General features: G+C 67.8%; 52 protein-coding genes, 1 tRNA gene and 2 pseudogenes (1 of these 55 cut by a window edge). 24 read left to right on the top strand and 31 right to left on the bottom strand.

Annotation, left to right across the window (positions count from 1 at the left end; translation table 11 throughout):
• On the top strand, positions 1-708 hold the 3' portion of the coding sequence (locus tag J7528_RS06985) for a GNAT family N-acetyltransferase (protein ID WP_291872216.1). 477 nt of this gene lie to the left of the window's left edge; 708 of the gene's 1,185 nt are visible here — the last part of the coding sequence; the start codon falls outside the window, past its left edge; its stop codon occupies positions 706-708.
• 6 nt (positions 709-714) lie between these two features.
• On the opposite strand, the gene J7528_RS06980 is transcribed toward J7528_RS06985, so the two are convergent.
• Both J7528_RS06980 and J7528_RS06975 read right to left on the bottom strand, forming a co-directional pair.
• Positions 715-1,203 (bottom strand): pyridoxamine 5'-phosphate oxidase family protein, encoded by a 489-nt coding sequence (locus J7528_RS06980; RefSeq protein ID WP_291872215.1) that lies wholly within the window; start codon positions 1,201-1,203, stop codon positions 715-717.
• A gap of 262 nt (positions 1,204-1,465) precedes the next feature.
• Positions 1,466-2,044 (bottom strand): DUF4287 domain-containing protein, encoded by a 579-nt coding sequence (locus J7528_RS06975; RefSeq protein ID WP_291872214.1) that lies wholly within the window; start codon positions 2,042-2,044, stop codon positions 1,466-1,468.
• 54 nt (positions 2,045-2,098) lie between these two features.
• Here J7528_RS06975 and J7528_RS06970 point away from each other — a divergent pair, with 54 nt between their 5' ends.
• Positions 2,099-2,533 carry an HIT family protein gene (locus tag J7528_RS06970; protein ID WP_291872213.1) on the top strand — a complete coding sequence of 145 codons (435 nt, stop codon included), beginning with the start codon at positions 2,099-2,101 and terminating at the stop codon, positions 2,531-2,533.
• A 114-nt stretch (positions 2,534-2,647) separates the two neighbouring features.
• Positions 2,648-3,091, top strand: a complete 444-nt coding sequence (locus tag J7528_RS06965) for a BLUF domain-containing protein (protein ID WP_291872212.1) — start codon at positions 2,648-2,650, stop codon at positions 3,089-3,091.
• A 42-nt stretch (positions 3,092-3,133) separates the two neighbouring features.
• On the opposite strand, the gene J7528_RS06960 is transcribed toward J7528_RS06965, so the two are convergent.
• The 7 genes and pseudogenes from J7528_RS06960 to J7528_RS06930 all read right to left on the bottom strand — a co-directional run bounded on the left by J7528_RS06960 (position 3,134) and on the right by J7528_RS06930 (position 11,916).
• Positions 3,134-5,764, bottom strand: a complete 2,631-nt coding sequence (locus tag J7528_RS06960) for a hypothetical protein (protein WP_291872211.1) — start codon at positions 5,762-5,764, stop codon at positions 3,134-3,136.
• 165 nt (positions 5,765-5,929) lie between these two features.
• A complete protein-coding gene (gene clpA, locus J7528_RS06955) occupies positions 5,930-8,260 on the bottom strand; it encodes an ATP-dependent Clp protease ATP-binding subunit ClpA (RefSeq protein WP_291872210.1) in 2,331 nt (776 codons plus the stop codon).
• Positions 8,261-8,272: 12 nt separating this feature from the next.
• Positions 8,273-8,602 (bottom strand): ATP-dependent Clp protease adapter ClpS, encoded by a 330-nt coding sequence (clpS, locus tag J7528_RS06950; RefSeq protein ID WP_013079900.1) that lies wholly within the window; start codon positions 8,600-8,602, stop codon positions 8,273-8,275.
• A gap of 26 nt (positions 8,603-8,628) precedes the next feature.
• Positions 8,629-8,766 (bottom strand): annotated as a pseudogene (locus J7528_RS06945) (hypothetical protein); the annotation flags it as partial.
• A 155-nt stretch (positions 8,767-8,921) separates the two neighbouring features.
• A complete protein-coding gene (locus J7528_RS06940; RefSeq protein ID WP_291872209.1) occupies positions 8,922-10,178 on the bottom strand; it encodes a DNA polymerase IV in 1,257 nt (418 codons plus the stop codon).
• Positions 10,179-10,381: 203 nt separating this feature from the next.
• On the bottom strand, positions 10,382-11,272 hold the full coding sequence (locus J7528_RS06935) for an ROK family protein (protein ID WP_291872208.1): 891 nt from the start codon (positions 11,270-11,272) through the stop codon (positions 10,382-10,384).
• Positions 11,269-11,916: a hypothetical protein gene (locus tag J7528_RS06930; protein WP_291872207.1), complete on the bottom strand. Its 648-nt coding sequence runs from the start codon at positions 11,914-11,916 to the stop codon at positions 11,269-11,271. Before J7528_RS06930 ends, J7528_RS06935 begins: the two co-directional genes overlap by 4 nt.
• 121 nt (positions 11,917-12,037) lie before the next feature.
• Between J7528_RS06930 and divK the strand changes: the two genes are divergently transcribed.
• The 7 genes from divK to J7528_RS06895 all read left to right on the top strand — a co-directional run bounded on the left by divK (position 12,038) and on the right by J7528_RS06895 (position 19,032).
• Positions 12,038-12,415, top strand: a complete 378-nt coding sequence (gene divK, locus J7528_RS06925) for a cell-cycle response regulator DivK (protein ID WP_291872206.1) — start codon at positions 12,038-12,040, stop codon at positions 12,413-12,415.
• A complete protein-coding gene (locus J7528_RS06920) occupies positions 12,412-13,776 on the top strand; it encodes a PleD family two-component system response regulator (protein ID WP_291872205.1) in 1,365 nt (454 codons plus the stop codon). The genes divK and J7528_RS06920 overlap by 4 nt, the downstream gene beginning before the upstream one ends.
• Positions 13,777-13,894: 118 nt before the next feature.
• Positions 13,895-15,547, top strand: coding sequence for an alkaline phosphatase family protein (locus J7528_RS06915; protein WP_291872733.1), 1,653 nt, complete (start codon positions 13,895-13,897; stop codon positions 15,545-15,547).
• A gap of 58 nt (positions 15,548-15,605) precedes the next feature.
• The gene (locus tag J7528_RS06910) at positions 15,606-16,745 is read left to right on the top strand and encodes a sugar-transfer associated ATP-grasp domain-containing protein (RefSeq protein ID WP_291872204.1); all 1,140 of its coding nucleotides are present in this window, start codon (positions 15,606-15,608) and stop codon (positions 16,743-16,745) included.
• A 98-nt stretch (positions 16,746-16,843) separates the two neighbouring features.
• A complete protein-coding gene (locus J7528_RS06905; protein ID WP_291872203.1) occupies positions 16,844-17,887 on the top strand; it encodes a hypothetical protein in 1,044 nt (347 codons plus the stop codon).
• On the top strand, positions 17,877-18,680 hold the full coding sequence (locus J7528_RS06900) for an NTP transferase domain-containing protein (RefSeq protein ID WP_291872202.1): 804 nt from the start codon (positions 17,877-17,879) through the stop codon (positions 18,678-18,680). Before J7528_RS06905 ends, J7528_RS06900 begins: the two co-directional genes overlap by 11 nt.
• Positions 18,681-18,852: 172 nt before the next feature.
• Positions 18,853-19,032, top strand: a complete 180-nt coding sequence (locus J7528_RS06895) for a hypothetical protein (RefSeq protein ID WP_291872201.1) — start codon at positions 18,853-18,855, stop codon at positions 19,030-19,032.
• Positions 19,033-19,103: 71 nt separating this feature from the next.
• Here J7528_RS06895 and rpmG read toward each other — a convergent pair whose 3' ends face one another.
• From rpmG to J7528_RS06880, 3 genes are all read right to left on the bottom strand, one after another.
• Positions 19,104-19,271, bottom strand: a complete 168-nt coding sequence (gene rpmG, locus J7528_RS06890; RefSeq protein ID WP_010920317.1) for a 50S ribosomal protein L33 — start codon at positions 19,269-19,271, stop codon at positions 19,104-19,106.
• An 81-nt stretch (positions 19,272-19,352) separates the two neighbouring features.
• Positions 19,353-19,814 carry a DUF6265 family protein gene (locus J7528_RS06885; protein WP_291872200.1) on the bottom strand — a complete coding sequence of 154 codons (462 nt, stop codon included), beginning with the start codon at positions 19,812-19,814 and terminating at the stop codon, positions 19,353-19,355.
• A 29-nt stretch (positions 19,815-19,843) separates the two neighbouring features.
• Positions 19,844-20,572 carry an NUDIX hydrolase gene (locus J7528_RS06880; RefSeq protein ID WP_291872199.1) on the bottom strand — a complete coding sequence of 243 codons (729 nt, stop codon included), beginning with the start codon at positions 20,570-20,572 and terminating at the stop codon, positions 19,844-19,846.
• A gap of 302 nt (positions 20,573-20,874) precedes the next feature.
• Between J7528_RS06880 and J7528_RS06875 the strand changes: the two genes are divergently transcribed.
• Complete coding sequence (locus tag J7528_RS06875; RefSeq protein WP_291872198.1) at positions 20,875-22,173, top strand: amidohydrolase; 1,299 nt, start codon at positions 20,875-20,877, stop codon at positions 22,171-22,173.
• Between the two features lie 130 nt (positions 22,174-22,303).
• Here J7528_RS06875 and J7528_RS06870 read toward each other — a convergent pair whose 3' ends face one another.
• Positions 22,304-23,452 carry an aminotransferase class I/II-fold pyridoxal phosphate-dependent enzyme gene (locus tag J7528_RS06870; protein WP_291872197.1) on the bottom strand — a complete coding sequence of 383 codons (1,149 nt, stop codon included), beginning with the start codon at positions 23,450-23,452 and terminating at the stop codon, positions 22,304-22,306.
• A 54-nt stretch (positions 23,453-23,506) separates the two neighbouring features.
• On the opposite strand from J7528_RS06870, the gene J7528_RS06865 reads away from it, so the two are divergent.
• The gene (locus J7528_RS06865) at positions 23,507-24,493 is read left to right on the top strand and encodes an SGNH/GDSL hydrolase family protein (protein ID WP_291872196.1); all 987 of its coding nucleotides are present in this window, start codon (positions 23,507-23,509) and stop codon (positions 24,491-24,493) included.
• Here J7528_RS06865 and rnr read toward each other — a convergent pair whose 3' ends face one another.
• The 3 genes from rnr to topA all read right to left on the bottom strand — a co-directional run bounded on the left by rnr (position 24,494) and on the right by topA (position 30,086).
• A complete protein-coding gene (gene rnr, locus J7528_RS06860) occupies positions 24,494-26,776 on the bottom strand; it encodes a ribonuclease R (RefSeq protein WP_291872195.1) in 2,283 nt (760 codons plus the stop codon). It abuts the gene before it with no gap.
• 201 nt (positions 26,777-26,977) lie between these two features.
• Positions 26,978-27,352 carry a hypothetical protein gene (locus J7528_RS06855; RefSeq protein WP_291872194.1) on the bottom strand — a complete coding sequence of 125 codons (375 nt, stop codon included), beginning with the start codon at positions 27,350-27,352 and terminating at the stop codon, positions 26,978-26,980.
• Positions 27,353-27,389: 37 nt separating this feature from the next.
• The gene (topA, locus tag J7528_RS06850; protein ID WP_291872193.1) at positions 27,390-30,086 is read right to left on the bottom strand and encodes a type I DNA topoisomerase; all 2,697 of its coding nucleotides are present in this window, start codon (positions 30,084-30,086) and stop codon (positions 27,390-27,392) included.
• Between the two features lie 165 nt (positions 30,087-30,251).
• On the opposite strand from topA, the gene J7528_RS06845 reads away from it, so the two are divergent.
• The 3 genes from J7528_RS06845 to J7528_RS06835 all read left to right on the top strand — a co-directional run bounded on the left by J7528_RS06845 (position 30,252) and on the right by J7528_RS06835 (position 31,852).
• A complete protein-coding gene (locus J7528_RS06845) occupies positions 30,252-30,422 on the top strand; it encodes a hypothetical protein (RefSeq protein WP_291872192.1) in 171 nt (56 codons plus the stop codon).
• A 137-nt stretch (positions 30,423-30,559) separates the two neighbouring features.
• Positions 30,560-30,901 carry a DUF559 domain-containing protein gene (locus J7528_RS06840; protein WP_291872191.1) on the top strand — a complete coding sequence of 114 codons (342 nt, stop codon included), beginning with the start codon at positions 30,560-30,562 and terminating at the stop codon, positions 30,899-30,901.
• A gap of 198 nt (positions 30,902-31,099) precedes the next feature.
• Positions 31,100-31,852, top strand: a complete 753-nt coding sequence (locus J7528_RS06835; RefSeq protein ID WP_291872190.1) for a hypothetical protein — start codon at positions 31,100-31,102, stop codon at positions 31,850-31,852.
• Here the strand turns inward: J7528_RS06835 and J7528_RS06830 are convergent.
• From J7528_RS06830 to ruvX, 6 genes are all read right to left on the bottom strand, one after another.
• Positions 31,849-33,042: a methyltransferase domain-containing protein gene (locus tag J7528_RS06830; RefSeq protein ID WP_291872189.1), complete on the bottom strand. Its 1,194-nt coding sequence runs from the start codon at positions 33,040-33,042 to the stop codon at positions 31,849-31,851. The two genes, J7528_RS06835 and J7528_RS06830, sit on opposite strands and share 4 nt — an antisense overlap.
• Positions 33,043-33,069: 27 nt before the next feature.
• A complete protein-coding gene (dprA, locus tag J7528_RS06825; protein ID WP_291872188.1) occupies positions 33,070-34,167 on the bottom strand; it encodes a DNA-processing protein DprA in 1,098 nt (365 codons plus the stop codon).
• Entirely contained in the window at positions 34,164-34,820 is a 657-nt protein-coding gene (plsY, locus tag J7528_RS06820; protein ID WP_291872187.1) for a glycerol-3-phosphate 1-O-acyltransferase PlsY, read from the bottom strand. Before plsY ends, dprA begins: the two co-directional genes overlap by 4 nt.
• A 218-nt stretch (positions 34,821-35,038) precedes the next feature.
• The gene (pyrC, locus tag J7528_RS06815; protein WP_291872186.1) at positions 35,039-36,340 is read right to left on the bottom strand and encodes a dihydroorotase; all 1,302 of its coding nucleotides are present in this window, start codon (positions 36,338-36,340) and stop codon (positions 35,039-35,041) included.
• Complete coding sequence (locus J7528_RS06810; protein WP_291872185.1) at positions 36,337-37,335, bottom strand: aspartate carbamoyltransferase catalytic subunit; 999 nt, start codon at positions 37,333-37,335, stop codon at positions 36,337-36,339. The genes pyrC and J7528_RS06810 overlap by 4 nt, the downstream gene beginning before the upstream one ends.
• A gap of 849 nt (positions 37,336-38,184) precedes the next feature.
• A complete protein-coding gene (ruvX, locus tag J7528_RS06805) occupies positions 38,185-38,655 on the bottom strand; it encodes a Holliday junction resolvase RuvX (protein WP_291872184.1) in 471 nt (156 codons plus the stop codon).
• 82 nt (positions 38,656-38,737) lie between these two features.
• Here ruvX and gatC point away from each other — a divergent pair, with 82 nt between their 5' ends.
• Positions 38,738-39,025, top strand: a complete 288-nt coding sequence (gene gatC, locus J7528_RS06800; RefSeq protein WP_291872183.1) for an Asp-tRNA(Asn)/Glu-tRNA(Gln) amidotransferase subunit GatC — start codon at positions 38,738-38,740, stop codon at positions 39,023-39,025.
• Positions 39,025-40,560, top strand: coding sequence for an amidase family protein (locus J7528_RS06795; RefSeq protein WP_291872182.1), 1,536 nt, complete (start codon positions 39,025-39,027; stop codon positions 40,558-40,560). The genes gatC and J7528_RS06795 overlap by 1 nt, the downstream gene beginning before the upstream one ends.
• 62 nt (positions 40,561-40,622) lie before the next feature.
• Here the strand turns inward: J7528_RS06795 and J7528_RS06790 are convergent, their stop codons facing one another.
• A complete protein-coding gene (locus J7528_RS06790; protein WP_291872181.1) occupies positions 40,623-41,216 on the bottom strand; it encodes a hypothetical protein in 594 nt (197 codons plus the stop codon).
• A gap of 239 nt (positions 41,217-41,455) precedes the next feature.
• Here J7528_RS06790 and gatB point away from each other — a divergent pair, with 239 nt between their 5' ends.
• Complete coding sequence (gatB, locus tag J7528_RS06785) at positions 41,456-42,955, top strand: Asp-tRNA(Asn)/Glu-tRNA(Gln) amidotransferase subunit GatB (protein WP_291872180.1); 1,500 nt, start codon at positions 41,456-41,458, stop codon at positions 42,953-42,955.
• Between the two features lie 75 nt (positions 42,956-43,030).
• Here gatB and J7528_RS06780 read toward each other — a convergent pair whose 3' ends face one another.
• Positions 43,031-43,375 (bottom strand): proteophosphoglycan 5, encoded by a 345-nt coding sequence (locus tag J7528_RS06780; protein ID WP_291872179.1) that lies wholly within the window; start codon positions 43,373-43,375, stop codon positions 43,031-43,033.
• Between the two features lie 194 nt (positions 43,376-43,569).
• Positions 43,570-44,070 (bottom strand): RcnB family protein, encoded by a 501-nt coding sequence (locus tag J7528_RS06775; RefSeq protein ID WP_291872178.1) that lies wholly within the window; start codon positions 44,068-44,070, stop codon positions 43,570-43,572.
• A 202-nt stretch (positions 44,071-44,272) separates the two neighbouring features.
• Here J7528_RS06775 and J7528_RS06770 point away from each other — a divergent pair, with 202 nt between their 5' ends.
• Together J7528_RS06770 and J7528_RS06765 are read left to right on the top strand one after the other, a co-directional pair.
• Complete coding sequence (locus J7528_RS06770; protein WP_291872177.1) at positions 44,273-44,998, top strand: glutathione S-transferase N-terminal domain-containing protein; 726 nt, start codon at positions 44,273-44,275, stop codon at positions 44,996-44,998.
• Between the two features lie 171 nt (positions 44,999-45,169).
• Positions 45,170-45,451, top strand: a complete 282-nt coding sequence (locus tag J7528_RS06765; protein WP_291872176.1) for a sel1 repeat family protein — start codon at positions 45,170-45,172, stop codon at positions 45,449-45,451.
• Between the two features lie 53 nt (positions 45,452-45,504).
• Here the strand turns inward: J7528_RS06765 and J7528_RS06760 are convergent, their stop codons facing one another.
• A complete protein-coding gene (locus tag J7528_RS06760; RefSeq protein ID WP_291872175.1) occupies positions 45,505-46,269 on the bottom strand; it encodes a polysaccharide biosynthesis/export family protein in 765 nt (254 codons plus the stop codon).
• 85 nt (positions 46,270-46,354) lie between these two features.
• Between J7528_RS06760 and J7528_RS06755 the strand changes: the two are divergent.
• The 3 genes and pseudogenes from J7528_RS06755 to J7528_RS06745 all read left to right on the top strand — a co-directional run bounded on the left by J7528_RS06755 (position 46,355) and on the right by J7528_RS06745 (position 49,901).
• Positions 46,355-47,892 (top strand): annotated as a pseudogene (locus J7528_RS06755) (Wzz/FepE/Etk N-terminal domain-containing protein).
• A 42-nt stretch (positions 47,893-47,934) separates the two neighbouring features.
• Complete coding sequence (locus J7528_RS06750) at positions 47,935-48,636, top strand: sugar kinase (protein ID WP_291872174.1); 702 nt, start codon at positions 47,935-47,937, stop codon at positions 48,634-48,636.
• A gap of 86 nt (positions 48,637-48,722) precedes the next feature.
• Positions 48,723-49,901, top strand: a complete 1,179-nt coding sequence (locus J7528_RS06745; protein ID WP_291872731.1) for an O-antigen ligase — start codon at positions 48,723-48,725, stop codon at positions 49,899-49,901.
• Here J7528_RS06745 and J7528_RS06740 read toward each other — a convergent pair.
• Genes J7528_RS06740 through J7528_RS06725 form a run of 4 tightly spaced genes read right to left on the bottom strand, consistent with a single transcriptional unit; the run spans position 49,898 to position 54,483 of the window.
• Complete coding sequence (locus tag J7528_RS06740; protein WP_291872173.1) at positions 49,898-50,671, bottom strand: polysaccharide deacetylase family protein; 774 nt, start codon at positions 50,669-50,671, stop codon at positions 49,898-49,900. The genes J7528_RS06745 and J7528_RS06740 overlap by 4 nt on opposite strands.
• Positions 50,671-51,600: a glycosyltransferase family A protein gene (locus J7528_RS06735; protein ID WP_291872172.1), complete on the bottom strand. Its 930-nt coding sequence runs from the start codon at positions 51,598-51,600 to the stop codon at positions 50,671-50,673. The genes J7528_RS06740 and J7528_RS06735 overlap by 1 nt, the downstream gene beginning before the upstream one ends.
• Positions 51,597-53,036, bottom strand: a complete 1,440-nt coding sequence (locus tag J7528_RS06730) for a lipopolysaccharide biosynthesis protein (RefSeq protein WP_291872171.1) — start codon at positions 53,034-53,036, stop codon at positions 51,597-51,599. The genes J7528_RS06735 and J7528_RS06730 overlap by 4 nt, the downstream gene beginning before the upstream one ends.
• 10 nt (positions 53,037-53,046) lie before the next feature.
• Positions 53,047-54,483 (bottom strand): exopolysaccharide biosynthesis polyprenyl glycosylphosphotransferase, encoded by a 1,437-nt coding sequence (locus J7528_RS06725; RefSeq protein WP_291872729.1) that lies wholly within the window; start codon positions 54,481-54,483, stop codon positions 53,047-53,049.
• 209 nt (positions 54,484-54,692) lie between these two features.
• Here J7528_RS06725 and J7528_RS06720 point away from each other — a divergent pair.
• Positions 54,693-54,783: transfer RNA gene (locus J7528_RS06720), tRNA-Ser, on the top strand.
• A 231-nt stretch (positions 54,784-55,014) separates the two neighbouring features.
• Here J7528_RS06720 and J7528_RS06715 read toward each other — a convergent pair.
• The coding region (locus tag J7528_RS06715) for a TonB-dependent receptor (protein WP_291872170.1) at positions 55,015-55,219 on the bottom strand (205 nt) is incomplete at its 5' end.

The raw sequence follows: 55,219 nt of genomic DNA, 5'->3' as shown, positions 1-55,219 counted from the left end.
TGGGCCTGGATGGGCGATCGCGGCATGCTGCTGCGCCAGGACCAGCAGTACCACTGGGAAAACAACGGCTACGCGACCTTTGACGACTTCCTGGCAGCCCTGTCGGCCAACCGCCGCAAGACCATCCGCCGCGAGCGCCGCGACGCCCAGGACGGTCTAGAGATCGTCGCCCTGACTGGTGATGAGCTGGCCGAAGAGCACTGGGACGCCTTCTTCGGCTTCTACATGGACACCGGCAGCCGGAAGTGGGGCCGGCCCTATCTTAACCGCCGCTTTTTCTCGCTGCTGCAGGAGCGGATGGCCGACAAGGTGCTGCTGATCCTAGCTCGTAGGCCGGGCGGCGACTGGATCGCCGGGGCGCTGAACCTGATCGGCCGCGACTGCCTCTACGGCCGCCACTGGGGCTGCGTCGAGGACGTGCCGTTCCTGCACTTTGAGCTCTGCTACTACCAGGCCATCGAGCACGCGATCCGCTTAGGGTTGCCGCGCGTCGAGGCCGGCGCCCAGGGGCAGCACAAGATCGCCCGCGGCTACCTGCCCAGCGCCGTCTACTCTGCCCACTGGATCGCCGACCCGGCCCTGCGCGAGCCGGTCGCGCGCTACCTGGCGCAGGAGCGCGCGGCGGTGGAGCACGACATCGAGCTGCTGACGGAAGAGTACTCGCCCTTCCGCCACGCGCCGGATCCGCGTCGCGAAGAGCGCCAATAACGGACGTTAGTTCAGGCGAACCTCGCCCACCTTGTCCTTGTATTCCTTCTTCGGATCGGCCCCGAGCATCAGCTTCACGCCGGCGAACAGGCTATTCTCGTTCAGCCAGATCTGGGCGTCGGCCGGCTCGAAGCGCAGCAGGCGCAGCTTGGGATCGTCCTTGCCCTCGAACCAGGCGGCGATGAAGGGGTTCCACAGGCGATCGATCGTCTCGTAGTCGGTGTCGATCCGCAGGCGGCCGTCGACCGCCGCGAAGACGTGATGGCCCTTGTCCTGGAAGTGGATGAAGGCGTCGCGACCCTGCTGATCCAGCGAGTGGACAAGGTCGGTCTCCGACGAGGTGAAGATCCAGATCGGCCCGGAGTGATCGCCCTCGATCAGGGCGGTCATCGGCTGGGCGCGGCCGCCGTCGACATCGGGCAGGCCCAGCATCACGGTGCGGTCGGACTTCAGGGCCTTCCAGAACTTGGCGGCCAGATCGGCGTCTTTGGACATGGTGCGTCTCCTCGTGTGGAAGACGAACGAGGGGCGAGCAGGCGCGTTCCTAGGGTGGAGCTTGGCGAGGGGAATGTCTGCTTTCGACCCATACTTGCCCCCTCCGCGCTGACGCGCTCCTCCCCCTTAGGGGGAGGAAGGAGCGCGATCACCTTCCGCCCCCTCTGGGGGCGGACGACCGCGTAGCGGTCAGATGGGGGCCTGCGGCGGTGGCCGCTCCACATCCATCGCCGACGTTGAAGAAGGTTACGGCGTCTCGCGCTTACGACCGCTCCCACGCCGCCTTCAGCAGCGCCTTGATCGCGTCGTCGACGTCGGCGGGCGAGACCAGGACCAGCTTGGCCTTCAGGCGTTCGGACCAGCCTTCGTTCTTGGGCTCCAGCAAGCGCGGGGAGGCGTCGGGCATGACCGCCAGGCCCAGCACCGCCTGGCCGCCTTTGGCCGGCTTCAGGGCCGCGAACTGGGACTTCTTCGACCAGGCCGTGAAGCCCTTGCGCTGGCCTGTGACCAGGCCCTCGAAGCCCGCGACGGCCGCCTCGACCGCCTCCAGGATCGCCGTCGAAGTCGGGTCGGTCCACAGCGCCGCGCGCAGGGCGCCTGAGTCCTCCCAGCCCGTCTCGGGATAGGCGATGGAGAAGATCGTGGCGGCGCGGTTCACGCCGATGCCGTAGGTCGCCTTAAGCCAGTCCGTGCGGGCCTTGGGCTTGGTCTCCTTGCACTCTCGGCGGACGATCTCGACCCACTGCTCCAGGGTCTTGCCGGTCTCGCGCTCCAGATTGGCGCGGACCGAGGCGAACCATTTCTGTTGCTGCTCGGTCAGGCCCTGAGGCTTGGAGTCCATGGTTTGCGCGCCCCCTCGCGTTTGCTACCACCGTCTCGTCAAAGGGAGACGGTCATGAGCCTGGACGGACGCTACGACGCCGACAACATCTTCGCCAAGCTGATCCGCGGCGAGATCCCCAGCGTGAAGGTGTTCGAGGACGACAAGGTCCTGGCCTTCATGGACGTGTTCCCGCAGTCGCCTGGCCACGCCCTGGTGATCTCCAAGCTCAGCCAGGCCCGCAACCTGCTGGAGGTCGAGCCGCAGGTGCTGGCCGATCTCATCGCCGCCACCCAGAAGCTGACCAAGGCGGTCGTCTCCGCCCTGAAGCCCGACGGCGTGGTCGTCACCCAGTTCAACGGCGCGCCGGCCGGCCAGACCATCTTCCACCTGCACTTCCACGTCATCCCCCGCTACGAGGGCGCCGCCCTGGGACGTCATGGCGAGGGCGGCATGGCCGATGTGGAGGAGCTGAAGGTGTTGGCGGCGAAGATCTCGGCGGCGCTTTAAAAGCGCGGCGTCTAAGTCCTTAAACCCGGATCGGGCGGAAATGGGCTAGGGCGCGGAGCCCGTTACAGCCTATCGCGTTAGCGGTACCGGCGATCGCGCCGGCCTGGAAACGCCATGCTTGAATTCGAGGAAGGCCGCCAAGGCCTGCGCCGCTTGATCTATGCCAGCCGCTTTACTGGCGAGGGCGACTTCGGCGAAGTGGTGAGGGCGATCGTGAGCGCCTCGATTCAGAACAATCGCCTCGTCGACGTCACCGGCTTCCTGCTGGCCGGGGAGGGGCTTTTCCTGCAATGGTTGGAAGGCCCCGCCACCGCCGTCGAGGAGACCTTCGCGCGGATCGCCCAGGACAAGCGCCACGCCGATCTGGTCACGATCGGCGACGGCGCGGCCGAGCGCCGCCGGTTCCGGGACTGGAACATGGGACAGCACCGTCTGGGTGCGGCGGACCAGGCCTTGCTGGCGGAGGTCGGTCTGGAGGTCTTCAACCCGGCGGGCTTGGACGCCGAACGGGCCGAGCGATTGCTGACACGAGCGGGCGAGCGGCATCTGCGGGGCTAGCTAGGGGACTTCCCAACATCGCGATGTCCTCGTGGGCTGGGGTCAATTCGGTCCCGAGGGCGTCGCTGGCGTTGTCGGCGTTGTTGTTCCGGTCGGTGCTTGCGGCGCCGTCGCGCGCTCGCTGGGCAGGTAGCGGCGCGCCCATCGCCAGATCTCCTCGGCGAACACCGCGCCGACGAAGCAAGAGAGCAGCAGCGAATAGGCATTGGTCCGTCCACCATCGGTGAGGATGTGGACGCCGGCCTGGCCGGCCAGGAACGACGTGAAGGCTGCGCCCAGGCCCTGCACCAGCACGCGGGCGGGCGCGCCGGAGATTGTGTACTCGACATCCCCCGTCGTGCGGCGACGACGTACGACAATGTTGGACCGGTCCGCGACCAAGCTGGACTTCAGCTGTTGGTGGTAGGCCTCCGCTGTCGTCGCCGCGTCGTCAGCTTTTCGCCAGGCGATTTCGGCGTCCTGCCAAGTCTGCTGCAGACCACGATCCTTGGTCTGAGCCGCGGCGAAGTTCTCTCGCGCCTTCTCGAGCGTTTCGGCCAGTTCGGCCTTCTTCTTGTTCAGCGCGTCGAGGGCCGTCGCGGCGTCGGCCGTCGCCTGTTTAGCGTTCGCCAACTCGGCAGCGGCCGTGTCACGCGCGACGATCGCGGCCTTGAGCTTGTCCGCCAGTTCAGGCGTGCGGTCCGCTTCGGGCAGGGCGGCGAAGGCCGTCTGCTGAGCGGTCGCCTCCTTGTCGGCTGAGTCGTGCGCCGCGGCCTTGACGGCTTCGCTGGCCTGAACGGTTTTGAGTGCGCTGTCCGCGGAGGCGATCTCCTTCACGTTGGCAGTGACGGCGTCGTTGGTCCGTTCGAACACCGCGCCCGCAGCGCTAGTTTCGCGGCGCTGAGCGTCTAGCGCCGCCCTAGCGGTCTGGCGGGCGGCGGCGGGCGCGACGACTTGCTGGCGCGCCATGTAGGCGTCGTCCTGAGCTTTCAGCACGGCGGCCGCGCTGACAACGGGTGCATCAACGCGTCCCATCATCCGGATCGCCGACCCGAATAGGCCAAAGCCGACCAGGCCGACGATCAGGATCGTGGCGTCAGTGGAAGCCGCTAGCCAACCGTACATGACCTCGGGGAACTGTGAGCGCGACTTGCCGCAATTCTTGGCGTCATCGGCGTTGCAATCGGTCTCCAGGTGGATAGGGGCGACAGCTTTCGGGAACTCGATCTTGTCCTGGCAAGCGCCGCCAGATTCCCTCATGCGTAGACGCAGGCTGTCCAGTTGAAGGGTGAAGGCAGCCGCCGTCGCCGTGGCCTGGGCGGTGTTCTGCTCGGTTTTCTGCGTGGCGTTCGCGGCGCTTGCAGCCTTGGCGTCGGCGTCCGCCTTTCGCGTGGGTTCGATCTGCTTGGCGACGGCGGCCAGCGCCTCGAGGCACGGACGCATCCGGGTTCGGGTTTCGCGGATCGAGGTTTCGTACTTAGCCAGCTGGACTGCCTTGAAGTCCTCGAATTGGCCGCTGGTGGCGCTCTTTTTGTACCGGGCGGCCTGCTTGAGCGCCTCTTCCTTGTAGTCGGGGCGTCCGTCGGTCAGGACCGTGATGTAGTCGACGCCTTTCTTGAGCGCTGCCCGCCCCATCACCAGGTCCGGGTCGTCCGACTCCCGCTTCGGGGGCGGCGCGAGCAGCGGCGCGACGCGGTCGATGTCCGTGGCCAGTCGCTGTGTTTCGAGCGTGACGCCTGGCGTCAGCATGGCGTCACGCTCCACCTCGTCGAGCTCGCGAGTGAGCGCCGGCAGGTTCGCCACCGGCGAGTCCAGGCGCAGATAGAGCAGGGAGCCTACGGCCAGGTAGGTCGCCGGGATCAGGATCAGGGCGTAGATGCAGAAGGCGACCCAGGTCGGATAGTTCATCAGCACTTGGGTGATGAACCGAGGCTGCTTCTTGCCCTCGTCCTCCGCGAAGGCGGCGGGTTCGTTGTCGCCGGACCCCTCGGCGCTCAGCTTCTTGAAAAAGTCCCGCCGTGCGCCGCGCAGTCCCCGGGCGACGACCAGCGCTACGGCCAGAATGATGGCGAACGAGGACCAACTGAGATCGATGCCGGTGAATTGGGCCGAAGGATCCTTCTTCAGGCCCGTCTTGCCATTGGCGTATTGGCAGGCCTCTTTGTCGACGACGCAGTTGTAGAGCTTGGCTGGAGCGGCGTCCGTCTTCTGAAGCGTCGCCGCCAGATAGGGCGACTCGAAGATTAGGCCCCGCATCAGCCCCGCCGCGCCATTGCCCAGGTCGCCGATGGTCGCCGGAGCCAAAAGGAACGCGATCATGAAGGCGAGCGCGACGGCGATGTCGCGGTCGCCGTGGAACTCGGGCCAGGCGCTCCCGACCACCACGCGTGCGAAGCGGAATGCCAGATAGCCTCCGCCGCTAATCAGGCCGCCGATCAGGATCCAGAAGCCGGCGATCTGGGCCGGGGCGCTCGAGCCGACGAGCATGAGGCCCAGCCCGACTAGCCAGAACACGGCCAAGACGGAGAGGGCGCCGATGGTGATCCGCCGTTTCTGAAGGGCGAGCACAGCCGCCTTCTTAGCGTCCTCGGCCGCTGTCTTGTCGTCTGCGGCTTTTCGGGCAGCGATCTCGGCCGTCTTCGCCTCGTCCGCGGCCTTATTCGCGGCAAGCTTCGCCTCTTCGTCCTGCGTCATGGCCCACCCACCCCTGGTTGGAATATCAGCGTTATGCAGAGTGGTTGGCTGTGCAACCAAAATTTGCTTATGAGTCGCGATACAAATCAAAACGGGTGGTGGTGCGGGCACAAAAAAGGGGCCTGGATCACTCCAGGCCCCTAAACGTTCAGCCGTGCGGCTATCTTACCCGGCCATTTCCGGTTCGGCTTCGTCGGCCTTCGGTTTGGCGTCGCCGCCGTGGCTGTCGATCTCGAAGTCGATCTTGCTGTCGACCAGCACGACCTTGACGTGGCCGCCGCGCACCAGGCGTCCGAACAGGATGTCGTCGGCCAGGGGCTTCTTGATGTGTTCCTGGATGACCCGAGCCAGCGGACGGGCGCCGTAGAGCTCGTCGAAGCCGTTCTTGGCCAGCCAGTCGGCGGCGTCGTCGGAGAGCTCGATCGTGATGTTGCGGTCGGCCAGTTGGGCCTCCAGCTGCATCACGAACTTCTGCACGACCTGGCGGATGATGTCCGAGGTCAGCGGCTTGAAGGCCACGACGGCGTCCAGGCGGTTGCGGAACTCCGGCGTGAACAGGCGCTTGAGGGCAGCCTCTTCCTCGCCTTCGACCTTCGAGCGACCGAAGCCGATCGAGTTGCGCTGGGCGTCGGACGCGCCCGCATTGGTGGTCATGATCAGGACCACGTTGCGGAAGTCGACCTTCTTGCCGTTGCTGTCGGTCAGGGTGCCGTTGTCCATCACCTGCAGCAGGATGTTGTAGACATCCCCGTGCGCCTTCTCGATCTCGTCGAGCAGGACGACGGCGTGCGGGTGCTGGTCGACCGCGTCGGTCAGCTGGCCGCCCTGGTCGAAGCCGACATAGCCGGGAGGGGCGCCGATCAGGCGGCTCACGGTATGGCGCTCCATGTATTCCGACATGTCGAAGCGCAGCATCTCGATGCCCAGGGTCTGGGCCAGCTGCTTGGCGGCTTCGGTCTTGCCGACGCCGGTCGGGCCGCTGAACAGGTACGAGCCGATCGGCTTGTTCGGTTCACGCAGGCCGGCGCGGGCCAGCTTCATGGCGGCCGACAGCTGGGTCAGGGCTTCGTCCTGGCCGAACACCGCGCGCTTCAGGTCGGTCTCGAGTTCCTTGAGGGCCTCGGTGTCCGACTTGCTGACCGATTTGGGCGGGATGCGGGCGATCTTGGCGACGACGCTTTCGATCTCCTTCACGCCGATGGTCTTCTTGCGGCGGCTTTCCGGCAGCAGCATCTGCGAGGCGCCGGCTTCGTCGATCACGTCGATCGCCTTGTCCGGCAGCTTGCGGTCGGTGATGTATTTGGCCGACAGCTCCACCGCGACCTTCAGGGCCTCGGCGGTGTACTTCAGCTTGTGGAAATCCTCGTAGTAGGTCTTCAGGCCCTTGAGGATCTTGATGGTGTCTTCCACCGTCGGCTCGTTCACGTCGATCTTCTGGAAGCGACGGACGAGAGCCCGATCCTTCTCGAAGTGCTGGCGGAACTCCTTGTAGGTGGTCGAGCCCATGCAGCGCAGGCTGCCCGAGGCCAGGGCCGGCTTCAGCAGGTTCGACGCATCCATCGCCCCGCCGCTGGTCGCGCCGGCGCCGATCACGGTGTGGATCTCGTCGATGAACAGCACCGCGTTCGGGTGGTTCTCCAGTTCCTTGACGACCTGCTTCACGCGCTCCTCGAAATCGCCGCGATAGCGGGTGCCGGCCAGCAGCGCGCCCATGTCGAGCGAGTAGATGGTGGCGCCTTCCAGGACCTCGGGGACCTGGTGCGTGACGATCTTGCGAGCCAGGCCCTCGGCGATGGCGGTCTTGCCGACGCCGGGGTCACCCACCAGCAGCGGGTTGTTCTTGGTGCGACGGCACAGGATCTGGATCGCGCGTTCCACTTCGTTCGCGCGGCCGATCAGCGGGTCGACCTTGCCCTGGCGGGCCTTTTCGTTGAGGTCGACGCAATAGGCTTCCAGAGCCTCGCCGCCCGTCTTGGTGTTGGGCTTCTCGCCGTCTTCCTCGGTCTGGTTCGAGCCGGCGCTGGCGCCCTTGACGCTCTTGGCTTCCGAGGCGCCCGCCTTCTTGGCGATGCCGTGGGCGATGAAATTGACCGCGTCGTACCGCGTCATATCCTGCTCCTGCAGGAAGTAGGCGGCGTGGCTTTCGCGTTCGGAGAAGATGGCGACCAGAACATTGGCGCCGGTCACTTCCTCGCGACCCGACGACTGGACGTGGATCACCGCGCGCTGGATCACGCGCTGGAAGCCGGCGGTCGGCTTGGCGTCCTCGTCGTCATCGACGACCAGCGAGGCCAGTTCGACGTCGAGATAGTTCGAGAGGCTCTTCTTCAGCGCGGCGAGATCGACGTCGCACGCGCGCATAACTCCGGCGGCGTCCTCGTCGTCGGTCAGGGAAAGCAGAAGGTGCTCGAGCGTGGCGTACTCGTGCTTACGCTGGTTGGCGTACGCGACGGCGCGATGCAGGGACTCTTCCAGGGGGCGCGAAAAAGAGGGCAACGGGGAGGCTCCTCAGTCCTTTTCCATGGTGCACTGCAGGGGGTGCTGATGGCGTCGCGCCGAGTCGATGACTTGGGCGACCTTGGTTTCTGCGACTTCATATGTGTAGACGCCGCACACCCCGACGCCGTTCTGGTGAACGTGCAGCATGATGCGAGTGGCGTCTTCACGCGACTTGTTGAAGAACCGTTCGAGAACGTAGACCACGAACTCCATCGGAGTGTAGTCGTCGTTGAGAATCAGAACTCGATAAAGCGAGGGCTTCTGTGTCTTCGGCTTCACTTCCGTGACGACCGACGACCCAGCGCCGTTGCTTTGTCCGCCTTGCTTCCGCTCGGCCATCGACTTGTTCTCTCCTGGCGAGCAAATCACCCGCCTGCCTGAATTAGATATGGAAACGCGGCGGCATTGGAAGAGCCTGACACGCGCCTGCGCCGCTTTAGCACAGGGACGCCCAGGAATTCGGCTTCACATTTGGGAGAGCGAAGACCGCCAACGAACGGTTCCAGAGCATGGCAGCCGAAAGTGTGGGCGGTTTCGGCGCCCGCCATGCTCTGACTTTTAGAAGATGAACAGATCGATCGCGATCGATCTGTTCGGGGTGGAAGGCCCAAATGGTTAGCGACAATGCGCCGCGCAAGAGGGACGCGGCGCGACTCGCCTAGCGACCCTTCAGTGCTCGTCCACTGACCACGGCGCCGGCGCCGAACTTGCCGCGCAGGGTGTCGATGGCGGTTTCGTTCTTGAGGGTGCGGCGCTCGTCGTCGGCGAACATGTCTGATCCGGCGGTCTCGGCGTCGACGAAGTCGGTCAGACCCGCGCCGATCAGGCGGTAGGAGAGGCCGGGTTTCTCCCCCGCCAGCAGCTCGCGCGCCACCTGGAACAGGGTGCGGGCCGTCTGGGTCGGCACGGCCAGGGTGCGGCGGCGGGTATGGATCTTGAAGTCGGGCGTGCGCAGCTTCAGCGTCGCCACCCGGCCGGCGACGCCTTCCTTGCGAGCCTGCTTGGCGACCTTCTCACACAGGGGCCACAGCTCGTCCTCCAGGTCCTCGCGCTTGTGCAGGTCGTCGTTGAAGGTGGTCTCGGCGCTGATCGTCTTGCGGGACTGGTCGGGATCGACCATCCGGCTGTCCTGGCCGTGGGCCAGGCGGTGCAAGCGCATGCCGCCCGCGCCCAGGCGGTTAGCCAGCAGCTTCAGGTCGGCGGCCGCGATGTCGCCCACGGTTTTCAGGCCGATCTCGGCCAGGGAGGCGACGGTGGCCGGCCCCACGCCCGGCAGGATGCTGACCGGCTTGTCGGCCAGGAAGCTCTGAGCCTCGGCAGCGCCGATGGCCGAGAAGCCGCGCGGCTTGTCCAGTTCGGACGCGATCTTGGCCAGGAACTTGTTGGGGGCCAGGCCGATCGAGACGGTCAGGCCGATCTCGGCCTCGATCTCGGCCTGCAGACGGGCCAGCATCTGGGCGGGCGTCGCGCCATGCAGGCGCTCGGTGCCGGTCAGGTCGATCCAGGCCTCGTCCAGCGACAGCGGCTGGATCAGTGGCGTGAGCTTGTCGAGCTTCTCGTGGATGCGCGCGCTCTCGTGCTTGTACTTGGCGAAGTTGGGCTTGATGACCACGGCCTGGGGGCACAGCTTCAGCGCCTTGTACATCGGCATTGCCGAGCGCGGGCCGCTCATGCGGGCGATGTAGCAGGCGGTGGTCACAACCCCACGCTTGCCGCCGCCGACGATCACCGGCAGGTCGCGCAGCTCCGGCGCGTCGCGCTTCTCCACCGAGGCGTAGAAGGCGTCGCAGTCCAGGTGGGCGATCGACAGCGTGCCCAGCTCCTCATGGAAGACCACGCGCGGCGAGGCGCAGGACGGACAGCGCGAGACCTTGGCCTCGCCCGTCCACCCGCAGTCGCGGCACAGGCACTTCATCGGGAAGGGCTCGGCTCGCCTACACCCCAACCTGCCTCCCTAGGCCTTGTGCCTAGGGCCCATGGCGCAGCTCGCTGGGCGTTGAACGATGTGCGCCATGGTTTGCGGCGGGCATTCTTAGGCGCACAGCCCAGCGGCGCCATGGGTCCTCGCCACAAGGGCGAGGAAGGCGACGGTTTTGGGATGTGCGGGTGGTTTGCCATTCACCGCTCGAGAGGCCACAACCAGACCGCGCCGCGCACGCCCGAGCTGTCGCCGTGGATGGCCTTCTTCACCGGGGTCTCGAAGACGTCCGAGAAGACGTGCGGGGCGATGGCGGCCGGCAGGCGGTCATAGAGGGCGTCGACATTCGACATGCCGCCGCCCAGCACGATGACGTCCGGATCGATGATGTCGCAGACCACGGCCAGGCCGCGGGCCAGGCGGTCGACATAGCGGTCCAGGGCCGCGGCGGCTGAGGCGTCGCCCGACTGGATAGCGTCCATGGTCGCCTGACCGGTGGGGAAGCCGGCGTCGTGCGAGAAGGCGGGACCGGAGACCCACTTCTCCATGCACCCCTTGCGACCGCACCAGCACTCGGGGCCGGGATATTCCTCCGGCTTGGGCCAGGGCAGGGGCATGTGGCCCCATTCGCCGCCGAAGCCGTTGTGGCCGTCGATGATCTTGCCGTCGACCACGACGCCGCCACCGCAACCCGTGCCGATGATCACGGCGAAGACCACCTTCTGGCCGGCGCCCGCGCCATCGGCGGCTTCCGACAGGGCCAGGCAGTTGGCGTCATTGGCCAGGCGCACTTGCCGGGCCAGGCGGTGGGAGAGGTCCTCGCCAAAGCGCTGGCCATTCAGATAGGTGCTGTTGGCGTTGCGGATCAGGCCCGAGCGAGGGGAGATCGAGCCCGGAATGCCCATGCCCAGCCGCGCGCAGGTCGCGCCGGCCATGCATTCGGCGTCCTTGACCAGTTCGGCCACGACCTCGAGGGCGTCCTTGTAGTTGCCCGGGTTAGGCTTGCGGACGCGGGCCACGAACTGGCCGGACGCGTCGAGGGCGGCCGCCTCGATCTTGGTGCCGCCGAAATCGATGCCGAAGCGGATCATGTGAACAGACGCTCCTCGATCGCCGCCTTCAGGGCGGGCCACTCGTCTATGCGCGTGTGACGATCGGGGGCGGAAGGGGCGAAGGGGCGCAGGCGCTCGTCGCTGACCATCTGGAACCGGCGGACACGCGGAGCCTTCTCAGCCACCGATTCGAGCTGCGGCAAAAGGTCATCGATGAAGACAGCGGGGCCCGTGGTTCGATCGGCCAGTTCGGCGGCGGGCGGTCCCTTGGGGCCGCTGTTGATGATCAGGGGGTAGTCGAAGCCGTGGGTTTTCAGCCACTTGATCCGCGCCAGCCGGCCGTGCTCGGGCGCGTTGGTCAGGATGACCACCTGCGCGCGGGTCGAGAGATCCGCCAGGGCGTCGGCCGCGCCGATCGCCGGCATCAGGTCGTCGGCCCCGTCGCGAAAGAAATCGTCGAACAGGGCCTTGCCCGCGATCAGATCGAGGTGTTCCGTCTCTCCAGGCCGATAAAGGTTCTGGAACAGGGCGAAACGGTCGACCCGCAGCTCGAAGCCATGGCGCTCCACAAAGGCGCCGAAGCCGCGCATGAACTGGGCCAGCACCTCGTCGACATCGACGATGACCAGCGGCGCGGCGGGGGAAATGGCGCAGGCCTGAAGGTCGGAGTAACGCTGTTCCATGATCTCGGATCGTTAGGTCTTAACGCGATTAGCGCGGGCTTAAGGATATTCGTGCCATCAGGTTCTGGAAGACGGCGCGAATCCCTATGTGTCGTCACGTGACCGTTTGGTCGGGGTAAGGATGACGAAGAAGGTCCTCATCGTGGAGGATAACGAGCTGAACATGAAGCTCTTTCATGATCTGCTCGAAGCCCAGGGTTACGAGACCCTGCAGACCCGTGAGGGTCTGTCGGCGCTGTCCATTGCTCGCGACAACAAGCCCGATCTGATTCTGATGGACATTCAGCTGCCGGAGATTTCCGGGCTGGAAGTCACCAAGTGGCTCAAGGAAGACGACGACCTGGCGCATATCCCGGTCGTGGCCGTCACCGCCTTCGCCATGAAGGGCGACGAGGAGCGTATCCGCGAGGGCGGCTGCGAGGCCTATATCTCCAAGCCGATCTCGGTGGTCCACTTCCTGGAAACGATCAAGCGCCTGCTGGAAAGGCAGCCCGCATGAGCGCGCGGATCCTCGTCGTCGATGACATCGAGGCCAATGTCCGCCTGCTCGAAGCCAAGCTGACGGCTGAGTACTACGAAGTCACGACCGCCATGGACGGGCCCTCGGCCCTGGCCATGGCCGCCAAGGATCTGCCCGACATCATCCTGCTGGACGTGATGATGCCCGGCATGGACGGCTTCACCGTCTGCCGTAAACTGAAAGAAGACCCCGCCACCCGCCACATCCCGGTGGTGCTGATCACGGCCTTGGACGGCCGGGCCGATCGCATCCAGGGTCTGGAGTCGGGCGCTTCGGACTTCCTGACCAAGCCCATCGACGATGTCATGCTGTTCGCCCGCGTGCGCAGCCTGACCCGCTTCAAGCTGGTCATCGACGAACTGCGCCAGCGCGAGGCCTCGGGCCGCCGCATCGGCGTGATCGCTGGCGCCGCAGCCCGCCTGGACGGCCTGGGCGGCCGTATCCTGATCGTCGACGACAACGAGCGCCAGGCCGCGCGCATCGCCGCCGAGCTGGGCGTCGAGCACCGTCCGGTCATCGAGAGCGATCCCGAGAAGGCCAAGATCAGCGCCGGCGGTCCCGTCGACCTGGTCATCGTCAATGCTTCGGCCAAGGGCTTCGACGGCCTGCGCTTCACGGCATCGCTGCGGTCCGAAGAGCGCACCCGCCAGCTGCCCGTCCTGGCCATGGTCGATCCGGACGATCGCGCCCGCATGGTCAAGGCGCTGGAGATCGGCGTGAACGACATCCTGTCGCGTCCGGTGGACCCGCAAGAGCTGTCGGCCCGCGTCAAGACGCAGATCCAGCGCAAGCGCTACACCGACTATCTGCGCAACAACCTCGACCATTCGCTGGAGCTGGCCGTGACCGACCAGCTGACCGGCCTGCATAACCGCCGCTACATGACCGGCCAGCTGGACTCGCTGGTCAAGCGCGCGACCATGGGCGGCGAGCCGGTCTCGGCCCTGCTGATCGACATCGATTTCTTCAAGAAGATCAACGACACCTTCGGCCATGACATCGGCGACGAGGTGCTGCGCGAGTTCGCCCTGCGCCTGGCCTCGAACGTCCGCGCCATCGACCTGCCTTGCCGCTTCGGGGGCGAGGAGTTCGTGGTGGTGATGCCCGACACCCAGCTGGCCGACGCCCTGCGCATCGCCGAGCGGATCCGCAACAACGTCGCCGGCTCACCCTTCAAGGTGGCCCACGGCCAGGAGCTGCTGACGGTGACCATCTCGGTCGGCGTCTCGGCCACGACCGGCCAGGGCGACACGCCCGAGGCTCTGCTGAAGCGCGCCGACGAGGGCGTCTACCAGGCCAAGGCTTCGGGCCGGAACGCCGTGGTCGGAAAAGCCGCGTAGAACGTCAGCTTCCCAAGCTGAATGTCACAGGGCTGACACCCAGCTTACATTTCGGCGCTGAAACCCTTCCGTCCTTGCACGGAGGAAGCGTTCGGGCGAAATCGCTCGAATGAAAAAGATGCTTACCTGCGGCGTCCTGGCCGCCGCCGTCTCCGTCGGGTTTGCCGCGCAGGCTGAAACCAAGCCCGATCCGAAGCTGGTCGTGGTCATCTCGATCGACCAGTTCAGCGCCAATCTCTACGCCCAGCATCGCGGTGAGTTCACGGGCGGCCTGGCGACCTTGAGCAGCGGCGTCGTCTATCCGAACGGCTACCAGTCGCACGCCTTCACCGAGACGTGCCCGGGCCACTCGACCCTGCTGACGGGCAAGCATCCCAACAAGACCGGCATCAGCGCCAACGACTGGTACGACCGCGCCACGGGCAAGACGGTCTACTGCCTGGCCGATCCGACCGTGACCCTGGCCGACGATCCGAAGGGCAGGGCGGTGTCGCCCGCCAACATGGTCGCCACCACCTATGGCGACTGGCTGAAGGCCGTCTCGCCCAAGAGCCGGGTGTTCGGCGTCTCGGGCAAGGACCGCGGCGCGATCACCATGTCGGGCCACAATGCCGACGGCCAATTCTGGTACCAGCCGGGCTTTGGCTTCACGACCTATGTGCGTGAGGGCCAGACGGCGGAAGAGCGCCTCAAGCCCGTCGCCGCGCTGAACGCCAAGCTGGCGGCGGACCTCAAGAAGCACTCGTACACCTGGGACTACGCCAAGGACTCGGCCAAGCGCTGCAAGGCGCTGGAAGCGGACTACCAGACCGGCGACCGCAAGTGGCATGCGGGCCTGCCGATCGCGGCGGCGACCAGCGACGCCGATAAGCTGCGTGACCTCTATGCCAGCCCCTATACCGACGCGGCGACCCTGGAGCTGGCCCAGGACCTGCGCGAAACCTATGGCCTGGGCGACGGCCCGCAGGTCGACGTGCTGACGGTCAGCTTGTCGGCCACCGACTTCATCGGCCACCGCTATGGCACGCGCGGTCCGGAGATGTGCGATCAGATCGCCCGCCTGGACGACCGCCTGGGCGCTTTCCTCAAGAGTCTGGACAAGGTCAAGGGCGGGGTCCTGGTCGTCCTGGCCGCCGACCACGGCGGCGCCGACTTCGCCGAGCGCCTGCATGACGAGGGCTATGACAGCGAACGCGTGATCGGCAAGCCGTGGATCGCCGGCCTGAACAAGCAGCTGCGCGCTGACCTGGGCCTGTCGTGGGATCCGCTGAAGGCCGATGGCGGCATCGACCAGGTCTATGTGGTCGGCGCCGACGGCAAGACGCCTTCGATCACCGACCGCGCCCGTATCACCGCCGCCGCCCTGGTGCTGATCAAGCGCGACCCGGCCGTGGCCGAGGCCTTCGACTCCAACGCCATCCTGACCCTGGAAGCCGCCCCGGCCGACGCCTATCCCGAAGAGATCTCGGTGGCCGAGCGCCTGCGCCGCAGCGCCTATCCGGGCCGGGTGGGCGACATCCTGGTGGCCTTCAAGCCCTATCGCGTGCCGGCCACGCCGGGGCTGACCTATGTGTCCACCCACGGCAGCCCCTGGGACTATGACCGACGCGTGCCGATCCTGTTCTGGTGGAAGGGCGCGACCCCGCACGAGCGCGTGCTGCCGCTGGACACGGTCGACATCGCCCCCACGATCGCCGCCGCAACGGGCGTGAAGCCGCCGGTTGATGTCGATGGCGTGTGCAGACCACTGGTTTATGGTCAAGCTTGCTAGGGCGGGCTTCTAGAAACGTCACAAGCGGGCGCTAGTCCTTCCCATCCCGGGGGAACGCATGGGCTACGACCGCTTCTACTTTCTCAAGAAGGCGTACGGGATCTATCCCGGCGTCACCGCGCCGGTCTCGGCCCGCTGCCTGACGGCGCACTACGCCCGCCGCCAAACCAAGCGTGGGCCGCTGCGGGCCGGGCTGGACGCACTGGTGGGCCTGGCCTTCAAGGCCTGGATCCCCTGGCGCGCGACCAAGGTGCAGAAGACGTTCGGCCTGGACGACGCCTGGCGCACCCGCGCCGTCGAGATCGCCCGCGCCCGCTTCGCCGATCCCAACGACCTGGCTCTGTTCCGTATCACCGACCCGGGCCAGCTGGACGACTACATTCGCCGTTATGAAGACGCGGCGCTGAACAAGCGCATCAACCCGCTGGGCTGGACCGCGCGCTGCGTTCTGGCCGACAAGGCCCGGTTCCAGGTCCGTTGCCAGGCGGCCAGCCTGCCCACGCCCCGGACAGTGGCCATCGTCCGCGACGGCCGCGTGGAGCTGAAGGCCGACCCTGCCGGCCGCGATCTCGTCCTCAAGCCGGCGGACGGGGAGGGCGGCGACGGCGTCGTGGTGCTGGAGAAGGTCAAGGACGCGGCCGACCTGACCGCGCGGCTGCCCAAGGGCCGGGGCGTGTTCGTGGTCCAGGACCGCCTTCTGCCGCATCCCTCGCTGCTGGGCCTGGCCCTGGACGCCCTGCCGACGGTGCGGATCGTGACCATGGTCGACGAGGTGGGTGCGCCCGAGGCCGTCAGCGCCACCTTCCGCTTCGCCTCGGTCGCCGGGGCGCGGGTCGACAACATGAAGGCTGGCGGCCTGATCTGCGCGGTGGACCTGCCGATCGGCACGCTGGGCCTGGCCTGCAAGGGCTACGGCGGCGGCGACCACGCGGTGCACCCCGTCACCGGCGCGACAATCATCGGCCGCCGGCTGCCCGACTGGCCGGCCGCCAAGGGCCTGGTGCGCCGCGCCCATGCCGAGGCCTTTTCCGACTACGCCCTGATCGGCTGGGACGTGGCCCTGACCCCCGACGGCCCGGTGCTGATCGAGGGCAACGGCAAGCCCGGCGTGCTGATGCCCCAGCGCGCGGCTCGCCAGGGCCTGGGCGGCGGCCGCTACGGCGCCTTGCTGGCTTATCATCTTGCCATGAAACCGTAGCGCCTCCGTCACGAGCGGCGCCTAGGCTCGGAACCTCGTCATCCGGAGCGACCCGAGGGTAAGGGGCCCAAAGGTCGCCGGGCCTGGGGAGGCAACCGATGACCCGTTTCGCCCAAACCGATGTTAAGGGGCCGCGAAGCCTTCCGCTCGAGGCCAAGCGCGCTCTACGCATCATGCTGATCGCCAAGCACGCCAAGGGGCGGGGCGAGCTGCATCCCGAGGACGGCACGCACGCGGTCTATCACTGCGAGATGCGTGAGACCCTGGAGGACATCGGGGTCAACCTGATGGTCGCCGACGAGTACAGCGTGCTGTTCGAGCGCCCGAACGTCGACTTCGTGTTCCCGCTGCTGAACCGCGCCGGCTTTCTGAATTCCGAGATGCTGGTCCCGCTGCTGTGCAACCGCCTGGCCCTGCCGTATCTGGGCGCCAGCCCGATCCTGCGCGGCCTGTCGGACGACAAGCACCTGACCAAGCGCGCCGCCGTGGCGCGCGGCGTGCCGACCGCGCCCTGGGCCGTCTATCGCCGCGGCGCGCCGCTGGACCCGGCCCTGCTGCCGCCCGGCGACCACTTCGTGATCAAGCCCAACGCCTCGTCGGCCAGCTGGGGCGTCGGCGACGCCTTCGACTGGGAGGGCGTGCGCGAGGCGGTGGTCGCCCTCCAGGACGAAGGCCACGACGTCATCGTCGAGCCGTTCATCCAGGGCCACGACATCGAGGTCTCGGCCATCACCCTGAACGGCGAGCCCTTCATCCTGCCGACCCAGATCGTCGAGCAGATCAACCCGGCCCAGCTGCGCACCTATCAGGAAAAGCGCAATCTGGTCGGCGGCCAGGCCTACGAGATCCGGCCGCTGGAGGCCGGCGTCCTGCAGCGCACCGCCGAGACCCGCGCCCGCGAGATGATGCGCGAGTTCATGCCTTTCGACTACGGCCGCTTCGAGTTCCGCCTCGATATCGCGACCGGCGAGGTCCAGTTCCTGGAAGTGAACCTGAACTGCAATCTGTGGTCCAGGAAGACCATCTCGATGGCCGCCCGGCAGATGGGCTGGAGCCATGCCCAGCTGATCGAGACCATCCTGACCGAGAGCCTGGAGCGCCAGGGCCTGCTGCAGAAGGCGTTCGACTTTGTTGCTGCCTAAGCCCTTCGTCGGCGTGATCCTGGCCGGCCAGCGGCCGGGCCGGGTGGATCCCCTGGCCGAGGCCGCCGGGGTCGTGAACAAGAACCTCGTGCCGATCCAAGGCGCGCCGCTGGTGCGCCACGTCGTGGACGCCCTGGCCGCCACGCCCGGCCTGACGCGCCTGCGCATCGTGGTCGAGCCCGAGACCGCGCCGCTGATCGACGCGGCGCTGCCTCATGGCGGCCGGCTGCTGATCGACTACGTCCCGGCCGCCAACAATCTGACCGACAGCGTCTATGCCGCCGTCGAGGGCGTGGGCGACATGCCGATCCTGGTGACCACGGCCGACAACGTCCTGCTGACGCCGGGTGCGGTTACGGACGTGCTGGCGGCCCTGGAGCACGGCGCGGACGTCTCCCTGGCCATGGCCACCCAGGCCTCGGTGCTGGCGGCCCATCCGGAGGGCCAGCGGCGGTTCTATAGGTTCTGGGACGACGCCTATTCGAACTGCAATCTCTACGCCTTCGCCGGCCCGGCCGCGACGTCGGCGGCCGAGAGCTTCCGCAGCGGCGGGCAGTTCGCCAAGAAGCCGATGCGGATGATAATGGCCCTGGGACCGATCAACCTGGCCCTGATGCTGATGGGGCGGCTGAGCCTGCGCGGCGCGCTGATGCGCCTGGGGCGCCGCTTCCGACTCAAGGTCGAGCCGGTGGTCCTGGCCGACGGCGCCCATGCCATCGACGTGGACAACGAACGCACCTTCGGCGTGGCCCAGACGCTGCTGGCCAAGCGGGCGGTCGCCAATGCCGCCTGATCACCAAGCGATCGAACATCGTTAAAAATAGTTAGGTCGCTTTTTTAGGACCTCGAACATTCCTGTCGCACATGCTCAGCATACATCCTATGCGGGAGGGCGTGTGGTGATGAGAGCAAGAGTTCGAGCCAAGAAGCATCCGTTTCCGGCCGGGTGGCTGGTCCTGGGGCTTATGACCTGTGTGGTCCTGTTCGTGCTGGGCGCGCAGGCCAGTCAGCACCTGTCGGGCGGACTATCGACCGCCGCGATGCTGGGCGCGTTCGCCGCCGTCTGCGTAGGACCGGTGCTGCTGGTCGTGACCGTCCTGTGGGGGAGCTTCGCGTTCTTCCGCTGGCTCTGGATCGGCCGGTAGACAGCTAGAATCAAAAACGCCCGGCTATCGCTAGCCGGGCGTTTTCGTGTGTCGTAGCGCGTGAAGCGATCTTACTTGATCTTGCCTTCGCGGAATTCGACGTGCTTGCGGATGACCGGATCGTACTTCTTCAGCACCATCTTTTCGGTCTTGGTGCGGGCGTTCTTCTTGGTGACGTAGAAGAAGCCGGTGTCCGCCGTCGAGTTCAGGCGGATCTTGATGGAAGCCGGTTTGGCCATGGTCGAATCCCTGCGATGGTCGCGCAGGTTCCCGCGCGTTGGAAATAAGAGGCGCGGAACATACTCATCGGCGGCCCAAAGTCAATTGCTCGGCTGACACCGCTTGTAAGGAAAGTCCGCCGAGCGCGCCTGGCCCCCGACGGAGCCCTCGATCCGGGCCACCAGGGTGTCCTTGTCCACCAGTCTGTAAAGGATCCGCTGCGGGAAGTCGTGCTGCGGGTTCTCGAAGGTGACGGTGTTGTCGCCGATCGCCTTCACCGGAAAGGCCGCCTCGGGCTGGCCGGAGGGAATCGCCACGTACTGCAGCTTGCCGTCGCTGGCGGGCAGGATGCGCATGAACTCGAACTCGCGCAGCTTGCCGTCGCGGACCGTGCGACTCATGCCGATCATCGCGCCGCCGGCCGGGGCCAGCCACTGCTCCTCGATCTTGGCGCCGTTGGGCCGGGTCAGGGTCCAGCAGCCGCCGATGAAGCCGAGCTTGTCGATATCGGAAGGGGCGGCGGGCGTCGCCGCCAATGCCAAAGCTAGAATCGAACCGATCATTCGCGAATCTCCTCCCCCGAGGGACCCACTTAGAGGTGGGTCAGATGCCGCTTTCCGTTCAGGAAACGCATGAAGGGGGCCGGTCGTCCAGTGTCCGCCAACCTCTGGCCGATCTCGTGAACCACGAAGCGCGTGATGTTGGGCAGGTCCAGCGCCATGGCCTCCTGGAAGTCGACCCAGGCGATCTCGTCCAGCTCGCCGCAGTCGGGGCGGCGCTCCAGGGACAGCAGCGCCTCGGCCGGGGCCATGAAGAAACGGGCGTCGAAGCGGCGCGGGCGATAGGGCGGGGTGATGGCGCGGGCCACGAAGGACAGCGGCGCCAAGTCGGGCAGGGCGCCCTGGGCCAGGAACGGCCGCCAGGGGCCTGCTCCGGGCCGCTCAGGGGCTTCCTTAGCCAGCAAGAGGCCCGTCTCCTCGAAGGTCTCGCGCACGGCCGCCAGCGCCAGGGCGCGGGCCAGGCGCGCGGGCTTGGGGTGGCGGGGCTCGAGGCTCAGGCGCGCGGCGACGTCGGGCGACAGCTCGCTGGCGCTGGGGGCGTCGTAGTCGCACCGGTCGATGCGTCCACCGGGGAACACCCACTTGTCGGGCATGAAGGCCACGCCACCGTTCCTGCGGCCCATCAGGAGGCGCGGCGAGGGGCCGTCGGTGCGGACGATGATCACGGTCGCCGCATGCTTGGGCGTGATCGCCGCGCCGGTCTCGCGCACGGCGCCGTCGTTGATCGTGTCGAATTTGGCGTCGATCGGCGGCAGGGTCATGGCGGCGAGGTTGATCCCGTTCGTACTGGGTGGAAAGGGCGACGCGGCGTCAATTCCGGATCCTTCTCCCCAACCTTGCCTCCCTAGGCCTTGTGCCTAGGGCCCATCGTTCAGCTTAGAGGGTGAGGGACGGGGGGGGGGGCACGCTGGCGGCGCGCGCCGTTCATACCGCGCCCAGCCGACGCATGGGTCCTCGCCACAAGGGCGAGGAAGGCGGGTGTTTTTGGTTGTTGGGAGGAGGCGAGCTTGACCCTCCGACGAGACGCGCCCCAAGCTCGCATCTTATTCTCGAGGGGCTCACCATGATCGGACGGATTTCGACGCTGGCTCTGGTCGCCGGCCTGGCGGTTGGCGCGCCCGCGATGGCGGCGCCGTCCAAGGCGCAGGTCGAGGCGGCGGCCAAGGCCGTGCAGCCCAAGGTCATCGCCTGGCGGCGCGATATCCACGAGCATCCCGAACTGGGCAACCAGGAGGTCCGAACCTCGGCCCTGATCGCCAAGGAACTGAAGGCCCTGGGCTTCGAGGTCCGCGAGAACGTCGGCAAGACCGGTGTCGTGGGCATCCTGAAGGGCGGCAAGCCCGGCAAGGTGGTGGCCCTGCGCGCCGACATGGACGCCCTGCCGGTCGAGGAGAAGACCGGCCTGCCGTTCGCCTCCAAGGTCACGGCGACCTGGGAGGGCCGCACGGTGCCCGTCATGCACGCCTGTGGTCACGACACCCACGTGGCCATGCTGCTGGGGACCGCCACGGTGCTGGCCGGCATGAAGAAGGACATCAAGGGCACGGTCGTCCTGATCTTCCAGCCCGCCGAGGAAGGCCCGCAGGCCGGCGAGGAGGGCGGCGCCAAGCTGATGATCCGCGACGGGGCGCTGGACCAGCCCAAGGTCGACGCGATCTTCGGCGTCCATATCGGCCCCGGTGACGCGCATCAGCTGAACTATCGCCCCGAGGGCTTCTACGCCTCGTCCGACCGCCTGACGATCACGGTGAAGGGCAAGCAGACCCACGGCGCGCGGCCTTGGGCCGGCGTCGACATGGCCAGCGTCGCCGCCGACATCATCCAGGCCATGAACCAGATCGCCGCTCGCCAGGTCGATGTCGGAGCCTCGCCGTCGGTGGTGACCATCGCGGTGATCAACATGGGCATGCGCCAGAACATCATCCCCGAGGACCTGAAGATGGAGGGGACCATGCGGACCTTCTCCAAGGCGCGCCACGAGGACCTGGTCGCCAAGGTGCAGAAGGCCGTGGCCAGCATCGGCGACCGCTACGGCGCCAAGGCCGAGGCGGTGTTCAGCCAGCCCTATCCGGTGACCTACAACGACCCGGCGCTGTCGGGCTGGGTCAAGGCCAGCCTGGAAAAGGCCTCGCCGGGCAAGGTGGACGACAAGGCGGCGCTGGTGACGGGGGCCGAGGACTTCTCGATGTACGCCGAAAAGGTCCCGGGGGTGTTCGTGCAGCTGGGCGGGCGGAAGGCGGACGTGCCGGCGGCGACGGCCCCGGCCAATCACTCGCCGTTCTTTGACGTGGACGAGGCGGTGTTCGAGACGGGGGTGAAGGCGGAGGTGTTTATGGCGCTGGATTATCTGGAGAAGAAGTAGGGGGCGGCGCTGGCCCCTCCACCGGCTTCGCCGGTCCCCCTCCCCCAAAGGGGGGGAGATACGCGCCCGGCGCGGCGGGCGGGGCTGAGCTGTCCGCCCCGCTTGGGGGCGGACAGACCCGCGTAGCGGGTCAGGTGGGGGCCTGTGCTGAGCGGGCCGCGAACCACGGCGTCACCCGCCGCAAGGCCTCCTCGACCTCCGCCGTCGACACCGCGAAGCTGAAGCGGATGAAGTGCTTGCCCTCGACCGGGTCGAAGTCGACGCCGGGCGCGGTCGCCACGCCGGTGTCCTTCAGCAACTGCTGGCAGAACCCCAGCGAGTCATCCGTCAGGTGCCCGATGTCGGCCCAGATGTAGAAGGCCCCATCCGGCGGCGCGATCTTGCGCAGCCCCAAGGCCGGCAGGGCGTCCAGCATCAGCTGGCGGTTGGCGCGGTAGACGTCGATATGGGCTTCCAGCTCGTCGATGCAGTCCATGGCCGCCAGGCCCGCGTGCTGGGACAGCGACGGCGCGGTCAGGAACAGGTTGCCGACATAGGCCCGCGCCCGGTCCAGGTCCTCGCCCAGCGGCGCCAGCAGCCAGCCCAGCCGCCAGCCGGCCATGCTGAAGTACTTGCTGAAGCTGTTGACGATCAGGGCGTCGGGCGCGAACTCCAGCATCGAGGGCGTGCGGCCGGTATAGGACAGGCCGTGATAGATCTCGTCGCTGATGATGCGGATGCCGCGCTCGCGACAGACCTTGGCGATGGCCTCCAACTCCTCGGGCGCGATGATCGTGCCGGTCGGGTTGGCGGGGCTGGCGACGATGACGCCGGCGGGGGCGGGGTCCAGTTCGGCTAAGTGTTTGGCGGTCAGCTGAAAACGGTCTTCCGGTCCGCAGGCGATCTCGACCGGCTCCAGATGCAGGGCCTTCAGGCTGTTGCGATAGGCGACATAACCGGGGCGGGCCAGGGCGATGCGGTCGCCGGGCGTGAACACGCTGGACAGCGCCAAGACCAGGGCCGGCGAGGCCCCGCAGGTCAGCACGATCCGCTCGGGCTCGACCGTGACGCCGTAGAGGGTCTGGTAGCGCTGGGCGATCCGTTCGCGTAGCAGCGGGCTCTCCCAGTAGCCCATGGCCTCGGCGTCGAGGATCTGGTGCGCCACCGCGATCGCCTTGCTGGGCGCGCCCGTCGAGGGCTGGCCGAACTCCATGTGGATGATCGAGCGCCCCTCGGCCTTCAACTGGTGAGCCAGGCGGCTGATGGCGATGGCGTGGAAGGGTTCGATCTCTGCGCGCATGCCTCACGCCATAGCGGGGTTTGACGCGGCGCGCATCCCGCTTGAGAAGAGGACATGCTCGCGCTTCTCCTCGCCGCCGCCCTCGTCCAGACACCCTTGAACATCGGGGGGCGCGTGGCGCCCGCGCCGGAGGGCGCGTACGACTTCGGCTGGCCGGGGGTCTATTTCGAGGGCCGCTTCACCGGCCCCGAGGTCGAGATCGCGGTCCAGCCCGGCGCCGAGCACCTGGCGGTCAGCGTCGACGGCGTCCGCAAGGCGGAACTGGCCAATCCCGGCGAGACGCGCCTGAAGCTGGGCGACCTGGGGCCGGGCGCGCACGTGGTGCGGCTGGACAAGCTGACCGAGAGCCAGACCGGCTCGGCGCGGTTCGAAGGCTTCTTCGTCGAGAAGGGCAGGGCGCTGCCGGCGTCTTCGCGCCCGCGCCGCATCGAGTTCATCGGTGACTCCCACACCGTCGGCTACGGCGTGCGCTCGACCAGTCGCGACTGCAGCGAACAGCAGGTTCACGACCTGACCGACACCAGCCTGGCCTTCGGACCGATCCTGGCCGCTCGCCTGGATGCCGACTATCGCATCGAGGCCTTCTCGGGGCGGGGCGTGGTGCGGAACTACAACGGCACGGCGGCGGGCGAGCCGCTCCCGGTGCTGTTTCCGCGCCTTATCCCGGGCCAGGGCGAACCGCGCATCGCCGCTAATGATCCCTGGAAGCCGGACGTCGTGGTCGTGGGCCTGGGCACCAACGACTTCTCCACACCCTTGCACGCCGGTGAGACCTGGGCCGACGAGGCGGCGCTGCGTCACGACTACCGCGAGACCTATGTGGCCTTCGTCCAGGGCCTGAAGGCCAGCCGGCCCGGTGCGCGGGTGTTCCTGATCGCCGGCGACACCTTCGCCGCGGACGTCGCGGACGTGGCCGACCGCACTGGCGCCAAGGCGGTGCGGATCACCGACATGGACCGCGGCGCCTGCCACTGGCACCCGTCGATCGCGGACCAGAAGATGATGGCGGACCGCCTGGAGGCGGCGATCCGCGCCAACTAGCTACCGCCGCTTGCCGCGCCGGACGCCTTTCGGCAGACCGCCGCGTGGCTTCACCGCCGCCTGACGCCGCGCGCCCAAGCGAGGACGTGGGGCTTTGGGATCCGGCGCCATCGGCTCGCTGAGCATCTCGAACAGCAGGCCGCCGGTCACCGGCGTGGCCTCGACCAGCTTGACCTCGACGCCCATGCCCAGCGGCCAGCGCTTGCCGGTCCGCTCGCCGACCAGGGCGTGCATCTTGTCGTCGTGGATGAAGAACTCCGCGCCCAGGGTCGAGACCGGGACCAGGCCGTCGGCGCCGGTGTCGGCCAGCTTGATGAACAGGCCAAAGCGGGTGACGCCCGTGATCCGGCCCTCGAAACTGGCGCCGACGCGGTCGGCCAGGAAGGCGGCGATGTAGCGGTCGGTAGCGTCGCGCTCGGCGGCCATGGCCCGGCGCTCGGCGTGGGTGATGACCTCGGCCGTGTCCTTGATCTGGGCGATGTCCTGGTCGGTCAGGCCATCGTCGCCCAGCCCCAGCGCCCGGATCAGGCCCCGGTGCACGATCAGGTCGGCATACCGCCGGATCGGGCTGGTGAAGTGGGCGTACTTGGCCAGGTTCAGGCCGAAGTGGCCGATATTGTCGCTGCTGTAGTGGGCCTGCATCTGGGTGCGCAGGACCACCTCGTTGATGATCGCCGCATTCGGGCTCTCGCGCGTCTCGTCCAGTAGCTTGTTGAACCGGGCGGTCTGCGGGGCCTCGCCCTTGTTCCAGCGGATCTCCAGGGTCTGCAGGAAGTCGGCGAGGTTCTGCACCTTCTCCAGGCTGGGCGTGTCGTGCACCCGGTAGATCAGGGGCGAGCGTTTGGCCTCCAGGCTCTCGGCGGCGCAGACATTGGCCTGCACCATCATTTCCTCGATCAGCTTGTGGGCTTCCAGGCTCGCGCGCTTGGTGATCGAGGCGATCTCGCCGTCACGGATGATGATGCGGCGCTCGTCGCTCTCGATCGCCAGGGGCGAGCGGGCGTCGCGGCCGATCTTCATCGTCCGGTAGGCTTCCCACAGCGGCTTGAGGATCGGGTCCAGCAGCGGTCCGCTCTTATCGTCCGGCTGGCCGTCGATGGCGCTCTGGGCCTGCTCGTAGCTGAGCTTGGCGGCCGAGCGCATCAGGCCGCGCACAAACTTGTGGCCCTTCTTGCGGCCCGACTTGTCGAACACCATCCGCACGGCCAGCGTGGCGCGGTTCTCGCTTTCACGCAGGGAGCACAGGCCGTTCGACAGGGTCTCGGGCAGCATCGGCTCGACGCGGTCGGGGAAGTAGACGCTGTTGCCCTTCTCGCGGGCGTCGCGGTCCAGGGCCGAGCCGGGGCGGACGTAGGCGGCGACATCGGCGATGGCCACCCAGACCACCCAGCCGCCGACATTGGTCGCGTCCTCGTCGAGATGGGCGAAGACGGCGTCGTCGTGGTCGCGGGCGTCCACCGGGTCGATGGTCACGAACGGCAGATGCCGCAGGTCCTCCCGCCCGGCCAGGGTCGGCTCGACGGCGGCCTTGGCCTCGCGTTCGGCCTCTTCGGAGAAGCCGGTCGGGATGCCGTGGCTGTGGATGGCGATCAGCGAGGCGGCGCGGGGATCGTTCTCGGTCCCCACGACCTCCAGCACCTTGCCGGGCTTGGGACCGTAGCGGCCGGCCGACGTGCCGACCTGGGCGATCACGAGGTCGCCGTCCTTCAGGTCGTGGGCGACGCTGGGATCCAGGACTAGGTTGTCCTTGGACTTACGGTCGACCGGCTCGACGCGGATTTCCTTGCGGTGCTTGCGGATGACGCCCAGCACCTTGTGAGCGCTCTGGCCCAGGCGCTTGATCAGCTTGGCCTCGAACTCGCCGGTCTCCAGCCGCTCGAAACGGACCAGCAGGCGGTCGCCCAGGCCCGGCGCGCCGGCCGAGGCCTCGCCCTTGGACGGGGCCAGGCGCACGTTCGGCACGTCGTCGTCGGACTTGGTCAGCTTCACATAGAGCTCGCCGTCGCCATCGCGCTCGACCACGTCGGCCACGCCGACCGGGGGCAGGGAGCCGGCTTCGGCGAAGCCCTTGCGGCCGCGCTTGGCCAGCGCGCCTTGCGCCTCCAGCTCGCGGATCATCTCGCGCAGGGCGCGGCGATCAGCGCCTTTGAGGCCGAAGTGCCGGGCGATGTCGGCCTTGCCGCTCTCACCGGCGTCGCGCAGGAACGCGATCAGCGTGTCTTTGTCGGGCAGGCCGGCGGGAGGCTTGGGCTTGAAAGTCTTGGTCGGGCGAAGTTTGGCCATGTCCTGCCTTACCGCGTTCGCACGGCTTAGGGAAACGTGGGCTATGGATATGCCCCAACGCCGTCTCCCCGGCGAAAGCCTGGGCCCAGATTCAGCTTGAGCGTCTGGGAGGGATGCGCCTTAGCGCCAGCTACGAATGGCGGCGTCGGTGGGTTCGATCTGGGCCCCGGCTTTCGCCGGGGAGGCGGAGAGAAAAAGACCCTAGTACAAATCCTCGATCGACCGAGGCGGCGGCGCTTCGGCCGGCTTCGGCGCGGCCGGGGCGGCGGCGGGCGTTGGCGTCGAGGGCGGAGCTTCGACGACCGGGGCGGCGATCGGCGCTTCCTGCTCGGCGGTCTCGACCTCGACGGCCTTGGGCTTGGGCTTCTCGACCGGCGGCGGTTCGTAGGCGAGGGCGGGGGCGGCGTCCTTGACCGGCACGCCCGACACCTCGGCCAGCGGCTGCTTGGAGGTTTCAGCCCCGCCGCGGTCGATCTTCATGGCGTTGGTCAGGCCCATGGCGAAGCCGCCCACGCAGCACAGGATCAGCGCGGACACCACAACATGCAGCGGCAGGGGACGTTCCAGCGTCGTCATGATGAAACTGTACTCCCCTCCCTACAGCCTGAACAGATTAGCCTTCGTCGTCCCAGGGGGCTGCGCCGTCCTCGGTCGTCTCGACGGCCTTGGCCTTCGAAGCGGTCTTCTTCGGCGCGGCGGCCTTCTTGGCGGCAGGCTTCTTCGCGGCCGTCTTCTTGGCCGGCGCGTCGCCTTCAGCCTTCGCGGCCGCCTTCTTGGCAGGAGCTTTCTTCGCCGGCTTCTTGCCACCGCCCTTTGCGGCGCGCTCGGCGATCAGGGCCACGGCCTCTTCCATGGTGATGGAGGCCGGGTCCTTGCCCTTGGGCACGTTGGCGTTGGTGTCGCCGTGCTTGATGTAGGGGCCAAAGCGGCCCGACAGCACGCGCACCGGCTTGCCGTCCTCGGGGTGATTGCCCAGCTCGGCCAGAGCCGCCGCGGCCGCGCGTTGCGGACGTCCGCCGCCGGCGCGCTTGTCGGCCAGGATGGCGACGGCGCGGTTCAAACCAACGTCGAACACCTCGTCGGCGTTCTCCAGGTTGGCGTAGGTGCCGTCGTGCAGCACGAATGGCCCAAAGCGCCCCAGGCCCGCGGTGATGACCTTGCCGTCGTCCGGGTGCTTGCCGACTTCACGCGGCAGCGACAGCAGGCGCAGGGCCTTCTCCAGGTCCATCGCCGAGGCGATCCAGCCCTTGGGCAGGGACGAGCGCTTGGGCTTCTCGCCGCTGTCCGGCGCGGCCAGTTCCTCGACATAGGGACCAAAGCGGCCGTTCTTCAGCCACACGGCCAGGCCGGTGGCCGGGTTCAGGCCCAGTTCCTTGTCGGCGCTCTCGGCCTCGCCATCGCCTTCCGACACGCCCAGCTGGCGAGTGTAACGGCACTCCGGATAGTTCGAGCAGCCGATGAAGGCCCCGAACTTGCCGGTCTTCAGCGACAGCTGGCCACTATGGCAGGTCGGGCACAGGCGCGGATCCGAGCCATCGCCCTTGTCGGGGAAAATGTGCGGACCCAGAGCCTCGTTCAGGGCGTCCAGAACGTTGGTCGTGCGCAGCTCGGCGATCTCGCCGACGGCGGCGTGGAAGTCCTTCCAGAAGTCGCGCAGGAACTGTTTCCAGTCCAGCTTGCCGTCCGACACCAGGTCCAGCTGCTCTTCGAGCGCGGCGGTAAAGTCGTACTCGACATAGCGCTTAAAGAACTGCTCGAGGAACGCGGTGACCAGGCGGCCCTTGTCCTCGGGGACGAAGCGTTGCTTGTCCATCTTCACGTATTCGCGGTCGCGCAGCACGGTCAGGACCGAGGCGTAGGTCGACGGGCGGCCGATCCCCAGCTCTTCCATCTTCTTGACCAGGCTGGCTTCCGAATAGCGCGGCGGCGGTTCGGTGAAGTGCTGGTCGGCGCGGGCCTCGATGACCTTGGCGCTGGCGCCTTCCTCGATCATCGGCAGGCGGGCGCTGTCCTCGCCTTCCTCGTCGTCGCGGCCTTCCTCATAGACGGCCAGGTAGCCGGGGAAGAGCACGACCTGACCCGTGGCGCGCAGGCCGGTCTGGCCGTCGGCGCTTTCCAGGTCGACCGTGGTGCGCTCGATGCGGGCGCTTTCCATCTGGGAGGCGATCATCCGCTTCCAGATCAGCTCGTACAGGCGGCCCAGGTCACCCTCCAGGCGCAGCGAGCCGGGATTGCGGTTCAGGCTGGTCGGGCGGATGGCTTCGTGGGCCTCCTGGGCGTTCTTGGCCTTGGCCTTGTAGTAGCGCGGCGTCTCGGGGACGAAGTTGTCGCCATAGACCTTGCCGATCACGCTGCGCGCCTCGGCGATGCCTTCCGGCTCGACCGACACGCCGTCGGTCCGCATGTAGGTGATCAGACCGACGGTCTCGCCGCCGATGTCGATGCCTTCATACAGCTTCTGGGCGGCCTGCATGGTGCGCTGGGCCGAGAAACCCAGCTTGCGGGCGGCTTCCTGCTGCAGGGTCGAGGTGGTGAAGGGCGGGGCGGGCGAGCGCTTGCCCGGTTTCTTCTCGACGGCGGCGACCTTGAACACGGCGTTGGTCACCGCGGCCTTGGCCGCCAGGGCCGAGGTCTCGTTGGCCAGGTCGAACTTGGTGAGCTTCTTGCCTTCGTGCTTGACCAGGCGGGCCGTGAACGGATCGGCCCCGGCCGACACGTCGGCGTCGACGCTCCAGTATTCCTGGGTCTTGAAGCGCTCGATCTCGATCTCGCGGTCGACGATCAGGCGCAGGCAGACCGACTGCACGCGGCCGGCCGAGCGGCTGCCCGGCAGCTTGCGCCACAGGACGGGCGATAGGGTGAAGCCGACCAGGTAGTCCAGGGCGCGGCGGGCCAGATAGGCCTCGACCAGCTCCATGTCGACGTCGCGCGGATTGGCCATGGCCTCCAGCACGGACGTCTTGGTGATGGCGTTGAAGGTGACGCGCTGGACGGCTTTGTCCTTCAGCGCCTTCTTCTTGTTCAGCACTTCCAGGACGTGCCAGCTGATCGCTTCCCCTTCGCGATCCGGGTCGGTGGCCAGAATCAGGCGGTCGGCCTTCTTCATGGCGTCGACGATGTCGGCCACGCGCTTGCTGGCCTTGGCGTCGACTTCCCAGCTCATGGCGAAGTCGTTGTCCGGCTCGACCGAGCCATCCTTGGACGGCAAGTCACGGATGTGACCGTACGAGGCGAGAACCGTGTAGTCGGACCCGAGGTACTTGTTGATGGTCTTGGCCTTGGCCGGGCTCTCGACGACGACGACGTTCATTCTGACTCTGGGCTTCAAGTAAAGCGGATCGCCCTGGAGGCGAGCGCCGGGAAAGTGGGGCCGGGCTGGGGGTCTGTCAACGCGGCCTGAAACAAACGGCAGCGCTTAGCCGCTTGTTAAGACCGTTGTGTGAGCATCGGGACGTCGTTTTGTGACCGGACCCCGATGGACCTGACCGTCAACCGGATCGCCACCGAGGCCTATGTCTCGCCGATCCAACCCGTCAAGGCCGTGACCTCGAACGCCGAACGCGCGGAAATCGCCGATCGGCTGAAGCAAGCCGTGCGCGCCGCGCCGGCCGCCGGGACGGGGCTGCTGGTGGATCTCAGCGTCTAGAACTCCTGAAACCCTCTCTCATAGAGAGAGGGAGGGGCCCGCCGCGAAGCGGTGGGAGGGTGAGTGGTTTCACCACTGACCGAAAAATCCTGAATCCTATTGTTGAGAGGTCACTGAGGCCGTGTCCATGATCCGTTATGGACAGGACCGCCACCGCTCGTCGCCTGCGTAGAGATCAGACTTCGGCGGAGAAAGCCCTTTGGTCTCTCGTTCGCAACCGCCGACTGGGCGGGTTCAAGTTCGTTCGGCAGGTGGCCATCGACCGCTACTTTGCGGACTTTGCATGTGAGGCGGCGAAGTTGATCGTGGAGCTGGATGGCCCCGTCCACGATGGTCGCGAAGACTACGGCAATCGCCGCACGGAAATCCTGGAACATTTCGGCTATCGGGTTCTGAGATTCCGTAACGAGCGAGTGCTGGCCGATCCTGGCGGAACAGCGGACGACATTCTTGCGGTGCTCCGTTCGGCGACCTCGTAACCACTCACCCTCCCACCGCTGCGCGGCGGGCCCCTCCCTCTCTCTATGAGAGAGGGTGTTTTCAAGCTCTACCAATCGCCACGTTCCTGACGCGGGAGCGTGGCCTAAGTCGCGTCTTGGGCCGGCGCTTTCGGCCTGTGACATGGCGGACTGATGGCGCATTGGAGACGACCCGGCAGGAAGCGGATCGCCCTGATCGTGAGCGTTGGCGCGCACGTCGCGGCCGTGGCGGTGCTGATGGCCGCCCATGTGACGCCGCCGCTGCCTGAGCCGCCTTCGGTTATGGTGACGCTGGTCGATCCTCCTCCGCCACCGCCGCCTCCGCCGCCACCCCCTCCGCCGCCGCCCGCGCCGCACGACGCGCCCAAGTCGCCGGTGAAGGCGCCGGCCAAGCCGCCGTCGCCCGAGAAGCCCAAGGACAAGCCCAAGGCCGCGCCGCGCTCGCCGCTGCGCGTGGCCAAGACGCCGCCGCCCAAGAACGTGCCCACCTTCGTGGCCAGCCGCGATCCGGCTCCCAGTCCGGTCATGGGCCTGGGCGATTCCGAGCTGCAGGGCGCGGCCCGGGCCGGGTCAGGTCGCGGAGGCGGTGGCGGCGGCGACGGTTGCGACATGGTCCGGCTGCTGCAGGAGGGGCTGCGCAAGAACCCGCGCGCCCGCGCCTCGCTGATGCGGGCTCACAGCGCCACGGTCGGCGCCGGCCGCGCGCCTCTGGTCTGGAGCGGCGACTGGGCGCGTGTCACAGGCGAGGAGGGCGACGGCCTGGCCGGCCTGCGCGAGATGATCATGATGGAGGTCGCCTTCGCGCCGGCCGCCTGCAAGGCCGAGCCGGTGCGGGGCTTGGTGCTGATCTCGCTGAACGACGGCCCCGGCGGCGCGCGCTTCGCCCTGGGCGGCGGTCATTGGAAGTGGTCGGACCTGCTGTTCGCCAAGGGCGCGCGGCGGGGCGGCTAGATCCGCTCGAGCAGATAGAGGCAGCCGACTGTCACGTCCGCCCCTTCGCGGCGCAGCGGGATCTCCTGGCGCTCCAGGACCCGGAAGCCAGACGCGCTATCGCGGATATAGGCGTCGCCATGGGCGTAGCGGGCCGAGGGCAACAGGGTCCAGCCGTCGCCCTGGCCCAGCTCCGTGCTGAACGCCATCAGGCCGCCGGGCGGCAGCGCCGCGGCGGCGGCGGCAAACACGGGCCCCAGGTCGCCAAAGTAGATCAACACGTCGGCCGAGACGATCAGGTCGAAGGCGCCCGGATGGCTCTCCAGGAACGTGACGGCCTCGTCCTGGACCAGGGCGTAGTAGCCGCCGCGCTCGGCGGCCTTGGCCAGCATGCCCGAGGACAGGTCGACGCCGGTCAGCCGACCGCCGAACCGCTTGAGGTGCGGGCCAGCCAGGCCCGTGCCGCAGCCCAGGTCCAGGATGCGCTCGAACTGCTGGCGGCGGCTGGCGATCATTTCTGCCAGCAGGGCGGGGGCCTCGTAGCCCAGCATGTCGACCAGCTGGTGGTCGAAGCGCTCGGCGAAGCCGTCGAACAGCGCCTCGACATAGGATGCCGGGGCCCTGTCGATGCCCGGCTCGACCAGCACCCGCAGTTCATGCGCCCGGATCGTGTCGGCGGGGTTGTGAGCCTCCAGCCAGGCGCCCAGGGCGCGGGCGGCGTCCAGGCGCTGGAAGGCCACCAGGATGCCGAAGCTCTCGCGGGCGACGGTCTCCAGGTCCTCGGCCTCAGAGCCGGCGATGCGGGCATAGAGGTCCAGGGCCTCCTGCGCCGAAGTGGTGTCGAGGGCGGCGTAGGCGGCGGCGCGGGCCCAGGTCAGGCGGGCGCCTTCGGGCACGGGCTCGACCGCGTCGGCGGCGGCGAAGGTGGCGGCCGCGCCGGCGAAGTCGCCGGTCAGGAACTGGGCCTGGGCCAGGCACTGATGGCGGATCGGCTCGGCGCCCGGCGCGGCGGCGGCGCGAGCCAACGGCTCGACAGCCTCTGCAAAGCGTCTGGTCTGCATCAGGGCCAGGCCCAGGCCGAACAGGGCCTCGTCGTGGCCGGGGCTCATGACCAGCACGGCCTGGAAGGCCGCCACGGCGTCGTCCAGCCGGCCCTCGGCGCTGGCGGCGACGGCGACGCCGAACATGTCTTCGATGGCCTGGGCTTCCATGGACGCTCCCTCCGACTCGGAAGGACGTTAGACGCCAGCCGCCATGCCGCCGTCCAGCAGTTCCGCGCGGCCAGCCAGGCTGAGCTCGACCAGGGCCGCCATCACGGCCGAGACCGGGGCGCCGGCGGCCCGCACCAGATCGTTGCGCGAGACCGGCGTGGGCGAGAGCAGGGCGGCGACCCGCTCGCGCAGGGCGTCGTGGTCGATGTCCAGGTCCGGCTGGGACTCGTAACCGCGATCGCGCTCACGCATGTGGATCTGCCCCGACAGCGAGCGCAGAACGTCCTCGGCCCCCTCGCACAGGATCGCGCCCTGACGGATCAGGTCGTTCGTGCCCTTGGAGCGCGGGTCCAGCGGCGAGCCCGGCACGGCGAAGACGTCGCGGCCCTGCTCGGCGGCCAGGCGGGCGGTGATCAGCGAGCCGGACTTCAGTTCGGCCTCCACCACGATGACGCCGTAGGACAGGCCCGAGATGATGCGGTTACGGCGCGGGAAGTCCTTGGCCTGGGCGCGGCGGTCGGGCGCGCTCTCGGAGACGACGCAGCCCTCGGCGGCGAGGCGCGCGTGCAGCTTGTCGTGCTCGGGCGGATAGACGTCGCCGACCCCGCCGCCCAGCACGGCGATCGTTCCGGTGGTCAGCGAGCCCTCATGCGCCGCGCCGTCGATGCCGCGCGCCATGCCCGACACCACGACATAGCCGGCGGTCCCCAGGTCGGTCGCCAGCTGCCGCGCGAAGCGCTGGCCGGCGGCCGAGGCGATGCGGGCGCCGACAATGGCCAGGCTGGGTTCGGAGAGCAGCTCCGCTCGGCCCAGGGCCCACAGGACGGGCGGTGGCGGATCAAGAGCGGCCAGGCGCGGCGGGAAGTCCGGCTCGCAGCCGCAGATCAGCCTCGCGCCCAGTTTCGCGCCGGCCTCCAGCTCCTGCTCGATTATCTCGCGCGGCGGCAGGGACAGCGGGACGGCGCGGCCGCCTCGGCGGGAGAGGTCGGGGAGGGCGGAAAGGGCCCGCTCGGGCGTGCCGTAGCGGGTGATCAGGTGGTCAAAGGCGACGGGGCCGACGGTCTCGGTGCGCGCCAGGCGCAGCCAGGCGAAGCGCTGGATGTCCGAGAGCCGGCCCGGGATCACGGCGCGTCGGCGACGGGGGGCGGAGCCTCCACGTCCTTCTTCTTGCCGATCTTGGGCTCCTGGCCCTTGAGCAGACGGGCGATGTTCTCGCGGTGACGGATGAAGATCAGCACGGCCATGAACAGGGCCAGCGCCACCATCGGATAGGGCTGGTCGAAGGCCAGGGCGAACGGCGCGGCCAGGACGGCGGCGACCAGGGCGGCCAGCGAGCTGATGCGCAGCAGGAAGGCCACGGCCAGCCAGGTCGCGCCGGCGGCGACGCCCACCGGCCAGCAGGCGCTGAGCAGCACGCCATAGAAGGTGGCCACGCCCTTGCCGCCCTTGAACTTCAGCCAGACCGGGAACAGGTGGCCCAGGAACGCCGCGCCGCCGGCCAGGGCGATCACCGCCGGATTGCCGTGGGTCAGGAAGCGGGCCAGCAGCACCGCGACCACGCCCTTGCCGGCGTCGCCCAGCAGGGTGATGGCCGCCAGGTCCTTGCGCCCCGAGCGCAGCACGTTGGTCGCGCCGATATTGCCCGAGCCGATCTGGCGGATGTCGCCGGCCCCGCCCAGCCGTGTGGCGATCAGCCCGAACGGGATCGACCCGAGCAGGTAGCCGCCGACGATGGTGATGGCGAGCGTCAGATAGGTGGCGGCGGCGAGATTTTGCACGTTTCGACCCTAAGGCGAGTTGCGCGCGAATTCAACCGCTGCGCAAGCGAGAGTTGTGGATCTAGGTTTAGTGCAGAGTCGGGGCGCTTCCAAATCTCCTCCCCCGCGATGCGGGGGAGGTGGCCCGGAGGGCCGGAGGGGGCGAGCTGGACCTATGCCGCATTAGCCCCCTCAGTCGCTCCGCGACAGCTCCCCCGCATCGCGGGGGAGCAGATTCCTCACCCCTCCGCCCGGTGCACCACGCGGCCGTCGACCACCGTCATCAGCACCTGGCCCTGCAGCCTGCGCCCGTCGAACGGCGAGTTCTTGGACTTCGACAGCAGCCTCGCCGCGTCGATGATGATCGGCGCGTCGATGTCGCACAGCACCAAGTCGGCCGGCGCGCCCGGCGCGATGCGGCCGCCGCGCAGGCCCAGCAGCTCGGCCGGGGCCAGGGTGACGGCGCGGATCAGGTCGACCATGGGCAGCCGCTCTTCGTGATAGAGCGACAGCAGGGCCGGCAGCAGGGTCTCCAGACCCACGGCGCCCGGCGCGGCTTCGTCGAACGGCAGGCGCTTGTCCTCGGCCGGGGCCGGGCTGTGCGAGGAGACGACGATGTCGATCAGGCCCGAAGCCAGGGCCTCGATCAGCGCCTGGCGGTCGTCCTCGCCGCGCAGCGGCGGGTTCAGCTTGGCGAAGGTGCGGTAGTCGCCGATGTCCAGCTCGTTGAAGGACAGGTGGTTGATCGACACCGAAGCGCTGATCCGCAAACCCTTATTCTTGGCGCGGTCCAGGGTTTCCAGCGCTTGGGCCGAGGTGATCTGGTCGACCAGCAGCTTGCCGCCGGTGGCTTCCAGCAGGGCGACGTCGCGCTCCAGCATGATCCGCTCGGCCATCGGCGAGATCGAGGGCAGGCCCATGCGGCCGGCGAATTCGCCGCCGGTGGCCGCGCCGCCCTTGCCCAGCCACGGGTCCATCGGACGGTGGGCCAAGAGAGCGTCGAAGCCCTTGGCATAGGTAAGGACGCGCTGCATGACCTTGCTGTCGACGATGGGCTTGCCCGCGTCGGTGACATAGACGCAGCCGGCCTCGCGCATCAGGCCGATCTCGGCCATCTGCTCGCCGGCCAGGGCCTTGGTCGCCGCGCCGGCGACGAGAATACGCGCGCTGTCGATATCCCGCGCCCGGCGCAGGATGAAGTCGACCATCGAGGGATCGTCGATCGCCGGCGTCGTATCCGGCTGGACGACCATCGAGGTGACGCCGCCGGCCGCCGCGGCCTTGGCCGCCGACGCCAGGGTCTCCTTGGTCTCGGCGCCCGGCTCGCCGGTGCGCACGCGCAGGTCGATCAGGCCGGGGGCCAGCAGGGCGCCGCCGCAGTCGACGACCCGCACGGCCTTGGACAGTTTGCCGAACTCGCGGCCCTTGGCGACGTCGCTGATGACGCCTTCCGAGACGATGACGCCGCCGGGGCCGTCATAGCCGCTTTCCGGATCGACCAGGCGGGCGTTGACGAGGGCGAGAGGTTGGGGCGCGGTCATTGGCCGACCTTTTCGATACGGGCGGCAAGGCTGGTGAGGACGGCCATGCGGGCGGCGACGCCCATCTCGACCTGGTCCTGGATCAGGCTGACGGCCGGATCGTCGGCCACGTCGCTGTCGATCTCGACGCCCCGGTTCATCGGGCCGGGGTGCATGACCTTGGCCCCAGGCGCGGCGCGGGAAAGCTTTTCCCGATCAAGGCCGTAGAAGCGGAAGTACTCACGGGTCGAGGGCACGAAGGCGCCCTGCATCCGCTCCAGCTGCAGGCGCAGCATCATCACGACGTCCGCGCCGGCCAGGCCCGACTTCATGTCGTGATGGACGGTGACGCCCCAGCGCTCGGCCTGGGCCGGCATCAGGGTGGGCGGGCCGACCAGGCGCACGCTGGCGCCCAGGGTGTGTAGCAAAGCAACGTTCGAGCGCGCCACGCGGCTGTGCAGCACGTCGCCGCAGATCGCCACGGTCAGGCCCGAGACCCGGCCGAAGGCGCGGCGGATCGAGAGGGCGTCGAGCAGGGCCTGGGTCGGGTGCTCATGCTGGCCGTCGCCGGCATTGACGACGTGGCCGCTGACCTTCTGGCTGAGCAGGCTTGCCGCGCCCGACGAGGCGTGGCGCACGACCAGCAGGTCGGGCCGCATGGCGTTCAGGGTGACCGCCGTGTCGATCAGGGTCTCGCCCTTGGCCACCGACGAGGTCTTGGGGTTCATGTTGACGACATCGGCGCCCAGCCGCTTGCCGGCCAGCTCGAACGAGCTCTGGGTGCGGGTGCTGTTCTCGAAGAACAGGTTCATCAGCGTCCGGCCGTGCAGCAGGTCCAGGCTCTTGGACGTCTGCCGGTTGAAGGCGACGAACGCGTCGGCCAGGTCCAGCAGGTCGGTGGCCTGGATCGCGTTCAGGTCGCCGGCGGACAGGAAGTGGCGTTTGGGGAATTCGAAGACGCGGGCGCGGATCGTGTCGATGGCCGCGCGGGCGGGGTCATGGGCTGAAGCCGTCATGAGCCCGCGTCATAGGCGGGTTTGGGGGGGAAGGGAAGGCGGGGAGGGTGAACGCCCTGTGGAGGAGGAGCATTGAACCCTCTCCCTTGGGAGAGGGCGGGGCCCGCCGCGCAGCGGTGGGAGGGTGAGGGGAGAGGCGAAGCCAGTCATCCAGGCCGCGCAAGCTCATGATTGTTCGTGTTTTTATCGGTTAGCGGCTTTGACCCTCACCCTCCCATGCTGCGCATGGGCCCCGCCCCTCTCCCGGGGGAGAGGGCGAGCAAGTGACGAGCATTCACGCTCCTCCATCCCCGGCCTCAAAACCTGCCGTATTCTCTATCCACCTCGTCGCGAGGAAAGGGCGCAATGGCCAGCGACCAAACGTGGCGGCGGGGTGTGGTCGAGCGGTGAAGGTCCGAGGGGGATACTCGGACGGTCCGGGGACCTGGTTCGCTGCCAGGCCCGCCCGCCGTCGGCGTGGTTGGGGGAAAGGGTTCGTCCCTCCCTGATCACCGGGCTTTTCCGGAAACGGAAGCGCCCGGATCCCGGCAAGGCCTGAATAGGGCCACCTTCCCGGGACGCTGGCGAATAACGGCTGCGCGGAGCGTCGGGCTTCGTCGAAACGGTATTCTATTCAGACACTCCGGACGCTGTCCGGCGCTCCGCGTCCCTTTCCATGACTTCAGCGGCTGGCCGCGTGGAGCCGAGAGCGCATGACTCAGCACAGGCCCCCACCTGACCCGCTGCGCGGGTCTGTCCGCCCCCAAGCGGGGCGGAGAGGAGACGCCGCCTGCGTCGGGGCTTTTGTTCTCTCCTCCCCTGTCTGGGGGAGGGGGACCGGCGAAGCCGGTGGAGGGGCCAGCGCCGCGCCTAGAGCGAGCGCAACCGCTCCAGCGCCCCCTGCAGGATCCACCCCGCCGCCATCTTGTCCACGACCTCGTCCCGGCGCTTCCGCGAAATGTCATGCTCATCGATCAGCACCCGCGTCACGGCCGCCGTCGACAGGCGCTCGTCCCAGAAGGTGATGGGGAGGTCCGGCTTGATGCGCAGCAGGTTCCTCGCCAGGGCGCGGTTGCTCTGGCATCGCACGCCCTCGGTGCCGTCCATGTTCATCGGCAGGCCGACCACGATCCCGACGGCGTTCCGGCTGTCCATCAGCTTGAACAGCGCCTCGGCGTCCTTCGTGAACTTGGTCTTTTCGATCAGCGCCAGCGGGCTGGCGACAGTGCGGGTGACGTCCGAGACGGCCACCCCGATGGTCTTCTCGCCCGGGTCCAGGCCCACGATCGGGGCGTACTGGGGCAGGGCTGCGGCGAAGTCTTCGATGTCGAGAACGGGCATGGCTCTCTTTATCAGGACCCGCGCGGCTTGAAACCTCGTCTCCGGCCCGCTAACCCACGCGTTCGAATTCTAGGAGATCTCCATGGCCATTGACGCCGCCACGGTGCGGAAGGTCGCCCGGCTCGCCCGCATCGCCGAACCCGAAGAGCGCATCGAGGCCCTGGCCAATGAGCTCAACGGCATCATGACCTGGATCGAGCAACTGGCCGAGGTCGACACCGACGGCTGCGAGCCGCTGACCAGCGTCGTGGCCGCCGGCCTGCCGCTGCGCGACGACGTCGTCACCATGGGCGGCGATCCGGCTCGCGTGACCAGCAACGCGCCCAAGTCCGTGAACAACTTCTTCGTCGTGCCGAAGGTGGTCGAATAATGAGCCTGACGAAGCTGACCCTGGCCAGCGCCCTGGAGGGCCTGGCCAAGCGCGAGTTCACCTCGGTCGAACTGACGCAAGCCCACATCGAGGCCGTCGAGGCCGCTCGCGGCCTGAACGCCTATATCCTGGAAACCCCGGACAAGGCGCTGGACATGGCCGCCAAGTCCGACGCGCGCCGCGCCCTGGGCGAGGCCGGTCCGCTGGAAGGCGCGCCGCTGGGGGTGAAGGACCTGTTCTGCACCGATGGCGTGCGCACCACGGCCTGCTCGAAGATCCTGGAAAACTTCGTGCCGACCTACGAGTCGACCGTGACCAGCCAGCTGTGGCGCGACGGCGCTGTGATGCTGGGCAAGCTGAACCTGGACCAGTTCGCCATGGGCTCGTCGAACGAGACCAGCTACTTCGGTCCGGTGGCTAATCCCTGGCGACGGGCGGGCGAGAACGCCAATTCGTCCGCCGCCATGACTTATGCCAAGACGAGCAATTGGGCTTTGCCAGAGGGACGGCACGGCATTCTGACCCCCGGCGGTTCGTCGGGCGGTTCGGCCGCCGCCGTCGCCGCCGACCTGTGCCTGGGCGCCACGGCCACCGACACCGGCGGCTCGATCCGCCAGCCGGCCGCCTTCACCGGCACCGTCGGCATCAAGCCGACCTACGGCCGCTGCTCGCGCTGGGGCGTCGTGGCCTTCGCCAGCTCGCTGGACCAGGCCGGGCCGATCGCCAAGACCGTCGAAGATGCGGCCCTGCTGCTGACCTCGATGTCGGGCCATGACCCCAAGGACTCGACCAGCCTGGACATTCCGGTGCCGGACTTCACCCAGTTCGTGGGCAAGTCGGTGAAGGGCCTGAAGATCGGTATCCCCAAGGAATACCGCGTCGACAACATGCCGGCCGAGATCGAGAAGCTCTGGCAGGACGGCATCGCCTGGCTGAAGGAAGCCGGCTGCGAGATCGTCGACATCAGCCTGCCGCACACCAAGTACGCCCTGCCGGCCTACTATATCGTGGCCCCGGCCGAGGCGTCCTCGAACCTGGCTCGCTATGACGGCATGCGTTACGGCCTGCGCGAAGACGGCGCCAACCTGACCGAGATCTACGAGCACACCCGCGCTGCGGGCTTCGGCGACGAGGTCAAGCGCCGCATCCTGATCGGCACCTATGTGCTGTCGGCCGGCTATTACGACGCCTACTACCTGAAGGCCCTGAAGGTGCGTCGCCGCATCGCCGAGGACTTCGACAACGCTTGGGCCAAGTGCGACGCGATCCTCACCCCGACCGCGCCCTCGGCGGCGTTCGGTCTGGGCGAGAACAGCAACGACCCGATCGCCATGTACCTGAACGACGTGTTCACGGTGACGACGAACCTGGCGGGTCTGCCGGGTCTGTCGCTGCCCGCCGGCCTCGACGCCAATGGCCTGCCGCTGGGTCTGCAGATCATCGGCAAGCCTCTGGACGAGGCCACGGTGTTCTCGGTCGCCGGGGCGGTCGAGAAGGCCGCGGGCTTCACGGCCAAGGCCGAGAAGTGGTGGTAAAATGAAAAGGGCGGCTCCTCGCGGAGCCGCCCTTCTTCGTTATCGGGGTGTGGGACCCTGATTTACATCGGCGCGACGGGTTCGGCCGGAGCCGGAGCGGCCGGGGCCGGGATGACCAGCGGGGCCGGCTCGGCGATCGGGGCGCTGACGGCCGGCGGGGCGGCCGGGACGGTGGCGCTGACATTGGCTGAGGCGCTTTCGGCGGCCGGAGCGCTCTCCTGGACCGGCGCGGCGCGGCGAGCGGCCGGGCGGGCCGGAGCCGTCGAGCGGGCCGGGGTCGAACGGGCGACCGGGGCCGGCGTGGCGGCGGCCAGTTCGGTCGGTTGCGGGATCGGAGCCGGGGTCGCGGCGACGTTGGCCGGGACCGGCGTGGCGTTGGCCGGCGGCGGGCTTTCGGCGGCGGCGGTGCGCAGCGAGGCCGGATCGGTCGGCGCTTCGGCGCGGTTGGCCGTCATGGCCCAGATCATGCCGCCGGCGACGACGGCCACGACGGGAACGCCGACCAGAAGCGGCAGGTTGTTGGACGCCTTCTTCTTCGGCGTGCGAGCATAGACCGGCTGAGACGGAAACAGAGCCGAAGCATTCGGATCCGCCGTGACGACCGGTTCCGGGGCGTCGAAGTTCAGAGTGGGGCGGGTAGTGTAAGCGGTGGGCATTTCTACCTCCGTAAGTGAGCTGTTCGAGAAAATGAACGGTGCGACAACTCAGCGGTTCCCTTGCCCCGCAATGGCGCCGGAATTGACTCAATCCGGCCTTATTCAAGGAAGTTGAAAATCGAACGGTTTCGCTTACCTGGAACAACGGCGATGCCTTGTGGGCCTTGGATCAGAGAAGATGCCCGTAGCGGTGTCCCGGAGCTTTTCCGGCCCGGCCCGCTTGATGTAGAGAGACGGCCATGACGCAAGAATCCAAACAGATCCAAGGCCGCACCGGCCCCTGGGAAATGGTCCTCGGCCTCGAGGTGCACGCTCAGGTCGCCAGCAAGTCCAAGCTCTTCTCCGGCGCCGCCGTCGGTTTCGGCGCGGGTCCGAACGAGCAGGTCAGCCTCGTGGACGCGGCCATGCCGGGCATGCTGCCGGTCCTGAACAAGTTCTGCGTCGAGCAGGCGGTGAAGACGGGCCTGGGCCTGAAGGCGCAGATCAATCTGAAGAGCCGCTTCGACCGGAAGAACTACTTCTATCCGGATCTGCCGCAGGGCTATCAGATCAGCCAGTTCGACCAGCCGATCGTCGGCGAGGGCGTCGTCACCGTCGAACGCGACGACGGCACGACCTTCGACGTGCGCATCGAGCGCCTGCACCTGGAACAGGACGCGGGCAAGTCGCTGCACGACCAGGATCCGAACGCCACCTACGTGGACCTGAACCGCGCGGGCACGGCGCTGATGGAGATCGTCTCCAAGCCCGACATGCGCACCTCGGAAGAGGCCGCGGCCTATGTGAAGAAGCTGCGCACGATCCTCGTCTACCTGGGCACCTGCGACGGTGACATGGAGAAGGGCAACCTGCGCGCCGACGTTAATGTCTCGGTCTGCCGTCCGGGCGCCTACGAGAAGTTCCGCGAAACCGGCGATTTCAAGCACCTGGGCACGCGCTGCGAGATCAAGAACGTCAACTCGTATCGCTACATCCAGCAGGCCATCGAGTATGAGGCCCGTCGCCAGATCGAGATCCTGGAGGACGGCGGTTCGATCGACCAGGAAACTCGCCTGTTCGACCCGACCAAGCTCGAGACCCGCTCGATGCGGAGCAAGGAAGAGGCGCACGACTATCGCTACTTCCCCGATCCCGACCTGCTGCCGCTGGTGCTGGACGGCGCCTGGGTGAAGGAGCTGGAAGCGACCCTGCCGGAACTGCCGGACGCCAAGAAGGCGCGCCTGCAGAGCCAGTATGGCCTGTCGGCCTATGACGCCGGCGTGCTGATCATCGAGAGCGACCGCGCCGACTACTTCGAGGCGGCCGCCAAGGGCCGCGACGCCAAGCTGGTGTCGAACTGGGTGACCAACGAACTGCTGTCGAAGCTGTCGTCGGGCGGCCACGAGATCGCCAACTCGCCGCTGCCGTCGTCGGACATCGCCCAGCTGGTCGAGCTGATCGAGAACGGCACGATCTCGTCGAAGATCGCCAAGGAGGTCTTCGAGCATATGTGGGCCGGCGAAGGTCGTCCCTCGGAGATCGTCGAGAAGCGCGGCCTGGTGCAAATCAACGACACCGGCGCAATCGAGAAGGCCATCGACGATCTGATCGCCGGCAACCCCGACAAGGCCGAGGCCGTGAAAGACAAGCCGCAGGCCCTGGGCTGGTTCGTCGGTCAGGTCATGAAGGCCACGGGCGGCAAGGCCAACCCTGGCACAGTCAACGAGCTTCTTCGCAAGAAGCTCGGCGTCGCCGAATAGGGCGATCTGACCGCTAGAAATGACGAGGGCCCGCGGCGAAAACCGCGGGCCCTTCTTCGTTGATGCGAACTTTTATTATTGGGGCGCGGTCGGCTCTTCGGCCGGCTTCTTGTGCTTCTTGTTCTTCTTCGCGGGCTTCTCGTCGGCGGCCGGGGCCGTCGGCTCTTCAGTCGCCGGGGCGGTGGCCGAGGTCGGCGTGCCGGCGCTGTCGGCCGGCGCCGCGCTTTCGGTGGCCGGCGGCGCGGCTTGGGTCGACGGATCGGTCGCCGGCGGCGTCTCGGTCGTCGGGGCCGGGGTCGTCAGGCTGGGTTGCGGATCGGCCGGCGTGGTCTGCGGGGCCGTCGTCTGGGCCATAGCCGAGCCGGCAAAGGCGGCGGCGGCCAGAGTGAGCGCGGCGGTCGTGATGCGCAGGGTCTTCATGGGCTTGGGACCGTATTGCTGCAGCGTCGAAGTGTGACGCAGGCCCAACGCTGGCTGGGCAATGAGGTCGAAATGACTTCGCAATCGGGCGGTTAAGCCCCAGTCGCGGCGAGGTTGTGGCGCTTGTGACCGCAAAACGGCGCCCCGAGGCATAGCCCAGGACGCCGTCTTCAACTGCCGCAGAGCAGTCAGGTCTAGTGATTGGCGATGACGTCGAAGATCAGGCCAGTCGCGATGGCGGCCAGCACGTAGTCATTGCCGGTGCGGTACCAATAGTAGCCCCGGGGCGGCGGGCGCAGACGGTAACGATAGTAATCGTTCACGACATAGCCGCCGCCGCGATAGTAGCTGGGCAGATAAGCGCCGCGCTGCCAGGCCGTATAACCCGGACGGAAGCCCGGGCGACCGTAGTATGCGGCCGGCGGCGGGCCGTAGGACCAGCGATTGTTGTAATAATAGCCATTGTGACGGCCACGATCCCAACGGTCGCCGCGATCCCAGCCGCCGCGACGGTCGTCACGGTCCCAGCGGCCGCGATCGTGGTCCCGACCGCGATCCCAGTCGCCACGGCCGCGATCGCCGCGGTCATGGTGATCCCAGCGGCCGCGATCCTGCGCGGAGGCGTCGGTCGCCGTCAGCGCCATCGGCCCGGCCACCGAAGCCACGGCGGCGATAGTCAGCAGCAGACGTTTCATCTCGTCTTCTCCTCGTGGTCGGGCGGAGCCTTGCGGAGGCCTCGCCTAGAAACTTCCCTCGACCTTGAAACGCAGAATGTCCGCTCTCGGCTGAACCCAGGCTGAACGGCGCGGTCAGGCTTTTCGTCAGGTCACACTTGGCGCGGCGCCGGGGTGCGACCATGTTCGCTGGCAGCAACGACGATGAGGGGAGGGAAGGCCGATGAGCCATCCGATCGAACTGCACTACTGGCCCACGCCCAACGGCTGGAAGGTCTCCATCGCCCTGGAGGAGATGGGCCTGCCCTACGAGATGATCCCGGTGAACATCGGGACCGGCGAGCAGTTCAAGCCGGCCTTCCTGGCCATCAGCCCCAACAACCGCATGCCGGCCATCGTCGATCCCGACGGTCCCGACGGCCAGCCGATCTCGATCTTCGAGTCAGGGGCCATCCTGCAGTACCTGGCTCGCAAGACCGGCAAGTTCTATGGCGAGACCGAGCGTGACCGGGTCCAGATCGACCAATGGGTCATGTGGCAGATGGGCGGCCTGGGCCCTATGGCCGGCCAGACGCATCACTTCCGTCAGTACGCCCCGGCGATCATCGCCGACCAACGCCAGATCGCCTACGGCGCCATACGCTACACCAATGAGACCCACCGGCTGTACGGCGTGCTGAACAAGCAGCTGGAGGGCCGCGATTTCGTCTGCGGCCAATTGTCTATTGCCGACTTCATGATCTGGCCGTGGATCGTTCCCTGGAAGAACCAGGGCATTATTCTCGACGAATTCCCCAATTTGGGGACGTGGTTCGAGCGGGTCGGCGCGCGGGAAAACGTGCAAAAAGGCTTTAAGCTGGGCGCCGAGTTGCGGGCCGGAGGCCTGCAATCCTCGGGAAAAGCGGCCGAAGACGCCCGTAGAGTCCTGTTCGGACAGCGTGCGCGTTAAGGCGCTGTATACTGTGATTTACGCCCAGTAATTAGCCTCAACAAAGAGTAACTGGGTGCGTCATTTATGCTCTCCGCGCGCTTAACTATATGTTCAGTCGCGCGGGACTTTTCTTCAATCAAGCTCAGAACCGGCAAAACGTCGGGGCGAGTTTGAGAGAGGAGATGAGCCATGATGATGATGAATGAAGTTCCGCCGGCCATCGTCGCCACCCTGCCGCTGCCGACCGCGACGTCGACGGGTGACGAACTGTTCCGCATGGGCCTGCTGTATTCGACCGGCCAGGGCGGTGCGCCGCTGGACTACGTCTCGGCCCACATGCTGTTCAATCTGGCTGCCATGCGCGGTTCGATCGAAGCCAAGGCCTACCGCAAGGAACTGTCGCAAGAGATGGCCAGCGACGATGTCGCCGAAGCCCAGCGTCAGGCCCGCGAATGGCTCGCTCACGGCTGAGCCCGGTCTAACCGGGCTCCTCAACTGCCAGCCGATCCCGTGGGAGGATCGGCTCAGTTGCCGCCGTTGATGTTGCCGTTGATCGCGTAGCTGAAACTGATGGGCAGCAGGTCGCGGAAGTACTGCTGCATGAAGAGACCAGCCTCCGAGACGCCGCTGCGTGGGACATAGACCACGTCGAACCGGCGCAGAGGCACCACATCCGTTCCGCCCGGACGCGTGATCCCTGCCAGCAGGTCCGCCGTCCGCAGCATTGCCCGCCCGTCTGTGCCGCGGCGAATGATCACAACCTGATTGCGCTTGGCGCCATTGGTGAAGCCGCCGGCCTGGATGACGGCGCGCAGGGCGTCGCTATCGCCCGCCATGTCGAAGACACCGGGGTTCTTGACCTCGCCGCCCACGAACACCTTGAGCGGCTGCGTCGATTTGACCGACACCTGAACCTGCGGCCGCAGCAGCGTGCCGGCATAGGCCTGGCCGATGGAGCCTTGCAGTTCCTCGATCGTGCGATCCGCCGCCATCACCGGCTGGGTCAAGGGCAGGCTGATCCGTCCGTCCGGCTGCACCGTCGTCGTCTTGCTGAGTTCCGGGGCGGACGGCACCGTCACCTCGACCTCGTCGCCCGGATAGAACCGGTAGGACGGCTCGTCCTCGCTCCAATCGGCGTAACCGATATTAGAGAAGTTCGCGCTAGGTCTGGGACCTGGCGTGATCGGCTCGGCGTCGATGTGGCCGCAGGCGGAGACTCCGCCGGCCAGCAGAACCACGGCCGCCACGACCTTGAGATGGGCCGTCATGAGATGCGTGCGACGTTGCATGCGACAAGTCTTAACAGGAATGGGTAACGAACCCTTAAGGCCGCTCCCTCCAGGGTGCGAGGCAGATTGAACCGCTTGGATTCGTATGTCGACGAGCGCCTGGACCAGCGTGCCTCACGACCCGCCGCCTAGAATGGCCGCGGGGCTCGGCGGCGCGCGTCCAAAATACGCCCCGACCGACTTCGTGACGCTGCTGTGGCGCGAGCGATTCCTGATGCTCGTCGTCTTCCTGGTCATCGTGATCGCGGGCTTCGCCTTCGCCACGACCCTGAAGAAAAGCTACACGGCCGAGAGCAGCCTCTTTGTCCGCCTGGGCCAGGAATATGTCTATGAACCCCGCGCCGGCGACGCCGGCCGTGGCGCGGTGCCGAACATCGACGAAGTCATCCAGTCGGAAGCCGAGATCCTGGGCAGCGGCGAGCTGCGCGAGCGGGTGATCCGCAAGATCGGCTTCGCCAAGATCTTCCCCAAGCACGCCGCCAAATACGCCGGCGCGACGCCCGAGGGTAAGCGCAAGCTGATCATGGAAGGCCGCGACGCCATCGGCAAAAGCCTGAAGATCCAGACCGCGCCCGACAACTCGATCATCCGCCTGGGCTACCAGAACGACGATCCCGAGATGGCCGAGAAGGTGCTCAACACCCTGCTTGAGGAATATCTGGTCTACCGCCGCAGCCTGCTGATCGGCGGCGACAGCAACATCCTCCAGCGCCAGCGCGACATCTTTTCGCAGAAGCTGGCGCAGGCCGACACAGCCTATCAGTCGTTCCTGACCACGAACGACATTGGCGACTTCACGGCCCAGAAGACGGCCCTGACCCAGCTGCAGGCCCAGGTCGAGCAGCAGAAGTACTCGATCGACGCCCAGCTGCAGGACCGCGTGGGCCGCTTGGCCGCGGTGGAGTCCGAGCTGTCGCACACGCCGCCCGAGGCGATCCTCTATCGCGACGTCGACATGTCGGCCTCGACCAAGCTGGCCGCGCTGAAGCTGGACCGCGAAGGCCTGCTGGCCCGCTACACCGCCGGCGCCCAGCCGGTGCAGGACATCAATGCCCAGATCGCCCAGCTGGAAGCCGGTCTGGCCGCCGGTCGAACGAACGGGGAGGGCGCGCGTCGCAGTGGTCCCAACCCGATCTGGCAGACCCTGACCACCACCCGCAACGACCTGCGCGCCGAAGTCGCGGCCTTGCAGCAGTCGCAGGCCGCCTACGCCCAGCAGGTCACCGACGTGAACACCCGCCTGTTGCGCCTGGCTGGGCTGGAGCCGGAGTTCAACGAGCTATCGCGCGACCGCGACGTCCTGTCCTCGAACGTCCGCGATTTCACGGTCAAGGAACAGCAGGACGAGGCCCAGCGGCAGATGTCGGCCGAGAGCAGCGACAACATCCGCATCGTCCAGCGCGCCGTGGCTCCGACCACGGGCAAGAGCCTGAAGAAGCCGGTGCTGATCCTGGCCATCCTGTTCGGCGCTTTCAGCGCGCTGTGCATCGGTCTGGTCCGCATGTTCCTGCGTCCGGGCCTGCAGACGCCGGAATCGGCTTCGCGCACCTTGGGCATGCCGGTCCTGGCCACGGCCGGGGTCAAGCGGTGAGCCGTTTCGTCGCCTTCCGCCGACAGGGTTAATGTCGCAAGTTGCGGGCTTCTGAGTACGCGGCGATTCGTTAGATGGTCGATTTGAACGTCGAGATGACCGAGCTTTGGGGGGCGCTGGGCGCGCCGCCGGCCGGCCGTCCGCACGTCATCCAATTCGTGTCGGCCCGGCGGGGCGAGGGGACCTCGACGGTCGCCCGCGAATTCGCGCGCTTCGCCTCGCGGCGCGCCGGTCGCAAGACCTGGCTGATCGACCTGGATCTGAACAGCCCCAGCCAGTTCCGCGAACTGGCCTCCGAGCCCAGCCGCTACGGCCCCATGGGGCCGCCTGTGGCCGCTTCGCCCGACGGCTCGGTGTTCTTCACCGTCCAGCCGCCCGCGCCGCGCGCCGAGGGCGGCGTGTGGCCAGACGCCAAGTTCCTGACCGGCCATAGCGTCGGCGGCCCGCGCTTGTGGGTCGCCCGCTTCAACCGCGAGGCCCTGCGTGGCCGCCAGCAGGCGCACATCATTCCGTCGGCGGACTATTGGCGGGCGCTGCGCAAGCACGCCGAGGTCATCGTCGTCGACAGCCCGGCCATCGACCGCTCGCAAGCCGGTCCGACGGTAGCCTCGCACATGGACCAGACGGTGCTGGTGGTCTCGGCCGACCAGCCCGACGTGCGCCAACCGGCCATGCTGCGCGACGCTATCACCGCCGCTGGCGGACGCTGCGCGGGCATGTTCTTCAACAAGGTCTCGGTCCAGACGCCCGGCTTCCTGAAGGCGATCCTGCCGTGACCAGCGTGGCCTCGGGCTCGGCCTGGGAACGCCCAGCGGCCCGGACGCTCGAGCCGTCGCTGCTGACCACGCTGTTCGCGGTGGTCATGCTGCTTATCTACACCGGCGGCTGGCAGCTGCCGATCTTTGGTGAGAAGGCCGACGAGAGCGCCTCGGGCCTGCTGCGCGTTGCTTTTCTGCCGGCTTACGCCCTGGCGTTCCTGCTGATCATCGGCAGGCCCTGGAACATGGTGCGGGCCACCGTCCGCCAGCCGTTCCTGATCATCCTGATGGGCGTGGTCGCCGCTTCGATCATGTGGTCGATCCAGCCCGACGTCTCGATCCGTCGGGGCTTCGCCGTCGGCTGCACCACGCTGTCGGGCCTGGCCTTGGCCGCCCGGTTCAGATGGGTGGAGCTGGCGCGGGTGTTCTCCATCACATTCTGCGTGCTGATCGTCGCCTGCTACATCGCCTGCATCGCCTTCCCGTCGATCGGCATCATGACCGAGCTGTTCCCCGGCGCCTGGCGCGGCCTGTGGTTGGAGAAGAACTCGCTGGGCGGCATGATGGCCCTGGGCTGCTGCCTGCTGTGCGCCACGGCCTTGCTGGACCCGCCGAAGGCCAAGGTCTGGCTGGGCTTCGCGGCCCTGTCGATCGGCCTTGTCTTGATGTCGCAGTCCAAGACCTCGTTGGCTTCGCTGATGCTTGGCCTGATGGCGCTGGGCTTCGTCTGGATCTGCCAGCGCGGGCCGGCCTATGCCGCCGCCGCCACCTGGACCGGGGTGACCGGCTTCCTGCTGCTGCTGGCGTTCATCGTGTTCGCCTCGGACGTCTTCTTCGGCATCCTGGGCAAGGACGCCACCCTGACCGGCCGGACCCAGATCTGGGAGGCCGCCTTCCGCCAGATCGAGCTGCGGCCGTGGTTGGGCTATGGCTACGCCGCCGTCTGGAGCGACAAGTCCGGTTGGGGGCCGCTGGCCTGGATCGTCCACGACGCCAAGTTCACCCCGCAGCACGCCCACAACTCGTGGATCGAGCAACTGGTCGGCATGGGCGTGGTCGGACTGACCGCCTGGGGCTTCTTCTACCTGCAGACCATGGCCGTGGCGCTGGTGGCGGTGTTCCGCGATCGGGGGGCCATGCTGGCCTTCCCGTTCCTTATCGTCTTCACCCTGGTCAGCCTGACCGAGAGCATCGCGGTCGTGTACAACGACTTCCGCTGGGCGGTGTTCGTGGCGCTGGCGGCGAAGTTGGCCTTCTCAGACAGGGCGCAGGACGCGGCCTAGAGGCCGATCCGCTTGGCCCCCTCGGCCACGGTCACGACATCGAAGCCTTCCGCCACCGCCCGGTCGATCAGCCGCTCCAGCGCGCCGGTCGTGCAGCCCCACTGCGAGGGCTCCTCGGCCACGTCGTGTGTGTAGAGGATCAGCCAGGCCTTCCGGGCCTTGGCCTTGTCCAGCCAGGCATTGGCGACGCTCTCGCCGTCCTCGCCCTCGATGCCGACGGCAGGGGCCTGGTTGAGATCGGCGCCGTCGGCGATCAGGCCGTGGTGCAGGGCGCGCAGGGTCTTGAAGCGCCCGGCCAGGGCCGTCTTGGCCGGCGCGCCGACGTCGCCGTAGGGATAGGCGAAGCTGACAGGATCGGGCGTGCCCCACTGCGCCAGGCTCTCGGCGTTCTGGTCGACATCGGCCAGGGTCACGGCCTTGGACGACTGGCCGCAGTCCAGGTGTGAGAAGGTGTGGCAGGCGATCTCGTGCCCGGCGTCATGCAGGCGGCGAGCGTCCGCGCCCGTGGCGAAGCGGCCCATCGGGCCGTCACGTCCGGCCAGGCCAGCGGCGAAGTAGTAGGTGCCCAGCAGGCCACGCTTCTCCAGCGCCTTGGCCCCGGCCTCGCAGGCGGTGGCGGGGGCGTCGTCGAAGCTGAACGAGACCATCGGCCGCTCCAGCGCCACCTTGGCCGGCCGGCGGTGCGCCAGGCGGATCAGCCGGCGACGCAGCTTGCCCTTCAGGCTGCGGTCGGGCTCGTAGGCGTCGACCTTCTCGAACGAAGTCTGCATCAGACGGCCTCGATATAGAGGGACGCGCGGTACAGCCGCATGGCGAACGCGCGAAGGGAAACGGGAGCGGCCTCGGCCAGGGCGATCGACTTCAGCATCGGCCGCCACACGCCGCGCAGCGGGAACGGCTTCAGGGCCTTGGCGACCTTGTAGCTGGGATAGGCGCTGACGATGTCGCGGTGGCTGGCCACCACGCGGGCGAAGTTGGCCGCCGACTGCTCGTACTTGGTCGCCATCGTCGGCGCGGTGTCGAGGCCCAGGTGCGTGGCGGTGTTGTCGATGTGCAGGATCGGATGCTGGCGCACGACCCGCATCGCCCACTCGACATCCTCCCAGCCCCAGCCGGAGAAGCCCTCGTCGAAGCCGATGGTCTGGAACACGTCGCGGCGGACCAGGAGGTTCGAGGTGAAGACGTGCTTCTCGGGTTCCTTGGCGCGCTCGGGGGCGGGCGTGCAGTCGCTCTTCAGCGCCATGGCCCGGTGCAGGGCGTGCTCGGGACGCTGGGGCGTCTGGTCCAGGGTGAAGCCGCCGAACGCCACTGGCGTGTCGCTCTGCGCCACCGCGGCCCAGCGCGACAGGAAGTCCGGCGTGTCGGGCAGCATGTCGCTGTCCAGGAACAGGAAGTGGCCGCCGCGCGCATGGCTGGCCAGGCGGTTGCGGCCCTTGGCGCGGCCCTCGTTGCTGGACAGGCGCACGAAGCGGATGGGCGTGCGCATCTTCTCGACGCGGCGGGCGATGCGTTCGGCCAGCCGGTCATCGCCGCCGCCGTCGTCCAGCACCACGATCTCGGCCCCGGCGCTGGGATCGTCCAGGGCCTTGAGCAGGGCGACGGGATCATCGCGGAAGGTTGGGACCAGGACCGACAGCCGCGGCTGGGCGCTGGCCCAGGCGGCGTTCTCGATGCGGATTTCAGTGATGGGCGCGGTCATAGGGCTGGGGCCCTCCGACGAAGGAGACTGGAAAGCTTGGCGCGCAGGTCGCCGACATCAAGGCCCAGGACGATCGCGCCATAGACGGCCGCGCCGGCGCCGGCCTTCAGGGCCAACTCCAGAACGCCGCCGGGCGAGGGGAGGAGCCGCACGGCCAGGGCCATGGCGACGCAGGCCGCGCCGGCCTTGGCCAGCACGTCCCACGGGATCGGCAGCGGACAGGCGCGGCGGCCCAGGGCCCAGGCCGCGACGGCGCCGATGCCGTAGCTGACCGTGGTGGCCCACAGGGCGCCGTCCAGGCCCATGCGCGGGATCAGGACGAGGTTCAGGATCACATTGGCGATCGCGGGCGCGCTCATGCTCACGATCAGCAGCGGCGTGCGGCGAGCCAGGGTGAAGGCCTGCAGCAGATAATAGGTGGTGACGCCCGACAGCCAGCCGCTGGCGGCGATCCAGGGCGTCACGTGGCTGGCGCCGACCCGCAGGTCCTCGCCGACCATCAGCTCGGCCAGCGGACGGGCGACCAAAGCGAGGCCCACGGCGGCGGGCAGGGTCAGCAGGGTCATGAAGCCGGCCTGCTCGCGCGCGGCCTCGGTCAGGGCCGGCTGGCCGCCGCGCTCAAGGGCGGAGATCAGGGCAGGACCACCGGCCATGCCCAGCCAGATGAAGACGACGTCCAGGGTGCGGCTGCCGAGCGAGTAGCCCGCGTGATAGACGCCGACCGTGGCCTCATCCAGGAACGCGCCCAGCAGCAGGCGATCGGTGCTGGCCAGCACCAGGGCCAGGATCAGCGACAGCGACACCGGCAGGCCATAGGCGGCGTAGGCGCGGGCCAGGCTCTTGTCGAACTTGCCGCCGGCCATGCGCTTCAGCTCGTCCGGCAGCACCAGCACGACCAGCAGCGCCGAGATCACGCCGACGCCTAGGATCGGCGCCGCGCCGCCCAGGCCGGTGAAGGCCAGACCCAGACCAACGAGAAAGCCACCCAGGTTCTGGGCCATGGTCAGCATCGCCGCGCCCGACACCTCGCCGGCCGCGCGGCGGCGCTCCAAGGCCAGCTTCATCAGGCTGTTAACCAGGGTCGAGGCCAGGGCCGCGACCACGGCGACCTTCAGCGGGCCGTTCAGCGGCAGCACGGCCACGATGGCGCAGGCCAGCGGCACCACTACGGCCGCGCCGATCCACAGCCGGAACAAGGTGGCGAAATGGTCTGAGAGCCGACCATCCTCGGTCCGCGTCGCTAGGAACCGCGCCATGGCGGCCTCGGTCCAGGTCAGCAGGATCGTTTGGGTCAGGCTGCCGACCGAGAAGGCCAAGGCGTAGACGCCGTATTGGGCGGGATCCAGCACACGCGTGAACAGGACGATGGTGAGCAGGCCCACCACGCCCTGAACCACGTTGACCGGGAGGTAGCCGAGAACCCCGCGCCAGAACATCGCCGGCCGCCTAGCGCACCGCCGACCGGTCCCCCAGCAGGCAGGGGATGGTCATGACGATGACGTAGAGGTCCAGCCAGAAGGACTGGCGCTCGATATATTCGACGTCCAGGGCCACGCGCAGACGGACGCTCTCGGGCGTGTCGACCGGACCGCGCGAGCCCTTGATGGCGGCCCAGCCGGTCAGGCCGGGCTTCATGCGGTGGCGGTGAGCGTATTCGGCCACCAGCTTGGCCGACTCCACGCCACCGGTCTTCATGCCGATGGCGTGGGGGCGGGGGCCGACGATCGACATCTCGCCGCGCAGCACGTTGAACAGCTGGGGCAGCTCGTCGAGACTGGTCTTGCGGATGAACTTGCCGACCTTGGTGACGCGGTCGTCATTGGCGCTGATCTGGCGGGCGGCCTGGGCATCGGCCATCTCGTGGCGCATCGACCGGAACTTCCAGACGAGGATCTCCTCGTTGTTGAAGCCGTGACGGCGCTGGCGGAAGAAGATCGGGCCAGGGCTGTCCAGCTTCACGGCCACGGCGACGATCAGCATGACCGGACCAGCGACCAGCAAACCCGCCAGGGTCACGACCAGGTCCTGGGCGCGCTTGAGCCAGGCGTGGCGCGCGCTGGCCGAGGTTCCGGACAGCTCGTTCTCGCCGCCGGCCGCGATGCGGGCCACGGCGGCGTCGTCATCAGCCGGACCGCCGACGTCGATGAAAAGGTTCAGAGGGTTGGGCAGCACGCCCAGCTTCTCGACCAGTTGCCGCACGCGGCTCTGGGCCGTCGACTGCACGGCGATCACCACGCGGTCGACATAGGGCATGATGCGGTGGTCGAGCAGGGCGGTCGTGTCGCCCAGCACCGGCACGCCCATGATGTTCTCGGGTGCGCGGTCCAGGCGATCGTCGAACACGCCCAGCACATTGACCTCGCCCGTGCGCATGGCCGCGTCGATCAGGCGTTCGGCATTGGCCGTGGCGCCGACCACGACGATGTTGGGCGTCAGGCGGCCCTGGCTGCGGCCGCGCGCGATCACGCTCCACCACACGCCATGCAGAGCAGCCAGCGCGCCGGCGGCGACCAGCAGCGTCCAGACGGTGACGGTATCGACATTGCCCGGCGGGACCAGAGCCACGGCGGCGGCCAACAGGCCCGCGCCCAGCGCCAGGGCGACTTCGCCCAGATGGCGGGCCAGGGTCTGCTTGCGCGGGAATGCGTAGCCACCCAAAGCACGCAGGCCGATCAGGGTGGTGATAGCCCACAGGGCGGCGGCGACCGGATGGCTCTCGACCGTGACCGTCACGGCGAAGGCGGCGATCGCCAGGATGTCGGCGATGCGGAAGATACGCGCCAGCACGCGGGCCTCCAGCCGAGCCCGCGTCGGGATCAGCTGGCCGGGCCGGAAGGGGCCCCGTCGCGCTCGTCCAGGATCTCCGCCGCCGCTCCCACCCAGGCGCGCAGGACCCTCCGTCGAAGCGACGAAGGCCGAGGCGTTTTCGGCATGGGCGGTGGTTGGAGACACAGGACGCATGGCGCTCTTCGTTGAGAAAACCATGTTCAACCTAGCGCTGCCGTCTGAGCGTCACGTTAACATCGGAATTTTCCGACATCGGCCGTTGTCATCCCGAAGCGAACAGGCTATCGAACCGCTCCCTCTCAGGAGGAGACGTGGCCGAGAGGCTGAAGGCACCGCTTTGCTAAAGCGGCATACCTCAAAAGGGTATCGAGGGTTCGAATCCCTCCGTCTCCGCCATTCCCCAATTCCATTGGTATTCGCGCGCGCTCAGTCGCCTGAGATGCGTTGAGATTCAGGGGTTTATCGGATTGTTTGATGTCGGGGCGTTGGCCGTCCGGACGCCCGTCTGTTCGCGGTCGTGACCGCAGAGAGCAGCGATATCCCGGGACGAGGGCCTAGGGCGCGCGAGTCGGCGCGCGATCGATCTGGAAGGTGTCCGCGCTCCCCGAAGGGAGCGCGGCCTTAAGCTTAAAAGGTCTTGCGGATGCTGGCGTAGAAGTACCGGCCGTAGGGTTGGTACACGGTGCCCAGATAGCCGTTTGACGACAGCGGCGGGTTCTCGTTGGTCAGGTTGCGCACGCCCAGCTTCAGGCGGGTGTTGGCCGCCCAGCCCTTGGTGAACTCGTACTGACCGTAGACGTTGGTCGTGACCTGGGAGTCGATGATCCAGGGC

Origin of the sequence: Caulobacter sp. (assembly GCF_017744445.1) — a bacterium.
Classification (GTDB): Bacteria; Pseudomonadota; Alphaproteobacteria; order Caulobacterales; family Caulobacteraceae; genus Caulobacter.
Note: the sequence above shows the minus strand (reverse complement) of the source record. Positions and strands in the feature narration are given on the sequence as shown.

Excerpts from the sequence above, each read along its gene's own strand:
- J7528_RS06980 (WP_291872215.1), bottom strand. The coding sequence starts at position 1,203 with ATGTCCAAAGACGCCGATCTGGCCGCCAAGTTCTGGAAGGCCCTGAAG.
- J7528_RS06975 (WP_291872214.1), bottom strand. The coding sequence starts at position 2,044 with ATGGACTCCAAGCCTCAGGGCCTGACCGAGCAGCAACAGAAATGGTTC.
- J7528_RS06970 (WP_291872213.1), top strand. The coding sequence starts at position 2,099 with ATGAGCCTGGACGGACGCTACGACGCCGACAACATCTTCGCCAAGCTG.
- J7528_RS06965 (WP_291872212.1), top strand. The coding sequence starts at position 2,648 with ATGCTTGAATTCGAGGAAGGCCGCCAAGGCCTGCGCCGCTTGATCTAT.
- J7528_RS06960 (WP_291872211.1), bottom strand. The coding sequence starts at position 5,764 with ATGACGCAGGACGAAGAGGCGAAGCTTGCCGCGAATAAGGCCGCGGAC.
- clpS (WP_013079900.1), bottom strand. The coding sequence starts at position 8,602 with ATGGCCGAGCGGAAGCAAGGCGGACAAAGCAACGGCGCTGGGTCGTCG.
- J7528_RS06940 (WP_291872209.1), bottom strand. The coding sequence starts at position 10,178 with ATGAAGTGCCTGTGCCGCGACTGCGGGTGGACGGGCGAGGCCAAGGTC.
- J7528_RS06935 (WP_291872208.1), bottom strand. The coding sequence starts at position 11,272 with ATGATCCGCTTCGGCATCGATTTCGGCGGCACCAAGATCGAGGCGGCC.
- J7528_RS06930 (WP_291872207.1), bottom strand. The coding sequence starts at position 11,916 with ATGGAACAGCGTTACTCCGACCTTCAGGCCTGCGCCATTTCCCCCGCC.
- divK (WP_291872206.1), top strand. The coding sequence starts at position 12,038 with ATGACGAAGAAGGTCCTCATCGTGGAGGATAACGAGCTGAACATGAAG.
- J7528_RS06920 (WP_291872205.1), top strand. The coding sequence starts at position 12,412 with ATGAGCGCGCGGATCCTCGTCGTCGATGACATCGAGGCCAATGTCCGC.
- J7528_RS06915 (WP_291872733.1), top strand. The coding sequence starts at position 13,895 with ATGCTTACCTGCGGCGTCCTGGCCGCCGCCGTCTCCGTCGGGTTTGCC.
- J7528_RS06910 (WP_291872204.1), top strand. The coding sequence starts at position 15,606 with ATGGGCTACGACCGCTTCTACTTTCTCAAGAAGGCGTACGGGATCTAT.
- J7528_RS06905 (WP_291872203.1), top strand. The coding sequence starts at position 16,844 with ATGACCCGTTTCGCCCAAACCGATGTTAAGGGGCCGCGAAGCCTTCCG.
- J7528_RS06895 (WP_291872201.1), top strand. The coding sequence starts at position 18,853 with ATGACCTGTGTGGTCCTGTTCGTGCTGGGCGCGCAGGCCAGTCAGCAC.
- rpmG (WP_010920317.1), bottom strand. The coding sequence starts at position 19,271 with ATGGCCAAACCGGCTTCCATCAAGATCCGCCTGAACTCGACGGCGGAC.
- J7528_RS06885 (WP_291872200.1), bottom strand. The coding sequence starts at position 19,814 with ATGATCGGTTCGATTCTAGCTTTGGCATTGGCGGCGACGCCCGCCGCC.
- J7528_RS06880 (WP_291872199.1), bottom strand. The coding sequence starts at position 20,572 with ATGACCCTGCCGCCGATCGACGCCAAATTCGACACGATCAACGACGGC.
- J7528_RS06875 (WP_291872198.1), top strand. The coding sequence starts at position 20,875 with ATGATCGGACGGATTTCGACGCTGGCTCTGGTCGCCGGCCTGGCGGTT.
- J7528_RS06870 (WP_291872197.1), bottom strand. The coding sequence starts at position 23,452 with ATGCGCGCAGAGATCGAACCCTTCCACGCCATCGCCATCAGCCGCCTG.
- J7528_RS06865 (WP_291872196.1), top strand. The coding sequence starts at position 23,507 with ATGCTCGCGCTTCTCCTCGCCGCCGCCCTCGTCCAGACACCCTTGAAC.
- rnr (WP_291872195.1), bottom strand. The coding sequence starts at position 26,776 with ATGGCCAAACTTCGCCCGACCAAGACTTTCAAGCCCAAGCCTCCCGCC.
- J7528_RS06855 (WP_291872194.1), bottom strand. The coding sequence starts at position 27,352 with ATGACGACGCTGGAACGTCCCCTGCCGCTGCATGTTGTGGTGTCCGCG.
- topA (WP_291872193.1), bottom strand. The coding sequence starts at position 30,086 with ATGAACGTCGTCGTCGTCGAGAGCCCGGCCAAGGCCAAGACCATCAAC.
- J7528_RS06845 (WP_291872192.1), top strand. The coding sequence starts at position 30,252 with ATGGACCTGACCGTCAACCGGATCGCCACCGAGGCCTATGTCTCGCCG.
- J7528_RS06840 (WP_291872191.1), top strand. The coding sequence starts at position 30,560 with ATGGACAGGACCGCCACCGCTCGTCGCCTGCGTAGAGATCAGACTTCG.
- J7528_RS06830 (WP_291872189.1), bottom strand. The coding sequence starts at position 33,042 with ATGGAAGCCCAGGCCATCGAAGACATGTTCGGCGTCGCCGTCGCCGCC.
- pyrC (WP_291872186.1), bottom strand. The coding sequence starts at position 36,340 with ATGACCGCGCCCCAACCTCTCGCCCTCGTCAACGCCCGCCTGGTCGAT.
- J7528_RS06810 (WP_291872185.1), bottom strand. The coding sequence starts at position 37,335 with ATGACGGCTTCAGCCCATGACCCCGCCCGCGCGGCCATCGACACGATC.
- ruvX (WP_291872184.1), bottom strand. The coding sequence starts at position 38,655 with ATGCCCGTTCTCGACATCGAAGACTTCGCCGCAGCCCTGCCCCAGTAC.
- gatC (WP_291872183.1), top strand. The coding sequence starts at position 38,738 with ATGGCCATTGACGCCGCCACGGTGCGGAAGGTCGCCCGGCTCGCCCGC.
- J7528_RS06795 (WP_291872182.1), top strand. The coding sequence starts at position 39,025 with ATGAGCCTGACGAAGCTGACCCTGGCCAGCGCCCTGGAGGGCCTGGCC.
- J7528_RS06790 (WP_291872181.1), bottom strand. The coding sequence starts at position 41,216 with ATGCCCACCGCTTACACTACCCGCCCCACTCTGAACTTCGACGCCCCG.
- gatB (WP_291872180.1), top strand. The coding sequence starts at position 41,456 with ATGACGCAAGAATCCAAACAGATCCAAGGCCGCACCGGCCCCTGGGAA.
- J7528_RS06780 (WP_291872179.1), bottom strand. The coding sequence starts at position 43,375 with ATGAAGACCCTGCGCATCACGACCGCCGCGCTCACTCTGGCCGCCGCC.
- J7528_RS06775 (WP_291872178.1), bottom strand. The coding sequence starts at position 44,070 with ATGAAACGTCTGCTGCTGACTATCGCCGCCGTGGCTTCGGTGGCCGGG.
- J7528_RS06770 (WP_291872177.1), top strand. The coding sequence starts at position 44,273 with ATGAGCCATCCGATCGAACTGCACTACTGGCCCACGCCCAACGGCTGG.
- J7528_RS06765 (WP_291872176.1), top strand. The coding sequence starts at position 45,170 with ATGATGATGATGAATGAAGTTCCGCCGGCCATCGTCGCCACCCTGCCG.
- J7528_RS06760 (WP_291872175.1), bottom strand. The coding sequence starts at position 46,269 with ATGCAACGTCGCACGCATCTCATGACGGCCCATCTCAAGGTCGTGGCG.
- J7528_RS06750 (WP_291872174.1), top strand. The coding sequence starts at position 47,935 with ATGGTCGATTTGAACGTCGAGATGACCGAGCTTTGGGGGGCGCTGGGC.
- J7528_RS06745 (WP_291872731.1), top strand. The coding sequence starts at position 48,723 with ATGCTGCTTATCTACACCGGCGGCTGGCAGCTGCCGATCTTTGGTGAG.
- J7528_RS06740 (WP_291872173.1), bottom strand. The coding sequence starts at position 50,671 with ATGCAGACTTCGTTCGAGAAGGTCGACGCCTACGAGCCCGACCGCAGC.
- J7528_RS06735 (WP_291872172.1), bottom strand. The coding sequence starts at position 51,600 with ATGACCGCGCCCATCACTGAAATCCGCATCGAGAACGCCGCCTGGGCC.
- J7528_RS06730 (WP_291872171.1), bottom strand. The coding sequence starts at position 53,036 with ATGTTCTGGCGCGGGGTTCTCGGCTACCTCCCGGTCAACGTGGTTCAG.